Origin of the sequence: Marinobacter maroccanus (assembly GCF_002933275.1) — a bacterium.
GTDB lineage: Bacteria > Pseudomonadota > Gammaproteobacteria > Pseudomonadales > Oleiphilaceae > Marinobacter > Marinobacter maroccanus.
Window position 1 is genome coordinate 1 of sequence record NZ_PSSX01000027.1, and the last position, 48,256, is coordinate 48,256.

General features: G+C 58.1%; 49 protein-coding genes and 1 pseudogene. 28 read left to right on the forward strand and 22 right to left on the reverse strand.

Annotation, left to right across the window (positions count from 1 at the left end; translation table 11 throughout):
* Positions 1-173: 173 nt before the first annotated feature.
* From KEHDKFFH_RS19110 to KEHDKFFH_RS19120, 3 genes are read right to left on the reverse strand one after another with little or no spacing between them, the layout of a single operon-like run.
* Positions 174-1,556 (reverse strand): sodium-dependent transporter, encoded by a 1,383-nt coding sequence (locus tag KEHDKFFH_RS19110; protein ID WP_104323380.1) that lies wholly within the window; start codon positions 1,554-1,556, stop codon positions 174-176.
* A gap of 55 nt (positions 1,557-1,611) precedes the next feature.
* Positions 1,612-2,799, reverse strand: coding sequence for an amino acid aminotransferase (locus tag KEHDKFFH_RS19115; protein WP_104323381.1), 1,188 nt, complete (start codon positions 2,797-2,799; stop codon positions 1,612-1,614).
* A complete protein-coding gene (locus tag KEHDKFFH_RS19120) occupies positions 2,792-6,310 on the reverse strand; it encodes an indolepyruvate ferredoxin oxidoreductase family protein (RefSeq protein ID WP_104323382.1) in 3,519 nt (1,172 codons plus the stop codon). The genes KEHDKFFH_RS19115 and KEHDKFFH_RS19120 overlap by 8 nt, the downstream gene beginning before the upstream one ends.
* 157 nt (positions 6,311-6,467) lie before the next feature.
* Between KEHDKFFH_RS19120 and KEHDKFFH_RS19125 the strand changes: the two genes are divergently transcribed.
* Positions 6,468-6,947 carry an Lrp/AsnC family transcriptional regulator gene (locus tag KEHDKFFH_RS19125; protein ID WP_104323383.1) on the forward strand — a complete coding sequence of 160 codons (480 nt, stop codon included), beginning with the start codon at positions 6,468-6,470 and terminating at the stop codon, positions 6,945-6,947.
* 90 nt (positions 6,948-7,037) lie between these two features.
* Here the strand turns inward: KEHDKFFH_RS19125 and KEHDKFFH_RS19130 are convergent, their stop codons facing one another.
* From KEHDKFFH_RS19130 to KEHDKFFH_RS19140, 3 genes are all read right to left on the reverse strand, one after another.
* Positions 7,038-7,244, reverse strand: coding sequence for a cold-shock protein (locus KEHDKFFH_RS19130; RefSeq protein ID WP_008176018.1), 207 nt, complete (start codon positions 7,242-7,244; stop codon positions 7,038-7,040).
* Between the two features lie 202 nt (positions 7,245-7,446).
* Positions 7,447-11,202, reverse strand: coding sequence for a DUF1631 family protein (locus tag KEHDKFFH_RS19135; RefSeq protein ID WP_104323384.1), 3,756 nt, complete (start codon positions 11,200-11,202; stop codon positions 7,447-7,449).
* Positions 11,203-11,345: 143 nt separating this feature from the next.
* Positions 11,346-12,317: a ribonuclease Z gene (locus KEHDKFFH_RS19140; RefSeq protein ID WP_104323385.1), complete on the reverse strand. Its 972-nt coding sequence runs from the start codon at positions 12,315-12,317 to the stop codon at positions 11,346-11,348.
* 138 nt (positions 12,318-12,455) lie between these two features.
* Here KEHDKFFH_RS19140 and KEHDKFFH_RS19145 point away from each other — a divergent pair, with 138 nt between their 5' ends.
* Positions 12,456-13,301 (forward strand): crotonase/enoyl-CoA hydratase family protein, encoded by an 846-nt coding sequence (locus KEHDKFFH_RS19145; RefSeq protein WP_241956567.1) that lies wholly within the window; start codon positions 12,456-12,458, stop codon positions 13,299-13,301.
* Positions 13,302-13,922: a CPBP family intramembrane glutamic endopeptidase gene (locus KEHDKFFH_RS19150; RefSeq protein WP_192875815.1), complete on the forward strand. Its 621-nt coding sequence runs from the start codon at positions 13,302-13,304 to the stop codon at positions 13,920-13,922.
* Here the strand turns inward: KEHDKFFH_RS19150 and KEHDKFFH_RS19155 are convergent.
* Both KEHDKFFH_RS19155 and KEHDKFFH_RS19160 read right to left on the reverse strand, forming a co-directional pair.
* Positions 13,913-14,332: a DUF2721 domain-containing protein gene (locus KEHDKFFH_RS19155; RefSeq protein WP_104323387.1), complete on the reverse strand. Its 420-nt coding sequence runs from the start codon at positions 14,330-14,332 to the stop codon at positions 13,913-13,915. The genes KEHDKFFH_RS19150 and KEHDKFFH_RS19155 overlap by 10 nt on opposite strands.
* Before the next feature lies 1 nt (position 14,333).
* Complete coding sequence (locus KEHDKFFH_RS19160; protein ID WP_104323388.1) at positions 14,334-15,224, reverse strand: LysR family transcriptional regulator ArgP; 891 nt, start codon at positions 15,222-15,224, stop codon at positions 14,334-14,336.
* Positions 15,225-15,312: 88 nt separating this feature from the next.
* Here KEHDKFFH_RS19160 and KEHDKFFH_RS19165 point away from each other — a divergent pair, with 88 nt between their 5' ends.
* The 3 genes from KEHDKFFH_RS19165 to KEHDKFFH_RS19175 all read left to right on the forward strand — a co-directional run bounded on the left by KEHDKFFH_RS19165 (position 15,313) and on the right by KEHDKFFH_RS19175 (position 17,672).
* The gene (locus KEHDKFFH_RS19165) at positions 15,313-15,918 is read left to right on the forward strand and encodes a LysE/ArgO family amino acid transporter (RefSeq protein WP_104323389.1); all 606 of its coding nucleotides are present in this window, start codon (positions 15,313-15,315) and stop codon (positions 15,916-15,918) included.
* 115 nt (positions 15,919-16,033) lie between these two features.
* The gene (locus tag KEHDKFFH_RS19170; protein ID WP_104323390.1) at positions 16,034-16,507 is read left to right on the forward strand and encodes a DUF4442 domain-containing protein; all 474 of its coding nucleotides are present in this window, start codon (positions 16,034-16,036) and stop codon (positions 16,505-16,507) included.
* 145 nt (positions 16,508-16,652) lie between these two features.
* Positions 16,653-17,672: an Acg family FMN-binding oxidoreductase gene (locus KEHDKFFH_RS19175; RefSeq protein ID WP_104323391.1), complete on the forward strand. Its 1,020-nt coding sequence runs from the start codon at positions 16,653-16,655 to the stop codon at positions 17,670-17,672.
* Between the two features lie 14 nt (positions 17,673-17,686).
* Here KEHDKFFH_RS19175 and KEHDKFFH_RS19180 read toward each other — a convergent pair whose 3' ends face one another.
* The 3 genes from KEHDKFFH_RS19180 to KEHDKFFH_RS19190 form a co-directional block, all read right to left on the reverse strand.
* Entirely contained in the window at positions 17,687-18,067 is a 381-nt protein-coding gene (locus KEHDKFFH_RS19180; RefSeq protein WP_064227500.1) for a ribbon-helix-helix domain-containing protein, read from the reverse strand.
* Between the two features lie 50 nt (positions 18,068-18,117).
* Entirely contained in the window at positions 18,118-18,687 is a 570-nt protein-coding gene (locus tag KEHDKFFH_RS19185) for a DJ-1/PfpI family protein (RefSeq protein ID WP_104323392.1), read from the reverse strand.
* Between the two features lie 86 nt (positions 18,688-18,773).
* The gene (locus KEHDKFFH_RS19190; protein WP_104323393.1) at positions 18,774-19,442 is read right to left on the reverse strand and encodes an SOS response-associated peptidase; all 669 of its coding nucleotides are present in this window, start codon (positions 19,440-19,442) and stop codon (positions 18,774-18,776) included.
* Between the two features lie 72 nt (positions 19,443-19,514).
* Between KEHDKFFH_RS19190 and arfB the strand changes: the two genes are divergently transcribed.
* Positions 19,515-19,928 carry an alternative ribosome rescue aminoacyl-tRNA hydrolase ArfB gene (gene arfB / locus KEHDKFFH_RS19195; protein ID WP_014576363.1) on the forward strand — a complete coding sequence of 138 codons (414 nt, stop codon included), beginning with the start codon at positions 19,515-19,517 and terminating at the stop codon, positions 19,926-19,928.
* Here arfB and KEHDKFFH_RS19200 read toward each other — a convergent pair.
* The gene (locus tag KEHDKFFH_RS19200) at positions 19,925-21,001 is read right to left on the reverse strand and encodes an alpha/beta hydrolase (protein ID WP_104323394.1); all 1,077 of its coding nucleotides are present in this window, start codon (positions 20,999-21,001) and stop codon (positions 19,925-19,927) included. The two genes, arfB and KEHDKFFH_RS19200, sit on opposite strands and share 4 nt — an antisense overlap.
* Before the next feature lie 106 nt (positions 21,002-21,107).
* Here KEHDKFFH_RS19200 and KEHDKFFH_RS19205 point away from each other — a divergent pair, with 106 nt between their 5' ends.
* The 7 genes from KEHDKFFH_RS19205 to KEHDKFFH_RS19235 all read left to right on the forward strand — a co-directional run bounded on the left by KEHDKFFH_RS19205 (position 21,108) and on the right by KEHDKFFH_RS19235 (position 26,522).
* Entirely contained in the window at positions 21,108-21,434 is a 327-nt protein-coding gene (locus KEHDKFFH_RS19205) for a putative signal transducing protein (protein ID WP_241956562.1), read from the forward strand.
* A gap of 66 nt (positions 21,435-21,500) precedes the next feature.
* Positions 21,501-22,193: an SDR family oxidoreductase gene (locus KEHDKFFH_RS19210; RefSeq protein ID WP_064227204.1), complete on the forward strand. Its 693-nt coding sequence runs from the start codon at positions 21,501-21,503 to the stop codon at positions 22,191-22,193.
* 6 nt (positions 22,194-22,199) lie between these two features.
* Positions 22,200-22,742 carry an RNA 2',3'-cyclic phosphodiesterase gene (gene thpR, locus KEHDKFFH_RS19215; protein ID WP_104323396.1) on the forward strand — a complete coding sequence of 181 codons (543 nt, stop codon included), beginning with the start codon at positions 22,200-22,202 and terminating at the stop codon, positions 22,740-22,742.
* A gap of 72 nt (positions 22,743-22,814) precedes the next feature.
* Positions 22,815-24,383 carry a bifunctional GNAT family N-acetyltransferase/carbon-nitrogen hydrolase family protein gene (locus KEHDKFFH_RS19220; RefSeq protein WP_104323397.1) on the forward strand — a complete coding sequence of 523 codons (1,569 nt, stop codon included), beginning with the start codon at positions 22,815-22,817 and terminating at the stop codon, positions 24,381-24,383.
* A 23-nt stretch (positions 24,384-24,406) separates the two neighbouring features.
* Positions 24,407-25,927 carry an intermembrane phospholipid transport YdbH family protein gene (locus tag KEHDKFFH_RS19225; RefSeq protein WP_241956563.1) on the forward strand — a complete coding sequence of 507 codons (1,521 nt, stop codon included), beginning with the start codon at positions 24,407-24,409 and terminating at the stop codon, positions 25,925-25,927.
* The gene (locus KEHDKFFH_RS19230; RefSeq protein ID WP_192875816.1) at positions 25,924-26,148 is read left to right on the forward strand and encodes a YnbE family lipoprotein; all 225 of its coding nucleotides are present in this window, start codon (positions 25,924-25,926) and stop codon (positions 26,146-26,148) included. Before KEHDKFFH_RS19225 ends, KEHDKFFH_RS19230 begins: the two co-directional genes overlap by 4 nt.
* A gap of 29 nt (positions 26,149-26,177) precedes the next feature.
* Entirely contained in the window at positions 26,178-26,522 is a 345-nt protein-coding gene (locus KEHDKFFH_RS19235) for a YdbL family probable chaperone protein (RefSeq protein ID WP_104323398.1), read from the forward strand.
* Between the two features lie 20 nt (positions 26,523-26,542).
* Here KEHDKFFH_RS19235 and rluF read toward each other — a convergent pair whose 3' ends face one another.
* Complete coding sequence (gene rluF, locus KEHDKFFH_RS19240; RefSeq protein ID WP_104323399.1) at positions 26,543-27,478, reverse strand: 23S rRNA pseudouridine(2604) synthase RluF; 936 nt, start codon at positions 27,476-27,478, stop codon at positions 26,543-26,545.
* Between the two features lie 134 nt (positions 27,479-27,612).
* On the opposite strand from rluF, the gene KEHDKFFH_RS19245 reads away from it, so the two are divergent.
* From KEHDKFFH_RS19245 to KEHDKFFH_RS19255, 3 genes are all read left to right on the forward strand, one after another.
* A complete protein-coding gene (locus tag KEHDKFFH_RS19245; protein WP_104323400.1) occupies positions 27,613-28,008 on the forward strand; it encodes a hypothetical protein in 396 nt (131 codons plus the stop codon).
* 48 nt (positions 28,009-28,056) lie between these two features.
* The gene (locus KEHDKFFH_RS19250; RefSeq protein WP_104323401.1) at positions 28,057-29,043 is read left to right on the forward strand and encodes a CobW family GTP-binding protein; all 987 of its coding nucleotides are present in this window, start codon (positions 28,057-28,059) and stop codon (positions 29,041-29,043) included.
* Positions 29,044-29,146: 103 nt separating this feature from the next.
* The gene (locus tag KEHDKFFH_RS19255) at positions 29,147-29,686 is read left to right on the forward strand and encodes a class I SAM-dependent methyltransferase (RefSeq protein ID WP_241956568.1); all 540 of its coding nucleotides are present in this window, start codon (positions 29,147-29,149) and stop codon (positions 29,684-29,686) included.
* Here the strand turns inward: KEHDKFFH_RS19255 and KEHDKFFH_RS19260 are convergent.
* From KEHDKFFH_RS19260 to KEHDKFFH_RS19275, 4 genes are all read right to left on the reverse strand, one after another.
* Positions 29,683-30,687 (reverse strand): PA2778 family cysteine peptidase, encoded by a 1,005-nt coding sequence (locus KEHDKFFH_RS19260; RefSeq protein WP_241956564.1) that lies wholly within the window; start codon positions 30,685-30,687, stop codon positions 29,683-29,685. The two genes, KEHDKFFH_RS19255 and KEHDKFFH_RS19260, sit on opposite strands and share 4 nt — an antisense overlap.
* A gap of 9 nt (positions 30,688-30,696) precedes the next feature.
* Complete coding sequence (locus KEHDKFFH_RS19265) at positions 30,697-31,098, reverse strand: PA2779 family protein (protein WP_104323403.1); 402 nt, start codon at positions 31,096-31,098, stop codon at positions 30,697-30,699.
* A 107-nt stretch (positions 31,099-31,205) separates the two neighbouring features.
* The gene (locus KEHDKFFH_RS19270) at positions 31,206-32,270 is read right to left on the reverse strand and encodes a carboxysome shell carbonic anhydrase domain-containg protein (RefSeq protein ID WP_104323404.1); all 1,065 of its coding nucleotides are present in this window, start codon (positions 32,268-32,270) and stop codon (positions 31,206-31,208) included.
* Positions 32,271-32,288: 18 nt separating this feature from the next.
* The gene (locus KEHDKFFH_RS19275; protein WP_104323405.1) at positions 32,289-33,737 is read right to left on the reverse strand and encodes a phospholipase D family protein; all 1,449 of its coding nucleotides are present in this window, start codon (positions 33,735-33,737) and stop codon (positions 32,289-32,291) included.
* Positions 33,738-33,896: 159 nt separating this feature from the next.
* Between KEHDKFFH_RS19275 and KEHDKFFH_RS19280 the strand changes: the two genes are divergently transcribed.
* The 3 genes from KEHDKFFH_RS19280 to KEHDKFFH_RS19290 are packed head-to-tail and all read left to right on the forward strand — an operon-like array spanning position 33,897 to position 36,662.
* Positions 33,897-35,546 carry a serine/threonine-protein kinase gene (locus tag KEHDKFFH_RS19280; RefSeq protein ID WP_104323406.1) on the forward strand — a complete coding sequence of 550 codons (1,650 nt, stop codon included), beginning with the start codon at positions 33,897-33,899 and terminating at the stop codon, positions 35,544-35,546.
* Entirely contained in the window at positions 35,546-36,301 is a 756-nt protein-coding gene (locus KEHDKFFH_RS19285; protein ID WP_104323407.1) for a protein phosphatase 2C domain-containing protein, read from the forward strand. Before KEHDKFFH_RS19280 ends, KEHDKFFH_RS19285 begins: the two co-directional genes overlap by 1 nt.
* A gap of 10 nt (positions 36,302-36,311) precedes the next feature.
* On the forward strand, positions 36,312-36,662 hold the full coding sequence (locus tag KEHDKFFH_RS19290; RefSeq protein ID WP_104323408.1) for an FHA domain-containing protein: 351 nt from the start codon (positions 36,312-36,314) through the stop codon (positions 36,660-36,662).
* Positions 36,663-36,683: 21 nt separating this feature from the next.
* Here the strand turns inward: KEHDKFFH_RS19290 and KEHDKFFH_RS19295 are convergent, their stop codons facing one another.
* Both KEHDKFFH_RS19295 and KEHDKFFH_RS19300 read right to left on the reverse strand, forming a co-directional pair.
* On the reverse strand, positions 36,684-37,430 hold the full coding sequence (locus KEHDKFFH_RS19295) for a glutamine amidotransferase (protein ID WP_104323409.1): 747 nt from the start codon (positions 37,428-37,430) through the stop codon (positions 36,684-36,686).
* 37 nt (positions 37,431-37,467) lie between these two features.
* On the reverse strand, positions 37,468-38,193 hold the full coding sequence (locus KEHDKFFH_RS19300) for a YebC/PmpR family DNA-binding transcriptional regulator (RefSeq protein ID WP_104323410.1): 726 nt from the start codon (positions 38,191-38,193) through the stop codon (positions 37,468-37,470).
* Positions 38,194-38,398: 205 nt separating this feature from the next.
* Here KEHDKFFH_RS19300 and KEHDKFFH_RS19305 point away from each other — a divergent pair, with 205 nt between their 5' ends.
* The gene (locus KEHDKFFH_RS19305; RefSeq protein WP_241956565.1) at positions 38,399-39,022 is read left to right on the forward strand and encodes a tetratricopeptide repeat protein; all 624 of its coding nucleotides are present in this window, start codon (positions 38,399-38,401) and stop codon (positions 39,020-39,022) included.
* 163 nt (positions 39,023-39,185) lie between these two features.
* Positions 39,186-39,635, forward strand: a complete 450-nt coding sequence (locus KEHDKFFH_RS19310; RefSeq protein ID WP_241956566.1) for a hypothetical protein — start codon at positions 39,186-39,188, stop codon at positions 39,633-39,635.
* A 78-nt stretch (positions 39,636-39,713) separates the two neighbouring features.
* Here KEHDKFFH_RS19310 and KEHDKFFH_RS19315 read toward each other — a convergent pair whose 3' ends face one another.
* The 3 genes from KEHDKFFH_RS19315 to KEHDKFFH_RS19325 all read right to left on the reverse strand — a co-directional run bounded on the left by KEHDKFFH_RS19315 (position 39,714) and on the right by KEHDKFFH_RS19325 (position 42,069).
* Positions 39,714-40,514 (reverse strand): oxygen-binding di-iron domain-containing protein, encoded by an 801-nt coding sequence (locus KEHDKFFH_RS19315; RefSeq protein WP_104323411.1) that lies wholly within the window; start codon positions 40,512-40,514, stop codon positions 39,714-39,716.
* Between the two features lie 147 nt (positions 40,515-40,661).
* On the reverse strand, positions 40,662-41,090 hold the full coding sequence (locus KEHDKFFH_RS19320) for an SRPBCC family protein (protein WP_104323412.1): 429 nt from the start codon (positions 41,088-41,090) through the stop codon (positions 40,662-40,664).
* A 103-nt stretch (positions 41,091-41,193) separates the two neighbouring features.
* Positions 41,194-42,069 (reverse strand): AraC family transcriptional regulator, encoded by an 876-nt coding sequence (locus KEHDKFFH_RS19325; RefSeq protein WP_104323413.1) that lies wholly within the window; start codon positions 42,067-42,069, stop codon positions 41,194-41,196.
* Between the two features lie 161 nt (positions 42,070-42,230).
* Here KEHDKFFH_RS19325 and KEHDKFFH_RS19330 point away from each other — a divergent pair, with 161 nt between their 5' ends.
* The 6 genes and pseudogenes from KEHDKFFH_RS19330 to KEHDKFFH_RS20605 all read left to right on the forward strand — a co-directional run.
* Positions 42,231-43,724: a CoA-acylating methylmalonate-semialdehyde dehydrogenase gene (locus KEHDKFFH_RS19330; RefSeq protein ID WP_104323414.1), complete on the forward strand. Its 1,494-nt coding sequence runs from the start codon at positions 42,231-42,233 to the stop codon at positions 43,722-43,724.
* A 93-nt stretch (positions 43,725-43,817) separates the two neighbouring features.
* Entirely contained in the window at positions 43,818-44,984 is a 1,167-nt protein-coding gene (locus KEHDKFFH_RS19335) for an acyl-CoA dehydrogenase family protein (protein WP_104323415.1), read from the forward strand.
* Between the two features lie 10 nt (positions 44,985-44,994).
* Complete coding sequence (locus tag KEHDKFFH_RS19340) at positions 44,995-45,774, forward strand: enoyl-CoA hydratase (RefSeq protein WP_104323416.1); 780 nt, start codon at positions 44,995-44,997, stop codon at positions 45,772-45,774.
* 35 nt (positions 45,775-45,809) lie between these two features.
* Entirely contained in the window at positions 45,810-46,880 is a 1,071-nt protein-coding gene (locus tag KEHDKFFH_RS19345; protein ID WP_064227227.1) for an enoyl-CoA hydratase/isomerase family protein, read from the forward strand.
* 168 nt (positions 46,881-47,048) lie between these two features.
* The gene (gene mmsB, locus KEHDKFFH_RS19350; protein ID WP_064227228.1) at positions 47,049-47,936 is read left to right on the forward strand and encodes a 3-hydroxyisobutyrate dehydrogenase; all 888 of its coding nucleotides are present in this window, start codon (positions 47,049-47,051) and stop codon (positions 47,934-47,936) included.
* Between the two features lie 192 nt (positions 47,937-48,128).
* Positions 48,129-48,256: pseudogene (locus KEHDKFFH_RS20605) on the forward strand (contractile injection system protein, VgrG/Pvc8 family); the annotation flags it as partial.

A 48,256-nucleotide genomic window follows, 5' to 3' on the forward strand; every position in this document is an offset into this window, starting at 1 on the left:
CTGACCATCTCGAGTTCGTGTTGTTGCGGGGACGGCTCTTTGAGCATGGGGCAGCCTCTGAAAAGTCGATGCCCCAATTACAACAAACCCCCGCCTTAATGGCGAGGGTTTGTCAGCAATCTGAGCCCGGTGAAGTTCACCGGGCTTTTGCGGTCAAGGGTGCCTCGTTACCGTCAGACGAGGTTGTAAAGGAACACTACGGCGATACCGGCCGGCGTTAGATATCGGAGTACGAACATGAACGCCGTGTAGCTGCCTCCCTGCAGACCAATATCGGCAGGTAGTCCCTCACGTTTCATCGCCCATCCGGCAAACAGGGCAATGGCCAGTCCGCCCAGGGGCATCATCAGGTTGGACACCAGGAAGTCGAGCAGGTCAAACACCGTCTTGCCCTCGAAAAACGGGATGAAGCCGAGCGGGTGCACGCTGTCCCAGACGTTGAACGACAATACGGTACCGATACCGATAACCCAGATTGCCAGGCCACCACCAAGTGCGCTTTTCGCCCGGCTGACGCCTTTGTGTTCTTCCAGCCATTCCACCACCGGTTCCAGCATGGAAATGGCCGAGGTGATGGCTGCGACCAGCAGCAGGGCGAAGAAAATGGTGCCGAACAGCGCGCCACCGCTCATCTGGCCAAAGGCCAGTGGCAAGGTTACGAAGATCAGACCGGGTCCTGCGCCGGGCTCAAGACCATTGGCAAATACCAGCGGAAAGATGGCCAGCCCCGCAAGAAGGGCAACGCTGGTATCCACCACGGCAATGGTCATGGCGGTCCGCGCAATGTTTACGGTTTTTGGCAGGTAGGAGCCATAGGCCATCAGAACACCAATACCGATACTGAGCGTAAAGGCGGCATGGCCCAGGGCCGTCAGAACACCAGCGGTGGTCAACTTGCTGAAGTCCGGCGAGAACATAAAGCTTACAGCCCGGCCAAAGCTGCCACTGTTCATGGCATAGATCACCATCGCAATCAGCAGCAAGAACAGCAGGGGCATCAGCATGTTCACGGCTTTCTCAAGCCCGGAGCGAATCCCCCGGCCAACGATAAACACCACGATGGCCATGAACACGGAGTGCCAGAGCAACAGTTCCCAGGGGTTGGCCAGCAATCCGCCGAACTGGCCGCCAATGGCTTCGGCATCGGCACCGGTAAAAAGTCCAGTTGCGGCCTTGCCGATATAGACCAGAGCCCAGCCGCCAATCACAGCGTAGAAAGACAGCACCAGGAACGAGGCGATCACGCCATTCCAGCCAATGGCTCTCCAGCCCCTGGCGGTGCCTTCAGTTTTGGTCAGCGTACGCATGGTGGCCACAGGGCTCTGGCCACCCCGGCGGCCTATCATGGTCTCGGCAATCAGAACCGGTACGCCGATCAGGAAGATACAGGCCAGGTAAATCAGAACGAAGGCGCCGCCACCGTTCTCTCCGGTAATGTAGGGAAACTTCCAGATGTTCCCCAGGCCGACCGCTGAGCCAGCTGCAGCCAGGATAAAGGCCATCCGTGAAGACCAGAGGTTATTGGCCTGCTGGTGTGGTTGGGTACTCTCACTCATTTTTCTCTCCGGCTAATTGTTTTTGTCGGATTAATGGTTGTGGTCTAAAAAGTATTTACTTGCCTAGAACCTCGCGCAGGGCTGAAGCCACTTGTGGCAGAACCCGATCGTTCAGTCCGGCGACGTTTACCCGGCTGCTCTCCAGCATGTAGATGCCGTGTTCTTTCCGTAATTGGCCAACCTGCTCCGGGCTGATTCCCAGGAATGAGAACATGCCTCGCTGGCGGGCGATGAAGTCGAAGTCGCCCACCGGCGCGAGTGCCTCTGCAAAGGCGTGTCGCAGGTGCAGGATGCGCTCGCACATGCCGCCAAGCTCCTTTTGCCACTGGGCCCGCAGGTCGTCATCGCCGAGGATGGTCTCCACAATTGAGGCGCCATGGGCCGGCGGCATGGAATAGTGGGATCGGATGACACTCAGCAGCTGGCTGGTGGCGGCCGCATTCACAGTCGCCGTTTCTGAAATCAGGGCGAGGGCGCCGGTGCGCTCCCGGTAGAGCCCAAAGTTCTTGGAGCAAGAGGCTGCGATCAGCATTTCCGGTACCGCACTGGCCAGATGCCTCAGGCCGGCCGCATCCGCATCCAGGCCTTCACCAAGGCCCTGATAGGCCATATCCACGAAGGGCAACAGGCCCTTACGCTGGATCAGGCTGGTCACTTCCTGCCACTGGGCGAGGCTCAGGTCGGCGCCCGAAGGGTTGTGGCAGCAACCGTGTAGCAGCACCACATCGCCCGGGTCGGCCTGTTCCAGGGTTTCCAGCATGGCGCCGAAGTCTACCTGCAGCGACTGTGGATTAAGGTACGGATATTCGCGAATAGTCAGGCCCGCGCCACCAAGAAGCGGCAAGTGGTTGGCCCAGGTGGGCGTGCTGACCCAGACTTTTGTGTCCGCCTTGCACAGGCGCAGAAACTCGGCCGCCATACGCAGGGCGCCACAGCCGCCCGGTGTCTGGATGACGGATACACGGCCGTCACGGACCAGCGGGCTGTTGCTGCCCAGGATCAACTCCGCCATGGCGCTGTTGAAGCCGGCAGAACCGGCAGGCCCCACGTAGCTCTTGGTGGTTTCTCCTTCAAGCAGGCGACGCTCCGCTTCGTGCACGGCGGCCATGATAGGCGTATTGCCCGCATCGTCCTTGTAGACACCGATGCCCAGATCCACCTTGTCCGGACGATTGTCCTCACGGAAGGTCTGCATCAGCTGCAGGATCGGATCCTGGGGCAGGGGCTGGAGTGTTTCAAACATGGTTTGCCTCCTCGTCGGCCTGTTGGGTTCGGATCAGGGTCGGGCGACCGGTGTCCAGCGCCTTGGTCAACTGTGTCTGCTTTTCACGGATGCTCTCTGCCGCCTGTTCCCTGACCGGGCCGTAGCCCCGGACATCAGCGGGCAGCTCGGCAAGCTGCAGGAAGGTCTCGTAGTTGCTGGCGTTGAGTTCACGGCCGATTCGCGCAACCAGGTTCTGGTAGTCCTTCAGCATGGCGCGGTCCAGCTTGCGGTCTGCGGAGTAGCTGAATGGGTCCATCGCGGTTCCACGCAGGCCGCGAAGCTTGGCCAGCAGTCGGAACGCCCGGAACATCCAGGGGCCAAACCGACGCTTTTTCGGGCGACCCTGGGCATCGGTCTCGCCGCTAAGCAGGGGCGGGGATAGGTGGAAGTGAACCTTGAAGTCTCCCTCGAAGGTTTCATTAACCTCTTTCATAAAGTCGGTTTCAGCAAACAGCCGGGCCACTTCGTACTCGTCCTTGTAGGCCATGAACCGATACAGCTGCTGGGCCACTGCACGTGACAGCAGAAGATTGGTTTCACCGAGGGCTTCCTCGGCCTTGCGGACCAGGGCAACGCTGTCACGGTATTGGTCGGCCCAGCGCTGATTCTGGTAGTTAACCAGATGCCTGTGACGGGTGTTGATCAGCTCATCCAGGGTTGGTTCGGGCTTGATCTCAACGACCTGGGCGGTATTGTCGTCCAGCAGATCCGTCACGGCGTTCAGATCCACGGCCGCCAGTCGGCCCCAGCCGAAGGCTTCCTTGTTCCGCTCGATGGCCACGCCATTGAGCTCGATGGCCTTCATCAGAGCCGCCTCCGAGAGCGGCAACAAGCCTTTCTGCCAGGCGAACCCAAGCATCATCACATTGGAGAATACGGTGTCCCCCATCAGTTTCTCGGCGATGCCATTGGCGTCCAGCTGATCAAAATGATCCGCGCCCACGGCGTCCTGCAGCAAGCCAAGTCGTTTGTCGGCTTTCATATCGGCGTCCCGGAAAAGCACATAATCGGCGGTTGGAAGCTCCGCTTCATTGGCGACAATCCGGGTGTGGTTTGGCCTCAACACGCTCAGGGCTTTCTGGGAAGATGCCACCACCAGATCACAGGCGATGACCGCATCGGCCTGACCATTGCTGATCCGTACCTGATGGAGCTTGTCCGGTGAAGGTGCCATGCGCACATAGCTGAGCACGGTACCGCCTTTCTGGGCAAAGCCCATGAAATCCAGTACCGAGGCACCACGGGATTCCAGGTGCGCCGCCATGGTGATCAGCTGGCCGACAGTCACCACGCCCGTACCGCCAACACCGCCCACGAGCAGATCGTAGGAGCCGGTCATTTCCGGCAATCTGGGCGCCGGAATGTCAGCCAGCTTGCGGGTGAGCACCGAGCCGGTGTCAACGCCCCGGGATTTGCGCAACTGACCGCCTTCAATGGTCACGAAGCTGGGACAGAATCCGTTAACACAGGAGAAGTCCTTGTTGCAGGAGGACTGGTCAATCTTGCGCTTGCGGCCCAGTTCGGTCTTGCGCGGCACCACCGAGAGACAGTTGGACTGCACCGAGCAGTCGCCACAGCCTTCACACACGTGATGGTTGATAAAGGCCCGCTTTGCCGGATCCGGGAACTGCTTGCGCTTGCGCCGGCGGCGCTTCTCGGCGGCACAGGTCTGGTCGTAGATCAGCACGGTACAGCCAGGGATGTCACGCAATTCGCGCTGCACCTGGTCGAGCTCGGACCGATCGTGGAAGGTGACACCCTTGGGAAACAGGTCGTGATGGCCATCGTATTTCTCGGGCTCATCGCTGAGCACAACAACCCGATTCACCCCTTCTGCGGCCATTTGCTGGGCAATTCTGTCGACGGTGATCTGTCCGTCCACAGGCTGACCGCCAGTCATGGCCACGGCATCGTTGAACAGGATCTTGTAGGTAATGTTGATGCCGGCAGCTACCGCCTGCCGGATAGCCATGGAACCGGAATGGAAGTAGGTGCCTTCACCCAGGTTCTGAAATACGTGGGGGTTGCCGGTATAACGGCTCTTGCCAATCCAGTTGACGCCTTCGCCGCCCATCTGGATCAGGGACTCCGTGTTCCTGCCCATCCAGGACGCCATGAAGTGGCAGCCAATGCCGGCCAGGGCCTTGCTGCCCTCAGGGACCTTGGTGGAGGTATTGTGGGGGCAGCCCGAGCAGAAATAGGGCATACGCTTGACGCCGCCCGGATCCTGAGCCGTGGTCATGGCACTGATTTCAGCCATGCGCTCGCTGAAGTCCACCTCGAAGAAGCGACCAAGTCGGGCCGCCAGGAAGCCGGCAACCAGTTTCGGGCTCAACTCTCCAACGTACGGGATCAGCGGACGGCCAAGCTCATCCTGTTTGCCGGTAATCAGAACCTCGCCGGGGCGATCCGGTTCGGACATGTATTCCTTGATCTGGCTCTCGATGATGCCGCGCTTTTCCTCGATCACCAGCACCTCTTCCTTGCCGTGAACGAAGTCGAGGATACCGCGGCGCTCGAGGGGCCAGACCATGCCAACCTTGTAGATGTCCAGCCCCATGTCCCGGGCCTTGTCTTCATCAATGCCCAGCAGATCCAGGGCCTCAAGCAGATCGAGGTGGCCCTTGCCGGTCGTGACAATGCCGAAGCGGGCCTTCTTGTTCTCGAACAGGCAACGGTCAATACGGTTGGCCCGGGCAAAGGCCTGAACAGCCGCGAGCTTGTGCTCGATCCGGGTTTCCAGTTGCGGTCCCGGCAGGTCTGGCCAGCGGTAGTGAAGGCCGCTCTCCGGCGCAGTGAAATCATCCGGGGTAACAAATTCCGGCGTTGGCGGGATTTCCACAGAGGCAGCGCTTTCCACGGTTTCCGAGATTGCCTTGAAGCCGACCCAGCAGCCGCTGTAGCGGGACAGAGCATAACCCCAAAGCCCGAACTCCAGGTACTCGGCGATGTTGGCCGGGTTGATGGTGGGCATGAAGAAACTCATGAATGCCACATCGGACTGATGGGGCATGGACGACGACACGCAGCCGTGGTCATCACCTGCCACTACCAACACGCCACCATGGGGCGAGGAGCCATAAGTGGTGCCGTGTTTCAGCGCATCGCCGGCACGGTCCACGCCCGGTCCCTTGCCATACCAGAGACCGAAAACCCCATCCACCTGTCGGTCTTCGTCGGTTTCCACCTGTTGGGTACCGAGCATGATCGTGGCGGCGAGGTCTTCGTTAATGGCGGGCACGAAATCGATCCGGTTCTCGTCCAGCAGATCCTTGGTCTGCCAGAGCGCCTGGTCGACGGCACCCAGGGGGGAGCCTCGGTAGCCACTAACCAGGCCGGCGGTGTTCAGCCCCTGTTTGCGATCCAGGGCGGCCTGCATCAGGGGAATCCGGACCAGGGCCTGGGTGCCGGTCAGGAAAACCCGACCAGATTCGCGCAGGTAACGGTCTTCGAGTTTGTAATCGTCGAGTTGTGGGGTATCGGCGGACATGTTGCCCTCCTTTTTGTCGATTTTATGACCAAAATTCTAGAGGTAAGTCCGCAAAAGGTGCTTGCGTATTGGGTAAGGGTTTTGGGGATTTGCGAAAGGATGTTTGATAAATGACAATAAGGCGAAAGAACCTTTGATAAAAATCAGGTGTTACCAAATGAAACAGGTAGAGCTGGACAAACTTGATCGGAAAATCCTTTCCGTACTGCAGCAGGATGGGCGCATCAGTAACCAGTTACTGGCAGAACATGTGGGGTTGTCTCCGGCCGCTTGCTGGCGTCGGGTGCGGACACTTGAGGAAGGCGGTGTGATTCAGGGATACAGCGCGAGAGTGGATCCGGAACGTATTGGTCAGGGGCTGTGCGTGCTCGTCAATCTGTCACTTCAGAGGCATAACATCGATAGCACTGCGGAGATTGAGCGGCAGGTTAGCAGCTACCCGGAGGTGCTTCAGTGTTTCGCCGTGACTGGTAATGCCGATTTCGTGCTCAGGGTCATCGTCCCGGACATGGCCAGTTACGATCGCTTCCTGAACGAAAAGATCTTCACCCTGCAGGGCATTGCCCAGGTAAATTCAAACTTTGCGTTGCGGGAGATAAAGAATACCGAGACGATCCCGGTGGAAGGCATTCAGTAGGTTCAGGACGGGTACCTGAACGAAAAAAGGCAGCCGAAGCTGCCTTTTTCTAAACGTGTCGTCTGCTATTTGCAGAGCATCTCTTTATAATTAAAGAGCGACTACGTTTTCCGCCTGAGGACCTTTCTGGCCCTGGGTAACGGTGAACTCGACCTGTTGGCCTTCAGCCAGAGTCTTGAAACCGCCGCCCTGAATGGCGCTGTAGTGAACGAAAACGTCCGGGCCGCTTTCGCGAGTGATAAAGCCAAAACCTTTTGCTTCGTTGAAAAACTTAACGTTGCCGGTAACTGTAGACATAATATACTTTCCTGAATTCAATCTTTTAATGTGCCGTCAGATCATCTTGTGATGCCTGATCAGCGGTATGCGGAAACAAAAAACTGGCGTGATCAAAAACAGGACGTGCTACTTGTTACAACTGAGCGGTCTTATTGATGAAATGCTTTGCTAAATCTTTCCAACAAGGCTCACTGTACTCTCCCTGCCGGAGAATGCAAAGCTATTTCTTGTAGGCATAAACCGGGGTGTGGTTTTTTCTGTTACCCAGGGTTTCGAGCCTGCGAGGTTTGGCAATGGCGAAACCCTGTGCGTAGTCCACCTGAATTTCCTTCAGGGTGTCCATGATTTCCATATCCTCGACGTATTCGGCAATGGTCTGCAGGTCGAGGAAATGGCACAACTCGTTGATCGAGCGCACCATGGCGTAGTTGGTCAGGTTAGTGGCCATCTCTCTCACGAAAATGCCGTCAATTTTGACGAAGTCCACTGGCAGCTTCTGCAGGTAGGCATAGGATGACAAGCCGGTGCCAAAGTCATCCAGGGCGAACCGGCAATTCAGGCGCTTCATTTCACGCATGAAATCGGAAGCAAAATGGAGGTTGGCCACGGCGGAAGTCTCGGTTACCTCAAAACAGAGCTTGTGGGCCAGCTCCGGATTCGATCTGAGGTTGGATTCCAGGCCGAGCATGAAACTGTCATCGCTTAAAGAAGCGCCCGAGAGGTTGACGTTCAGAGTGGCGATTTTGTCCAGCGCCTCCGGATTGTCGCGCATCCAGGCCATTACTTCGGAAATGACCCACAAATCAACCCGCGTACTGCGTTTGAATTGTTCGGCCGCCTCAATATAGCCCTGGGGCGAGATTTCCTTGCCAGCGCTGTCTTTCAGGCCAAGCAAGAGTTCATACATCTTGCCTTCGCCGCTTTCCGGAGCAAGTGCAACAATTGGTTGGGCCCGGAGATAGAGGCTGCCGTCGCGGATAGTCCGGTCGATTTCCGTGACCCACTGAGGTGTGCCAATCTGTGACTGGTCCCTGTTTCCCCTCGCCAGTTCAATCCGGTTTCCGCCCAGCTTCTTTGCTGCCTTGAGCGAGAGGCTCGCTTGATTGAGAAGATCGCCGGGGGAGTGAGCGGCACCAGTAACCGGGCGGATACTGATGCTTACCGTTGCCTTGTATTCCGCCGGCCCATGCTGGAAAACCTGCTGCTCGAAGTTTCGACGCAGGGATTCTGCGAAATCCAGGCAGTCCTCCGTGCTGATGTTATTGATGAGCACTGCGAACTCGTTTCCGCTTATCCGGCCAACGTGTGACTCTGAGAAACGGGACTCGCATACTTCCCGAAGCGTGTCCGCAACGTATTTTAATAAGGTGTCTCCGGCTTCCGCACCATAGGAAGCGTTGATGACACTGAACTCGTCTATATCCAATACCATCAGGGCGGAGGCGCTGTCTTCCGGAGATGATGGTGCCGTGCTGATCAGTCCCGACATCTGTTTCTCGAAGTCATGTCGATGCATGCAGCCGGTCAGGGCGTCGTGGGTCGCCTGGAAATTCAGCTTCTGGTAGACGTCCTCAACAATGCTGAACAGGCCTTGATCAAGAAACGGGATGTCGCCATCTTCAACCAGCCAGGCCTCGCCCTTGGCGAGTTTCTGGACAAACTCGGGGAACTCGTAACTGACCTCACTCATGCCTTTGGGCGAGAGGAAGACAAAGCGGAGCGAGTCTTCACCACCCCAAACCAGTCGCAACCGGCGTGTTTCGCCGCTGTCGAGCCGCACTTCGACCCAGTCGCCGACGACAATGTTTTTCGCCCTTGAGACCCACCGGCTGTCTTCAAGCTCTGGAGGTAATGTCAGCGGCGCCTCATCGTCGTCGCCGTACTCTTCCACCCAGGTGGTCTCTGCCTCCCCATGGCCCTGAAGAATGGCGGATAACTCGTCTATCACGGGGCGGATTCGTGAGACATCACCGGCAGTTCTGAGCTCCCGTTCAATGAACTGCAGCAAGACACTGCTTTCAAGTTCTCTTTCAAATGCCAGCTCTTCGGAGGTGCAGGCAGGAGACAGCCAGGCCTGGAGCTGCGCCACTATGCCAATGAGCTCTTCACAGTGTCGACTTTCCGGGCCTTCCCGCAACATTGTCAGAACGATCAGTTGCTCCCAGCCCGCCTGCAGAAGACGGATCAGAACTTTCGGAACCTGCCGGCCGCCAAGGAGCGCGTTCACCCTTTGCCTGGCCTGCTTACGAGTCTTGCGCAGGCGCTCCTTGCCCTCCAGGGTTTTGGCCAGCCGTTCCGAATTCCGGATAAAAGACTGATCCTGTCGTTCTACAAGCTGTTGCAAACGGTGGCCCAGACTTTCCAGCAGTTCCGGATCTGATACTTCGATCTCTGTCAGTTCCTCAACAATATCGGCAACGGTCGCTTCCAGTTTCTTGCTCGATGCCCTTTCAGCAAGGCAGATGTGCATCAGGTTATTGATAATGTCCCGGGCAGGATGGTCGTCCGCATTCAGGAAGTCAGGTGTTTCAACCAGCGTTTCAAATACCGGCAGCCGAAGTTTTTGCAGTTGGTGGCGTAGCGAACCTGACAGCTCCTCGTGTGTTTTCAGCGGTGCAAACAACCGGTCCACCAAATTGGCCTTTTCCACCGCTGTGCGATCCAGAGAGCTTGCCAGGTCTGAGTCCGAATTTGCCAGTTCCTGGAGCAGCCCAGCCATATCCGGTTCGTCGTCGTGCAAGCGGGTCAAAAGCTCCCGGCGCCGGGAACGGAGGTTTTCTGAAAGCTTCGGATTCGGCTCCTCCCAGTCTGCGAGTTCGGAAGAGGGGCTTGCTTCCAGTGCCATCAATTGGAACAGGGAGCGTCCAGCCGACGGCATCTCTGATGTCGCATGCCCAACGTCTTCCGTTCCCGCCGTCTCGGCCGATGAGTTCTTCACCGTTCCAGTAGTTGAATCTGTTTCTTCTGATGGGCGGTCCCTGAGTGACCAGTTTGCCGGTAATTCGGTGATGTCCAAAGCTTCAAGTCCGGCCCGGCGGCAATCATTGATCAGGGAGCGGATTGCCGCGGGCCAGACTCTGCCCAGAGCGTTTTCCCAGGCCCGGTAGATGGTCAGGCGGTGCTCCCGTGCAATGCCCAGATAGTCGACCATGTATTGCAGGCAGACACACAGCGCCCGGGGTGTCAGTGGGTTATTGTCATCGTTGACGTCCTGCCGGAAAATCTGGTTCAGAAACTGGTTTAGCAGGAAGGTTGCGTCGGAATTTGCCTTGCTTATTCCCGTGGCAATGGCTTGCAAATCAAGCCAGTCTTCAAACTCGTGTTGTTGCAGCAGGTGTAACTCCTTGCCGCCGGCCCGGGACTCGGTGGCGGGTTCAAGAGTCGCCTGATTGGCCTGGAACTGGGCCTGGAAATCCTGGAGCATCCTCTGCTGGCGGCTCTGGAAGATGAAGCGCATATCCTTGAGGCGGGTGATCTCACGCAGCTCGGCCGCCTGTTCCAGGTCGACTTCAATACCCTCGAAGGTGCCCTCCATAAACTCCGGAAGTAATTGTTCCAGAAGTCGACGGCAATGCTGGTGGTAAAGTTGTTTCAGCGCAGGATCTGGCGCCGCTTCCGAAAGCCTGCTCCTGCCCGTGTGCTGAACCAGAAGATCAACTTCGCGCTTCAGGTCCGGGGTGATGCCCGCGATGTTGAGCGAAATGCTCTTGCCCCGACCAGCACGGACTGCGCCCTTTAAATGGATATGCTGCTTGTCATGATCGTTATCGAGGAAGACATGAAGATCTGCCTGCCCGGCGGCAGACGATGACAGTTGGTCCAGCACAGCGGGCGAAGTAAATTGCTTCAGGTCGAGGCGAAGCTCTTTGCTGTCCAGAGCCACGCTGTCAATCACACAGCCGCAAGGAATCAGGCCCGGTGTGACAACAACCGCATCCATGCCGAGTCTGGACTTTTTCGCGTTGGGCCGGGACATTGACCGCCTTCCTGAGCAGTGAAAAGTGAATCGATTTTCATTTTAACCCTGGGTGCAGTGTAATTTGAACTTCACCAAACGCAAAGTGAATCGACAAAAGCGACACACCTGAGGTCTTACACTAGCCTGAATGCACGACTGCATTATAGACGCTCAGTGGCTTTAAACATCAGATCCTTGCCCAGGGTATAGCGTGCGAAATCCCTGGCCAGATACAGGTTTCCACGATAAATACCTGTGGCTTCGGATTCGATCTCACCAATGTGCGGGTAGGCATCCGGATTGAACTGATATCGGGAGCTGAAATGGGTCAGCACGAGATTCGGCACGCCTGCGGCCTCGGCGAAGCGGGCCACCTGGGCCGCGGAGCTGTGTTGCGGCCAGGGGCCGACCCGGTCCGAGACTTCCTGGGTGTAGGTCGCCTCATGAACCACCACCTGAACATCAGTGCTCGCTTCCAGAAGCAGGTCTGGCTGATCGTTGTCACCGGCGACGATGACTTTGCGCGGTTTCCTGGCAATTTGAGTGTAGTCATCGCAACGGGCAAGACGACCGTCTTCCAACATCACATCCTGGCCCTGTTGCAGCCGGCCCCAGGCCGGACCGGCCTCAATACCATCCGCTTCAAGCTTGTCCCGGAGCAGCTGGCGTTCCAGATTCTTTTCAGTGAACACAAACGCCCGGCAGGACACTCGATGGGAAAGGGGAACGGCCGTAACCGACAGCACATCGTCTTCCCAGCGGAAATTCTCTGCTTCGGAATCGACAAATCTCAGTTCAAAGCTGAGGCTGGAGTCACTGTTGCCCAGAGCCGCCTCAACGAAGATTTTCACCGGACGGGGCGCGACCAGGTAGAGCGGGGCGGTTCGGCCAAGCATGGAGGCACTGGTGAGCAGCCCGGGGAGCCCGAAGGTATGATCGCCATGAATGTGAGTGATAAAGATGGCCTGCAGCTGCATCACCGAATGGCGCGTTCTCAACAACTGGTGCTGGGTTCCTTCCCCGCAGTCAATCAGGTACCAGTGTTTCGGTCCGCCGTGGCTCAGCGCCAGACCAGTCACATTGCGGGATTTTGTGGGCGTTCCGGCTGAAGTGCCGAGGAAGGTGAATTCCATACCAGGCCTTTTCGGGTTAACGTGTCGTCTCTCTGTCCGCCATAATACGAAGGTAGCAGATTTGAAAAACCATTAGCCGGGGCGACCGCTAATGAGTCGGTTTGCGACATACACATAAGGAGTGCTGTCTTGTCTGAATTGTCCAGTTACGAGAGTTTTTCTATTGAGGTCAAAGACCATATCGCCCACGTCCAGTTCAGCCGTCCTGAGGCCCTGAACACGATGAACAAGGCGTTCTGGCTTGAGTTACCCCGATGCATGCAGGATATAGAAGCCAATACTGACGCCCGTGTGATCGTGATTTCCTCTACCGGCAAGCACTTTTCGGCCGGAATGGATCTTGGCGTGTTCAGCGATCCCAAGGCTGTGCCCATGAATGGCGACCCCGGTCGCATGGCGGAAAACCTGCGCAGGGTCGTGCTGCAGTTGCAGGATACGCTGACCTCCCTGGAAAAAATTCGACTCCCTGTGCTGGCAGCCATCCACGGTGGCTGCATTGGCGGCGCTCTTGATCTGGTCTGTGCGGCAGACAGCCGTTATTGCACCGAGGATGCCTACTTCACCATCAAGGAAACCGAGCTGGGCATGACCGCTGACGTTGGCACGCTTCAGCGTCTGCCCAAACTGATGCCCGAAGGCGTGGTTCGCGAGCTGGCTTATACCGGCCGCAAGTTTTCCGCCACTGAGGCGCAGAATCTTGGCTTCGTGAACGCGGTCTACGCCGACCAGGAAGCCATGCTCGCAGCCGTTATGGACATTGCCGGTCAGATTGCCGCGAATTCCCCACTGGCCGTCACTGGCTGCAAGGAAATGCTCAATTACAGCCGCGACCACAGCGTGGAAGACAGCCTCAAGTACATGGCCACCTGGCAGGCGGGCATGTTCCGCCCGACGGATATGATGAAATCCTTCCAGGCCAAAGCCCAGAAGCAGGCGCCTCAGTATGACGCACTGTTTCCGGTGAAGCCCTTGTTCGATCAGTAAATGGCGCTGGGGAAACGACGAAAATCCGGTATCTCATCCAATGCCGCACTGTTATTCCAGGGCGGTATTGGCGTTATCGGACTAGTGGCCATGCTGCTATTCGGAATTCCGGTGCTGCTCGTCGGTCCGGGTCTGTGGCCGAGCATCCTCCTGGGCGCGCTCGGAGCCAGTCTTACCTACGCCGCTTTGCTTTTGCTTACGCGGGTTCCCGGCTTGTTCCCGGAGAACCTTGAGCGTCAGATGCAGGGTTTGTATGACTTTGCCTCCAGCTACTCCCCGGTGGTACTCATTCTGCTATCCCTGTTGGCTGGTGTTGGTGAGGAGCTGTTGTTCCGGGGCGCAATCCAGGGCTGGTTGATGGCAAATACTGACCCGGTGACGGCCGTGTTGGCAGCATCGGTGCTGTTCGGGTTGGTGCACTACGTATCGTTTACCTATTTTCTGGTGGCAACCGGACTCGGCTTGATACTGGGTGCAGCCTATGTGCTATCGGAAAGCTTGGTGCTGGTCATGGTCTGGCACGCCCTCTACGACATGATTGCCTTGTATTGCCTGCTTCGATTTCCACGCTGGTTTGGTGTCCGGATCGTCGATCCCGTCACAAACCGGCCTCACGAATAGTCCACATCTTCCCGACCGGCACTCTTGCGGGCCTCAAAGCTGGCCAGCTCAACGTTGATGGCATTGGTTGAGATCTGAATTTCATACAATGAGTACAACAGCGAGAAAGACAGCAGCACCAGGCTGGCACCGAACGCCACCACCCCCGGCAGGTCTGCACCCAGGAAAAGCAGGAACATGGAAACCGTACACAGGAAGAAACTGAGCACGCCGTAGGCCTGCATGCGTTTAGTCAGCACAATCCGTTTGCGCAACATGCCGATCTGCCGGGCGATCAGTGCGTGGTCTTCCTCGGTGTCCATCTGCTTGAGTTGGCGAATCAACTGCGCCAGCACCAGAAACCGGTTGGTATAGGCCAGCAACAGAAGTGAAATAGCCGGGAAGAGCAGGGCGGGCGTTGTCAGATCCAATCTAGTCTCCTTCAGGGGCGGAACGAATCAGGCTGGTTGAACGCAGGGCATTGGTCAGTCGGTCAATGACGCCTCCGCCATGGCGCCAGAAGTGCCAGTATAGCGGCACTTCGAGGGTTTGTTCCGGTGCGATGCTCACCAGTCGCCCGGACTCAATCTCCGGGCGGGCCTGCACTTCCGGAATCATGCCGTACCCCATACCCGCCAGCGCCAGTTTCACAAAACCTTCCGAGGAAGGGCAAAGGTGGTGGGGGAAGGTGCCGTGATAGCCGCACTGGGCCAGGAACCGGTGTTGCAGCTGGTCATTCGGCCCGAAAACGATCGCCGGAGCATTCTGCAGGCTGGTTTCGCTGAGGCCCTTTCCAAAATAGCGTTGAGCATAGTCCGGAGTTGCCAGGGGCATGTAGGTCATGGTGCCAATGGGCACGCATCGGGCTCCGGCAACAGGCTGGGGGCTGCTACACAGGCAGGCAGCGACATCCCCTTCGCGCATTCTGCGAAGGCCAATGTCCTGGTCCTCGACCACAAGATCCAGCAACAGAGTTTCCTCTGCGCAGAAATTGCCCACCGCGGCCGCCCACCAGGTGGCCAGGCTGTCGGCATTCAGAGCGATGCGCAGTCTCGCCGTGGGTTCCGAGAGCGCCGGAATGGACTTGGTCAGGTCTCGCTCCAGCAATTGTACCTGCTGAACGTGGTTGAGCAGCCGCTGTCCGGCCGGTGTGGCCTTGAGTGCCGGGCTGCGTACCAGAACCGGCTGCCCGAGCCGGATTTCAAGGGTGCGAATGCGCTGGGAAATGGCCGACTGACTCAGCCCGAGCGCCAGGCCGGCGCGTTCGAACCCGCCGCACTCAATGACCGTCGCCAGCGCTTCAAGCAATTTGTAATCAATCATAAGTAAAACTGATGCGGCATTATGAGTATGAATTTCAAGTATAGATGGAAAGCGGTAACCTTGCGCCATTCATTGAGGAGAAACCAACGTGCTTGAGAGTTACCTGACCGGATTGATTGTGTGTGGCGGCATTATTGTGGCGATCGGTGCACAGAACGCCTATTTGCTGAGCCAGGCAATCCGCCGGGAGCATCATTGGTGGTCAGCCGGACTCTGCATGGTGGCGGATGTCACCCTCTTTACCCTGGGAATGTTCGGCATCAGTGCCGCCCTGATGGCCATGCCTGAGGCCCTGGAGATTCTCCGGTGGCTCGGGGTGGCCTTCCTTGGCTGGCTTGCGATCCAGTCCTTCGTTCGCGCCAGCCGCGGCAGGGCGGCTCTTGAAGCGGGTGAGGCAACCAAAAGAAGTCTTAAGGCCGTGGTGTTCACCACCCTGGCAGTTACCCTGCTGAATCCCCAGGTTTATCTCGATACGCTGCTGTTGATCCCCGCTATTGGAGCCCAGCAGGAGGACGCGGCCACCTTTGTGGCCGGTGCGAGCAGTGCCTCGATTCTCTGGTTCGGGCTGCTGGCCTGGGGGGGCTCGGCGCTGGCCCCGATTCTCGCCCGGCCGCTGGCCTGGCGGATCATCGATGGTGTCATCGGCGTTATGATGGCCGCCATCGCCCTGCACCTCACGTTCAGTGGTCTTTGATATCGGTGGTCTTTAGTATTCAAACGGTCGTATGAATTTCTTGCATTGGCACGCTTCCAGTTGGAAGATAGCGTGCTATTGAATTTGCAGTCATTTTTACCACCGAGGATATTTGATGAATTCCACTGTACGTCGCTGGCTTGCCAGCGCCGGAGCCATGCGCCGTGTGCTGTCTACGTTTGCTCCCTATATCGGTGCCGGAATCCGGGTGACCCATATCGCTGAGGATTTCAGCTCGGCCCGGGTGGAGATGGGCCAGCACTGGTACAACACCAATTACGTGGGTACGCACTTTGGCGGTTCGCTCTACAGCATGGTCGATCCCATGTACATGCTGTTGCTGATGCGACGACTGGGCAACGACTACATCGTGTGGGATAAATCCGCGAGTATCGACTTCATCCGCCCGGGCAAGGGCAAGGTGATGGCCCGGTTTGAGCTGACCGATGAGCGTGTTGACGAGATCCGGGCTGCAACGGCACACGGGGATAAAATGCTGCCCGAGTGGGACGTGGAGATTGTTGATGAATCGGGCGAACTGGTAGCCCGGGTGCACAAAGTTCTTTACGTGCGGAGAAAAAAGGCCTGATCCAGGGAGCCTCAGGGCACACGCCGTTCAGAACAGGATGATCGGCAATTTGTTGATGCGGCTCAAGGAAACCAGAGGTGGTCGCCGGCTATCTTTTCCTCTCAGGCAGGAATAGTCTGTTACGAGACCTCTCGGGAGAGCTGAAATGAGCGAAGGAATACGCACGAATTCCATACCGCCAGATACTCTGGCGACCATCCTCGAAAGCGCGGTACTGGCACCGTCCAGTCACAATACCCAGCCCTGGCGTTTTGAGATCAGCGAGACCGGTGTTTCTTTGTTTGCTGACCGGCTGCGGGCCTTGCCGGTAAACGACCCGGACGACAGGGAGCTGACCATCAGCTGCGGGTGCGCCCTTTTCAATCTTCGGATTGCGGCCGCCCATGCCGGATTTGATGCCCACTGCACGCTTCTGCCGGAGCCCGGCGATGAGGATCTGCTTGCGACCGTCTCGTTTACACCTGTCTCCGGGGCGGAAGACCGGCAAACCGAGCTGTTCCAGGCGATTACGAGGCGACGGACGTATCGCAAGCGGTTTGAGCCAAAGCAGGTGCCTTCGAACGTGCTGAGCATTCTTGAAGAGTCGGCAGAGACCGAAGGGGCCTGGTTCCAGGTTCTGGACTCAGAGCATGCCCGCCATCAGGTGGCCGAGCTGGTGGCAGAGGGCGACGCTGCCCAGTGGTCCAACCCGAGCTGGCGACGGGAACTGGCCGCCTGGATGCATCCCCGCCGCAAGGGCGACGGTTTGACGGTTCCCGGGATGGTTGCGCCCGTGGCCCAACTGGTGGTGCGCACGTTTGACATGGGGAACGGAGTGGGTGCCAAAGACCGGCAACTGGCCGATGAATCCCCGGTGATTGCTGCACTGGGAACCGCCGGAGACGGCGTAGAAGACTGGCTGAAGGCAGGGCAGGCGCTGGAGCGGGTCTTGCTTCGGTCCCTCGGGCAGGGGTTGCAGGCGTCCTATCTGAACCAGCCCATTCAGGTTGCGGTGCTGCGGCCGAAGCTTCAACACCTGCTCGGCCACTCTGGTTTTCCCCAGATCCTGCTAAGGTTTGGCTATCCGGCCACGGATTTGCCTGCGGCTCCCAGACGTAATCTGCAGGAAGTCGTAGAAAACTCGGACGCACGGGCTATCAAGGCGAAACAGGCGAGCCGGCGATAACCGGTTCTTCCGCGTCAGTGTCTGGCTTTGGTGACCACTTCCGGTGTCGCTGGCTCACCGGGTGTGCCAGCGAGAATGCGGTCAGCATCAAGAGAGGCAATCGGCACCCGGGTATCCCTGGGAACATCGCCGCTCAGTTGCAACTCAAGGTAGCGGAGCGCACAGACCCGAAGGAAGGACGTGAAGTTGCCGAGATCGTGGCCGGCATCAATGGACTCGTGATAAAGCCGGGTGATCATTTGCGGCAGGTTCATGCCATCCCGTTCGGCCAGCTCGGCCAGTACCTGCCAGAAGGCGTTTTCCATCCGTACACTGGTCACCATGCCATCAATGCGCAGGGAATGAGTCCGGCTGACCCAAAGCTCCGGGTCGGCGTTGATGAAAAGCTTGCACATGTGGGCCTCCCGGGAAGCGATGAGGGGCCGGTGGGCTGGCCCCTCCTCCGTTACTGATCCAGCAATTTGAAGAATTGTGCCAGCCAGGCCGGATGAGCAGGCCACGCAGGCGCTGTTACCAGATTAGCATCGGTGACCGCCTGATCAACCTCGATACCGGCGAACGTACCGCCGGCCAGTTCCACTTCCGGTTGGCAGGCCGGATAGGCAGAGCATTTGCGCCCCTCCAGAACTCCGGCGGCGGCCAACAGCTGGGCACCGTGGCAGATCGCCGCCACGGGCTTGTTGGTCTCAAAAAAGTGACGAACCAGATTCTGCACGTCCTTGTTGAGGCGCAGGTATTCGGGTGCTCGACCGCCCGGAACTACCAGCGCATCGTAGTTCGCCGGGTCCAGTCCTTCAAAATCCGCATTCAGGGCGAATCGGTGCCCTGGTTTTTCGCTGTAGGTCTGGTCACCCTCGAAATCATGAATGGCCGTGGCAACCGTGTCGCCGGCTTTCTTGTCGGGGCATACAGCGTGAACCGTGTGGCCAACGGCCTGCAGTGCCTGGAACGGCACCATGGTTTCGTAGTCTTCGGTGAAATCACCGGTAATCATCAGAATCTTCTTCCCGCTCATGGCTGTCTCCTTGTGGTTGTCATGCCAAGTCCAGAAACAGTAGCAGCGTCAGTGGTGAGGCGGGTATTAGAGGATTACTACAGGCCTCAGGTCTCCCGGATCAGGTCCGGCGAGTTATGCCTGGGATTATTCACCTCCGGCGAAACGGGAACGGCTTTCAGCTGTTCAGGATCCAGGCGATGGGTGACCGACCGCACCTGAGACCGGTCTGAAATTTCCGGATTCAGCCAGTCCCTCAGGCAGGCCGGATCAAGCACCACGGGCTGACGGTCATGGATATGCTTCAGGTGTTCGCTGGCCGGTTCGGTGATGATGGCGCAAACGGTGGTTTCGTCACCTTCTCGCGGAGTCCAGAGGCCGGCGAAGAAAATCGCCGGATACTTCCCGGAATCCACTGGTGTTATGTAGTGGGGTTCCTTGCCGTGTTCCGTCTGCTGCCATTCGTACCAGCCGTTGGCAGGTATGAGGCAGCGGTGGTGGGCAAAGGCGTCCCGGAGGTATTTTGATGTCGCCGCTGTTTCCGCCCTGGCATTGATCGGGGCAGGGGCTTTTTCATCGGCCCAGGCCGGGCGGAACCCCCAGTGGGAGTGGGCCATGATCAGGCTGCCGGTCATGGTTTTCCGGATCATGGGAATGCCTGTGCCGGGAGGGATGTTGTAGCTGGGATCAAAATGCCCGTCCACTTCCATGCCCTCAGGAAAAAACTCGAGGATCAGGGTGTCCGGCGGTGTATAAAAGGTGAATCGTCCGCACATGGTCGTTGGTTGTTCCTTACTCGAATCCCGCTGCCGAAAGCCCGCTGTTCTGTATTCTGTTAACCTTAGCAGATGCTGAAATTATCCAACGCTGTTGAACTTGCCGACTGGGAGATCGAAATCACCCAGATCCGGGCCCAGGGTGCCGGTGGCCAGAACGTGAATAAAGTCGCCTCCGCCGTGCACCTGCGCTTCGATATCCCGAACTCCTCGTTGCCGCCTTTTTACAAGGAACGGCTGATGTCGCTCAATGACCAGCGCATCAGCAAGGAGGGCGTGCTGATCATCAAGGCGCAATCCTTTCGCACCCTGGAACTGAACAAGGAAGACGCCCTGGAGCGGTTGAAAGAGCTGATCCAGGAGGCGGTCAAACCCCGCAAGGCACGCCGGCCCACCAAGCCTACCCGCTCCTCCCAGCGCAAGCGGGTGGACAAGAAAACCAAAAAAGGCAAAACCAAGGCGTTGCGAGGAAAGGTTCAGGTTTAAGCCGAAGCCGAAGCCTGTGCCTCGCCTTGAGACTCCAGTTGCTCCAGGAACGCCTTGATGTCGTCGAAGGCCTCGTCCGCCTCCGGAAGCAAGGGCACGAAAATCTGCCATACGTGCACCATGCCGTGCCACGTGTGCAGGGTCACCGGAGAGCCTGCGGCTTCGGCCCGTGCTGCGTAACGCCGGGCGTTGTCCAGCAGCATCTCGGTATCACTGGCATGAATCAAAGTCGGCGGCAGGTGTTTCAGGTCGCCTCGAAGTGGTGAGGCAACAGGGCTGGTAGGAGAAACCCGAAACGCTGCCAGTGTTGCCCACCAGATGACTGGCAGGGGGATTTTTGATAACCCGCCAAAGGCCGGCCCCAGCAGGGGATCGGTACCAATGTTGTTGCGATTGCTCGGGGCAGTCAGGGTCAGATCCGTAGACGGTGAGAAGGCGATGGCGGCGTCTGCCTGGCGCAGCCCGTTATCCCGTATCCAGGCAATCAACCCCAGGGTGTGACTGCCCCCGGCAGAATCCCCGGCGACCACCATGAAATCTACCGGCTCGGCACCGTCGGGCCCGTGTTTCAGTAGCCATTTATAAGCCTCGCGACAATCCCGGACACCGTCCATGAACCGGTTCTCCGGCATCAGCCGGTAATCCACCGCAAACACTGCGGCACGGGTTATCTGCGATAACCGGTCGGTAATGGCCCGATGGCTTCTGGGGCTGCCAGCCGCCCAGGCGCCGCCATGAATGTACAGGATGCGGCGGCGGGTATCGCAGCCCGGGGCGAGAACCCATTCACCGCGTGGCGAGTCGCAATGGCGCAGTTCAGAGGCCAGTTCAACGCCTTCACTGAGCCCGTCCATGTGTTTGCGCAGTGCCATCAGCCGCGCCTTGCCGCGGAGGCCTTTCGAGGATTGTCCCAGTTCGCGGATGCGCCCCAGCACTTCCCGGTTGGCTTCGCTGGGTGTTGCGTCCTGTACCGGGTAATCATTCCGGTCCAGATGGGACAGATCCTCAAGCCGGAACAGAAGCAGTGTTGCGGCAACAATAAACACGATGATGGCAAGAATAATCCAGAGCATGGGTCTTCCGTATGTTATTGGCCCCACCGGGCAGGTCGAACTATCCTTCAGATGATACTCGCAGATTTGTCCCGGTTCTGCCCGGAACGGTCACAGAAGGAGTCGCGTGTTGCAAATTGCCTATCGGGCGCGAGACATTACCGAGGCCCATATTGTGGCTGGTCTGTTGGAAGCCAACGGTATTGAAGCCCATGTCGGTGGCCATTATCTCCAGGGTGCCTTGGGTGAGATCGGTGCTGCGGGTTTCAGCAACGTTCATGTTGATGACGAGGATCTCTACCGGGCACGGCAACTGGTGTCAGAGTATGAAGAGACGTCAGGCGGCAGTGTCAGCCGCGCTGCCAGTGATGAGGAGGACCGCCCTGACCACTACGCCCGCTGGTTTCTGCTGGCCCTGGCCATCATCGCTCTCATCCTCCTGCAGATCTACTGACTGATCGATCTGTTGTCAGCGGGCGTAGCCCTGGTCACACTTTCCAAGCAACAGGAGAAGAATCCTATGGCAGATCAACCTGTAATGCTGATCACCGGCGCGTCATCGGGTATTGGCGCAGAGACAGCGCGAGCGGCGGCGAAACAGGGGTATCGGCTGGTACTGGCCGCGCGTTCCGAAGACAAGCTCAAAGGCCTGCAACAGGAGCTGGGTGGCGAAGAAAAAGTATTGACGGTCCAGTGCGACGTCCAGAGCGGTGATGACCAGAAGAACATGGTCGATCAGGCACTGAAGACCTTCGGTCGCATTGATGCAGTGTTTGCCAATGCTGGCCGCGGTGGTGAGCCGGGCGGCTTCAGCGGCGCCGACCCCGAGGTCTGGAAGGATATGATTCTTACCAATATCTACGGTGTCGGTCTTACCCTTCAACACTGCATGCCAGCGCTCAGAGAGAGCAAGGGCCACTTGCTACTGACTGGCTCTGCGGCAGGCCGCGCCACCATCCCCGGTTCCATGTACAGTGCGACCAAGTGGGCGGTAACCGCCATTGGCTATGGTGTTCGTGAGGAGCTTCGGGGCTCTGGTATCCGCGTTACCCTGATCGAGCCGGGCATGGTGGACACGCCCTTCTTTGATGAACGTCCTGGCCACGCACTGAAGCCGGAAGACATTGCCAATGCGGTCATGTATGCCGTGGCGCAGCCGGCACATGTGGATGTAAATGAAATTCTTGTCCGGCCCACGCCCAAGGTTGAGTAAGCCGGTATGCCCCGGCTTTTCTTCGGACTGGAGCTTCCGCCTGAGATCAAGGACCGGTTGCTGAAGGTCCGGTCTGCGGTGCCGGGCGCAAAATGGCAGGGCGCGGCGCAATTGCATATCACCCTCCTGTTTCTGGGGACGGTGAGCCAGGAAGATCTTGAAGCCCTTGCCGGTTCTGCCCGCAGCATCAAGTCGGAGCCCTTCCTGCTCGACGTTGCCGGCGTGGGTTGTTTCGGTCAGCCCCAGAGACCGAAGAATCTCTGGGCCGGTGTTCAACCGGAGGCGCCGGTTGCTGCTCTTAACAAGACTCTCGGGGCGCGGATGGAGAAGTTCGGTTTTGGCGCCGAAAGTCGGGTGTTTCGCCCGCACATCACCCTGGCTCGTTTCAAACGCCAGGCGGGTTCTGTTGAACCTTTGTTGGTTGAATATGGTGACTCTGGGTTCGGCCAGTTCCAGGTTACTGAATTTGTGCTTTTCGAAAGCAAACCTGGCCCCGATGGTTCCGTGTATTCCGTGATTGAGCGCTTCCCCCTGAGGAATGGCGGTTAGCGGATTTGTCTTGACGAAACACCGTCAGCGCACCAAAGATGGAACCAAATCAACGCCTTTCCTGAGGTGTCTATGTGTCCCCCGTTTTCCGATCCTGATCAGCGCCTGTACGTCCGCAATGCCACGCTGGCGGACATCCCTGGCATCATCCAGCTCAGCCGCCGCGTTTACGAAGGCACTGGCATGTATGGCTACACCAAGGGGCCTTTGACCGGGCAGATCAATACCTTTCCCGATGGCCAGTTTGTCGCCATGCTGGGCGACACCGTGGTGGGTTACTGTGCCACGTTTCGGATTGCCGAAGAGATCGCTTTGTCCGCCCACGACTGGACCTCTATAACCGGTAACGGCTACGCATCGCGCCATGATCCCGAGGGTGACTGGCTATATGGCATGGAGGTGTGTGTTGATCCGGAATGCCGCGGCTACCGCATCGGGGAGCGACTGTACAACGAGCGTAAGCAGTTATGCCAGGCCCTGAATCTGCAGGGTGTGGTATTCGCCGGGCGGTTGCCGAGCCTGCGCCAGCGGCTGAAGAAATTCACTAGCGTTGAAGAATACGTCGAAGCCATCCAGAGCAAGGAACAGAAGGACCCGGTGCTGTCGTTCCAGCTTCATCAGGGCTTCGAGGTGCACGGCATCATTCCGCATTACCTGGACGCCGACCACGATTCCATGGGCTACGGTATTCATCTGGTCTGGCGAAATCCGAAAGTACCCCAGACCGAGAAAAACGGGCGCAGGAAACGCTATGGTCAGCGCATGCGCGATACCGTGCGAATCGGCACGGTTCAGTACCAGCAACGCCCGGTAGGGTCTTTTGACGAATTCAGCGAGATCGTCCGCTATTTCGTGGATGTTGTATCCACCTACAAAGGCGATTTTGTGGTGTTTCCGGAGCTGTTCACCCTGCAGCTGCTTTCCATTGAAGCCCGCAAGGGCAGCCCCGCCGAGACCTTTGCCGCAGTCACCCACTACGCGGAGCGCTATCGCGAACTGATGCGGGATCTGGCTCTGCGCCACAACATCAATATTGTCGCCGGCTCAACGCCAGTCCGTGAGGAAGACGGCACCATCCGGAATATGGCGTATGTGTTTCTGAGGGATGGCCAGGTCTTCAGTCAGCCCAAGATCCATCCAACACCCAACGAGGCGTTCTGGTGGAACGTTCAGGGCGGCAACCGGGTCAGCGCGATCGAGACCGACTGCGGCACCATTGGTGTGCTGATCTGCTACGACGCGGAGTTCCCGGAATTAACCCGCCACCTGGTGGACCAGGGCGTGCATATCATCTTCGTGCCTTTCTGCACCGATGAGCGGCAAAGCTACCTGCGGGTGCGTTACTGCTGTCAGGCCCGGGCGGTGGAGAACCAGGTGTACGTGGTGATGTCCGGCAACGTAGGCAATCTGCCGAATGTGCCGAACATGGAAATCCAGTACGGCCAGAGCTGTATTCTCACACCATGTGATTTTCCCTTTGCCCGGGATGGCATCGCCGCCGATACGGAACCCAACGTGGAGACTGTTGCCTTTGCTGATCTTCGTCCGGAGGTGCTGATCACCGCTCGCAACAGTGGTACCGTAAAAAACCTGCAGGACCGCCGACACGATCTATACAGCGTGACCTGGCGTGGTGAGTGAACTGAGTCGACAGGAGTGTCGTTTTGCCCGGTAAAGGGTCTGCAAACCCCTTGCGCATAACGCGCATGCTTCTATGGGCCGGTGGCCTGGCTCTGGTGGCCTGGCCGCTGGCGGTCGCAGGCTGGTCTTTTGCCATTGAGCAGGGCTCGATGGGCATGGCATTGCCGGATATCCGGTCCGGTGGTTGGGAAGTCACGGGAAGCCAGGCTGATATCAGGCCCTCTGTGACCGCCAACCGTGATTCCGCGACCATCGAATTCGCCCCTTCCTCCCTGATTGTGACAGATAATCTGGCCTATACCGGGGCGGAGCAGCCGCTGAAACTCAACACGCTGCGGACAGACCTCAGCAATTCCACCGTTACTTTCGACTATGGCGGGTCGGGCACCTGGGCAGAACGCATTGCGATCGATGGCGACATCGCCGTTGCTGCCACTCGTGTGGAGCATCCGATGCTTGTGCCGCAGGCGTGGAACTTCGAGGGCAGGGTAGCTGGCCGTCTGGCTGATCTCAGGGTCCAGGGAGCGCTGGTTTCTGCGTCCGGCCTCACGGCCGATCTCGACATCCAGCTTGATCCCGATGGCGGCGTTTCGGTTGCCATAGAGTCTTTTATCGACGGTAAACAGGGCGTTCGGGCCCTGGCAGAAACCCTGGCCGGGTGGCCGGATCTTCTGACAGTCGATTCTGGCAATGCCCGTTTGTCGATGGAATTCTCTACCGGCGAGGGCGGTGAGCTTAAGGCCAGTGGTAATGCTCAATTGCAGGATGTTGGTGGTGTTTTCAATCGCACTGCGGTGTCCGGGCTCACCGGTCGGGTGAGGGGATCGCTGGAAAACTCACAGATTACGGCCAGTTTCAGGGACATGACCGTTGGCGAGATCAATCCCGGCATTCCGGTCAGCTCGGTTCGTTTCTCGGGGGATTACAACGCGCCGGTGACTGAACTGCTGGCGGGCAGCCTGGAGGTTCAGCAGGCCAGAGCCCGGTTCCTGGAAGGTGCACTCAGGATTCCACCTGCGGTGTACGGGCTGGAAGGTGGCTCTGGCCGCATCCCTGTGGAAGTGGAGGATGTCTCCCTTAGCCGGCTGATGGAGGTGTACCCGGCGGAGGGACTCTCAGGGAGCGGGCTTCTTCGCGGGCGAATCCCTCTGGGTATCAGCAGCGATGGCGTGCAGGTAAGTCAGGGAAGTGTCTCAGCGATCGATCCGGGGGGACGCCTACAGCTGCCGGCGGACAAGCTCCAGGCGATGCTCGGTGGTAACCAGGCCATGGACGTCGTGGTTCAGGCGTTGCAAAACTTTCACTATTCAGTGCTTAACAGCACGATAGACTACGATGAACAGGGTAAGTTAACCCTTGGCCTTCGACTTGAGGGCAAGAACCCGGAGCTCAGGGGTGGGCAGCCGGTGGTACTCAATATCAATCTTGAGGAAGACATTCCCGCGCTGCTTACCAGTCTGCAGTTGAGTGGCAGGGTTAATGAAGCCGTTACCAAACGTGTCCGGGAGTTGCTGCAGGAATCCGGTGAGGAGACAGCACCATGAGAAAACCGTTGCGGCCTCGGTGGCCTGAAAGGGCGCCTTTGGCGAGAACACTGATGATAGCGATGCTGCCGCTGGCAATGGCTGCCTGCACACCGACAGTGCAGATGGCGGCACCGAAGGAGCCGATTACGGTCAACCTGAACGTGAAAATCCAGCACGAAATCTACGTGAAAGTGGATAAGGAAGTGGACGACCTGTTCAGCGAGCAGGGTCTGTTCTGACTGGGTCCGGAAAGTTTAAGGGGTTGAAGATGAAACGATTGATGCAGATCTTTGCGCTGGTTCTGGCGTTTGGTATCAGTGCCTCTGTGCTTGCCATGGGGCTGGACGAAGCCAAGGAGAAACTGGATTCGGTCAAGCAGCAGGGGCTGGTCGGGGAAACACCGACAGGCTATCTGGACGTGGTGCGTGCCGAAGGGCAGGCGAAGGAAGTGGTGGAAGCCATTAACAGCGCACGTCGGGATGAGTACAAGCGTATCGCCGAGAAACACAACATTCCGGTCACCCAGGTGGAGACCGTTGCGGGCAAGAAGGCTATCGAGAAAACACCAGCAGGCCAGTGGGTACAAATCGACGGCAAGTGGGTGAAAAAGTAGGCCGAGGCAGACGGCCCCGGTTACCGTTTAACGCTCTTCTGTCTTGGCTTGCCGCCTTTTGGGCGTTTGCCTGAGGCGGGTTTCTTGCCAGGCGCCGGTTTGCCTTTCGGGCCCGGCCGGTGAGCACCGCCAGGTTTTCCCGGTGCCGGGGCGCCGCCCTTGCGATTGGATCTGGGTCTGGCCTTGGGTCCGGGCTTCTTTTTGGCCGGCTTGCCAGAGCTGGGCGGTGCCTCGGAAGACGAATCCCGGATGGCATCGAACAGCCCGGCCAGCTCTTTCTCGCTCAGGTCCCGCCACTGGCCCACCGCAAGGCCTTTCAGGCTCACGTTCATGATCCGGATACGTTCCAGTTTGGTAACCTCGTAGCCAAAATACTCGCACATCCGGCGAATCTGGCGATTGAGGCCCTGAACCAGGGTGATCCGGAAGACATATTTCGACTCGCGGGACACCTTGCATTTTTTGGTGACCGTGCCGAGGATAGGAACGCCATTAGCCATCCCCTCGATAAATTCGGCGGTTACCGGTTTGTCGACCGTAACCAGGTATTCCTTTTCGTGGTTGTTGCCCGCCCGCAGGATCTTGTTGACCAGGTCGCCGTTGCTGGTCATGAAAATGAGGCCCTGAGAGTCCTTGTCCAGGCGTCCGATCGGGAAGATACGTTCGCTGTGGCCGACAAAACGCTGGATGTTGTGTTTCTCGGCGCTGTCGGTGGTGCTGACAATCCCTACCGGTTTGTTGAGGGCAATGAACACGAGGTCCTCTTCCGCCCGTGGCTCGATCACCTGGCCGTTCACCTTGACCGTGTCTCCCGGAAGCACCTGGTCGCCGACAGTCGCGCGCTTGCCGTTGATGTAGACGTTGCCTTGCTCGATATAGCGATCGGCCTCCCTGCGGGAGCACATGCCGCTTTCGCTGATGTATTTGTTGAGCCGGGTGGAAGTGCCAGAAGTCATCGGGTGTCCGGTTGCCAGTGGGAATGTCGGGCATCATATCAGTCTGGAACCCCGGTCGCAGCAGGGGTGGTTCTTTCCGGGCGTCTCTGCCATTCTTTGCGCCTATCCATAAAACCAACAAATCCTGAGCCGCCATGGAAAAGACACGCATCACCATTGTTGCCGTAACCTGCATCGCCCTGTTCTTCCTGTCCAACTACCTGTTCCGGTATCTGATCGGATTTACCGGGTTGCTGGCCTCACTGGTCATTGCTGCCCTGATTGCCGTCTACATGAGTTTCTCAGTCGCCCGGACTCTTGAGCGTTTGCCGATGCCGGAGGAACGTTCACGGGCGTTGTGGATCTATGGCGGTTTTCTGGGTGCCCTGTTCGTCGCTTTTGGGGCCTGGATGTTCCTGGATGCCGGCATGGATGCCGTCACCCTCGCCACCCTGTTTGTTCACTATCTGCCCTATCCGGCACTTGCTCATGCCCTTCTGTCGGATAAGGCCGTCGGTATGTTTCTGAAGCAGGATCGTCCTGGCGGATAAATTGTTATAGTATAACATTTTAATTCTCAAAGGAGTGCCTCCGGCGCCATGACGCAACCTATTCCTACCAGTTTTATTCTTGGTTTTCTGGGTGTCGGTAAAACGACCGCCATTCTGGATCTTCTGAAAAGCAAACCGGAAAACGAGGTCTGGGCGGTTCTGGTCAATGAATTCGGCGAGGTAGGCATTGATGGTGCCATGCTGCAGACGGAAGGTGCCTTCATCAAGGAAATACCCGGCGGCTGCATGTGCTGCGTTGCCGGCCTGCCAATGCAGATAGGGCTGAACCAGCTGATTCACAAGGCAAAGCCGGATCGGCTGCTGATTGAACCGACCGGGCTCGGTCACCCCTCGCAGATTCTGGAAACCCTGACCAGCGAGCACTACCGCGATGTGCTCACCATGGGCCCGGTGATCTGCCTGGTGGACCCCCGGAGGCTCGAAGAGCCGAAGGTGCTCGGCAATGTTCAATTCCGGGATCAGGTGGCTGCGGCGGATATTCTCGTTGCCAACAAGACCGATCTTTGCACCCCCGAACAGCTGATCCATTTCGACGATTGGGCGGCACAGCTGGAGCCCGCCAAGCGCGCGATCCACCACACGCGGTTCGGACAGCTTGCACCGGGATGGCTGGATGGCCAGTCAGATGCGCTGCCGGTGACCGATCCGCATGCTCACCATCACCACCACCAAAAGACCGCCTCGTCGGCACCCGCCATTGATGACGAGCCCTGGCAGCAGATCACCAATCAGGGGCAGGGGCACTTCAGTGTCGGCTGGCGGATCCATCCGGAACTGATTCTGGATGAGAACGCATTGCTGGTGATGGCCATGGACTCGGCTTTTGTTCGCTTCAAGGCGGTCGTTAACACCGCCGACGGCTGGCGGGCGCTCAATGTGGTTGATGGCGCACTGACCGTAGTTCAGGGTGAACCTCAAGCCGATAGCCGGGCTGAGATAATAGCGTCCGATCAAATTGACGCCCGGGAACTCGATGCTCGTATGAGGGCGGCCGCGGGACTTGATCCGAGGTGAAAGAGTGAGTCTTTGTCCGGTGTGCGATCAGGGCAGTCTCTCGGATTTCCGGGTGGTGAAGGCCCAGCGCTACCTTCGATGTGATGTTTGCGAGGCCACGGTGATGGATGCCTCCTGCCGGTTGTCGCCTGAGCAGGAGCAGGAAATCTATCAACTTCACGACAACGACCCGTCTGATCCGGGGTACCGGAAATTTCTCTCGAAACTGACAGAGCCCCTGCTTGATCGTCTGCCTTCGGGTGCCAGCGGCCTGGATTTTGGATGCGGCCCCGGCCCGGCACTGGCGCAGATGCTTGAGACGGAAGGCATGGCAGTCAGTCTCTACGATCCCTACTTTTATCCCTCAGCAGTGGCCCTCAATCAAACCTACGATTTCATAACCTGTACCGAAGTGGTGGAGCATCTTTACGCGCCCGCCGGGGTTTTCAGGGACCTTGATCGAATGCTCAGGCCCGGGGGCTGGCTGGGCGTGATGACCTGCTTCCAGACCGACGATGACCGGTTCGACAACTGGCATTATCGCCGTGACCCAACCCATGTGGTCTTCTACCGGGAATCCACGTTCAAGCTACTCGCCGACCGGTTCGGCTGGGAACTGGAGATACCGAGAAAGGATGTGGCGCTCTTCCGGAAGCCAGCCTAGGGCTCTTTCCGCGAGCACTCGGGTAGTAGTGCAGGACAGTGTTCTGCGGATGTGGCGCCGTCATGATCCAGTAATTCCGACTGACCGAAACGATCCGGTGCCAGAGAGGCCGCACAGCTTGCAGCCTGCTTTGCTGCGCTGGCACAGCCGCTTGCCTGCAGTGCGAAAGCAAGGTTGTTCCAGCCCTCGGCGAATTCCGGAAATCGTTTCACCGTGCGAAGGAAATGCTCCTTTGCTTCGCTTTGGCGGCCCAGCTGCCATGCAAGGTTGCCTCTGGCCATAGTGGCCGTCGGTTGGTCTGGCCAGGTGGTCTCGGCCGTCTCATAGGCAATGCCGGCGGCGGTGGTTCGGCCGGTTGTCTCGAGGTCATGAGCCGACTGCAGAAAGCGGAGTGGTTTTGCGGTGGCAGGCACCTGGTTCGGGGGAAGAATGGTTACGGCCCAGTTGTCTGCCCGCCTCCAGGTATTGCTGAACACCTCCAGATCAAGGGCCTCACGCTTGCGGGTATCGGTATGGAGTATCAGGTCTCGCTCCCCGGCGTCATAGCCGATGACAACCGCAAAGTGCCACTGGGGCCACCAGCCAAACCTCAGGTTCTGCATTACCAGCACCGGGTTGCCCGAGGCAACCTCGCTCAGCAGGCTTTCAAGTTCTTTCTCCAGAGGGTAAACCAGCATGCCGTGTGCCCGGGCGACGGCCACCATTTCGACCTGTAGCGATCCCTCACGGCCGGGAATATAAACGAGCTCTTTCAGGATGTCCGGGTCGGTCTGCAGCCCCTGGCTGTTGAGCATCATGGCCAGTGAGGCAGGACCGCATTGGTACTTTTCCTGGGGATAGAAAGGCACATCGTCCAGAGTAATCTGGTCGGGCCTGGAGGGTTGGTCAGTTCCCGGAACGGGCCATTCAGGGGTGCTTGCGCAGCCCGCCAGCAGGCTGATTAGTAACAACGTGGTCAGCCTGCCGGACATGGCTTTAAGTGTGAAAAACAGGACGGTCACTGCCCGCCGCTATCGGATGCAGTTCACGAACGGGAAGACGTTAGTGGCACAAAGCATATCGGTGATGATGAATACCAGCAGGAACAACACGATGATGCCGACCACATCCTGCCCTGCAGGGGCTTCGGCGAGCTGACGTTCAAAATCGGCCAGTTCCGCCGGTGTGAGGTTCTGGATGCGTTCCTTGACCTGGTCCTGGCTGACGCCCAGGTCTGCCAGCTTGGCCTGGACATCCTGCCTGTCGAGCATGCTGATCAGCTCCTGTCGATCCAGCTGAACCTGTTGTTGCCCGATCATCTCGCCGGTTCCAACCATGCCGGCGGTTGCGCTGGCTGACCAGACTGAGCCAAGTGCCATCATCATGGCCATGAAAAAAGAAACGTACTTCAGGTGCTTGCGAATGCCTGACATGGTTCACTCCTGTTATTGGCTACTTCCAGTGTGGCTGATGTGTTCAGTCAAGTTGCATTACCCCAACGATAGAACAGCCTGTTGAGTTCCCTCAACATACAAAATGTTCAGGATCCACGGACTTCAAGCTTTCGCTCGGGCCAGTGAAGTATAGCCGAGCGTGTGACCATTCTGGTCGCTAGTTCAGGAAAGGCCTCCCGGATAACAGTAGCGCCGAAGTCCGCCAGGAACGCAGATTTCAGTTCCGCCCTGGCCTTCTGGGTACCCGGCTCCTGGTAGGGCGCAGAGCACAGCAGCAGGAAGCCATCGTCCGGAATCCGGCCGCTGTCCATATTCTTCTTGATAATCCCCGCGGCCTGGCGGATAGGGTGGGACAGATCGGGACTGTAGGGGCCAATGATCAGGGCCACGTTCGGCGCGTGCAGGAAATCAAAACCCCTGCCGAGGCAGATTACCCACTCCCGGTGCTCTATGTTCAGTTCGCGATCGAACTGCCGAATTTCGTTGACGTGCCGGATATTGCCCTCAACAAGAGGTAGCAAATCTCGCTGAACCGGCTCGGGCATATCTGGACAAAGGGCTGCGATTTCGGCGGTCATGTCCCCCAGTCTTGATACTGGAACGGTGGACAGGTCCAGTGTTTGCTCGGGGCTGCCGTGGAGAACCAATGCATCCTCATCACTCTCGAAGCCACACACCAGCGGATAGACCGTTCGGTGGCCGGTGCCAAAAAGCTTCTCAACCTGACTCCTGATCTGGAAGGCATGATTCATGGCCGCCTCACGGTCACAGTCAAAGCCGGCACAGCCCCTCTCCCGCGAGCCTTTTGAGTAATGGTAGGTGATGATGATCAGTACCCGCCGACCCTGGCTGACAGCCTGCTGGACCGTATCGGCCAGCATATCACCGAGGTAGGGCCAGCCAAGCTCAAAGATACCGCCGAGGTTCCGGAACGGATGAATGACGCCAAGTGGTGTCTGGGTCACGTAGGGCAGGTGAATGCGGCCGTCCATGCACTTCATGGCAATGATCTGGGTGTTGTGTTCCGCCAGATAGCGCTGCCTGGCCAGATGATTCTCCGGGCTGCAGAAACTGACTGAGTGGGCCCGGCTGAGGTCCATCAGCCAGTCGATTCGCTCTGAGATAGGGCGGGCATGGACGGGTGTTGTCATGGCTTTGTCCTGTTATGTTCAGAAGGTCGACAGGCCGGTGGCCTCCATAATCCGGTAGCGCCAGTAGCGAAGTCTGGATTCGTCGGCCCAGTGCTCGTAGGGCAGGCTCATTACCGGATCGTCGCCAGGGCCTTTTTGCCATTGCTCGTTAAAGAAACGCCGGGCGCCGGTGGCAACCGGCGAGTCCTCTGCCACCGATACCCACACATCCGTTTCAAGGTTCAGGTCATCAAGATTACGCCGGGTAAAATTCGCCGATCCCAGCATGAGTTCTGTTTCCCCGTTCTCTTTTGCCAACATCAACAGCTTACTGTGACATTGCTCGCCCAGGGTATTACACCAACGGACGGGAATGCCTGCCCGGACCAGTTCCATGGCGACCTGCCGGTTCGGAATGCCACTCTTCTGATGGCCGAAGGCTTCGTTGTTGGCATCAAGCAGAACCCGCAGCTCCACACCCCGTTTGGCCGCGCCTATCAGGGCTTCGACAATCTCGCGATGGGAGAGATAGAACATGGCCAGGTCCAGCTGATCGCCCTCTGCGGCACCCCGGATCATTGTTAGCGCCTGGTTGAGGATGGCTGATTCGGTCAGCACCGCTATTTGGGGCATTTCGGGTGTACCGGCTTCCACCGTGATGTCGGAAGCCTGGCTGATCCGTTCATCGATCAGGCTGGTGTCCGCTTCGGATATGGCCAGAACGGCCCGCTCGCTTTTCAGCAGATCCATGACCGCCGGCCCTTTGAAACTCAATCCCAGATTGCTGTGCCGGCTGCTGCCGTCATGGGGATTGGCCGAGGTGACAATGGCTCTCAGGGAACCTTCCTCATCCGCGATCACAAGCTTGCGGTGGTTGGCCTTGAAGTTCAGCAGGGCAAGATAGCTGCGAATGGTAACGGGCTTGGTGCCCAGGGCGTTGTCCAGCCAGCCCCCGTCTGAATTGTTGCCGAACCACTGACAACACAGCCGCCAGATTGAAGACCAGATCGGGTTACTGTCCTGTAGCGGGCCAAGCGCGGTCTCCACAACCGGAATGCCGCCATCGCGCAGGGCTTTAAACCAGGGTGAGGTAGTGCCGCCATACATGGTGTTCAGTGGGTCGGAGATCACCGTAATGGATAACTCCGGTTTCTCCGCTTTCCGGGCCAGCAGGGCTTCTGTCAGCTGTCGAGCCAGGGGGCGGTGGGCTACATCATCCGGTCCGGTGCTGTTGAACAGAAACATGTCGATGAGAATGAACTCGTTGGCCTGTCCGATAAGCCGGAACACTTCGTTGAAGATTTCATGGTCTCGCTCCTCCCGGCCGTCCTGATAGTGACGGGTGACGTCTGTCAGCAGGACGGGTTCTTCCAGCGACACCGTGGTTCCCCGATAGCTGATGCCTGGCGGCAGTGGCTTTTGAGTGTGGTAAAGGCCGATGCCGGCCAGGGTGAGAAACAGCAGAAGAATCAGTAACTTCAGTGTCATGTGTGTATTTCCATCATCCCTGAGGTAAACGACGGCATAACTATACGTGACCTCTCTCTCAGGTAAACAAACACTTACAAAAAACACTCCGGTAGTTGTATCGCAGTTCCGTCACGCTTTCTAAACTAGTCAGATCAACCATTTATAACAAAGTTGCCTGTGAACGCCATACTCTCTTTCATACCGCGCCTGTTCAGTCTGCGGGCTGTTATTCTCGTTCTGGCCGCCGTGTTTGCCCTGTCGGGAGACCAGCTTGCCCTCGTTGGCTGGGCCGACCGGGCGCTGTTCAGTATCCTCGGCGTACCAGAGGGCGCTACCCCGGCCACGATTGTCCCCAAGGAGGCATTCGGGCCGGCTATGGCTGATCGGGGGCTTTCGGAACCACTCTGGTCCGACATGGCAGTGACCGCCGGGCTGGCAATTGCGGCACTGTATCTGGTGCTTGCAATTCCGGCGATGGGCGCAGCCGTTTCTCTGCCTGTCACTCTTTTGCTTGGTGGCTCGCTCGTGGTGATCCAGGCGGCTTTGATGTTCTACCGCAACGCCTGGGTGCCGTTCGGCGTGGTGCTCACGTTGCTGGTGGTCGGTTATGTGGTGATGCTGTTCTGGCTGCAGCCCCGCAAACACATCCGTGCACTGACCGACAATGTCCGCGATGCGCGGCTGAAACTGGCCAAAGTGTTTCTGCAGCAGGGGCACACCGACGATGCCGTTGAGGCGCTCAATGGCTGCCCCGAGTGTGAGAGTGAGCTCGAGCTGCGCTACGACATCGCCATTCAGCAGGAGCGCAAGCGCCAGTACGACAAGGCCGTCAGCACCTATCGAAGTATCCAGGAGCGCAAGAAGGGTTTTCGGGATACCACCGCGAGGCTGGCAGCATTGGAAAAGCTCGCGCCGGATAACTCGTTGATGCAGGCTGGCAGTTTCGACAATACCCGCACCCTGTTGATGCCGGAACCGTCAGTGAGCCGCCCGACTCTGGGAAGGTACGAGATCGAGCGGGAGATTGGCCGTGGTGCCATGGGCGTGGTCTATCTGGGCAAGGATCCGAAGATTGCCCGAACCGTTGCCATCAAAACCCTCAGCTACCAGGCGTTCGATGATGGCCAGCTGCAGGATCTCAAGGAGCGATTCTTCCGGGAGGCGGAAGCCGCTGGCCGCCTGAGTCACCCGGCTATCGTTACCGTGTATGACGTGGGTGAGGAGGCAGACCTCGCCTACATTGCCATGGATTATGCCAAGGGGCGTCCACTGAGTGGGTTCGGCAGAGCCGGTCGGTTACTGCCCCTGCCCAAAGTACTGGATATCGTTGCCCGGGTGGCGGACGCATTGGCTTACGCCCACAGCCAGAAAATCGTCCATCGCGACATCAAGCCCGGGAATATCATCTTCAATCCGGACAACGGCGACATAAAGATCACCGATTTCGGCATTGCCAAGATCTCGGATGACTCGCGAACGCGCACCGGCGCGGTGATGGGCAGCCCGTTATATATGTCGCCGGAACAGTTGAAGGGCCAGAAGGTAACCGGAGCCTCTGATATCTACAGCCTGGGTGTGACCCTCTACAAACTGGTGACCGGCGAAACGCCCTATCAGGGCGATACCCTGGCCAACCTGACCTACCAGATTCTCAACAAGCGCCCGCGCAGCGTCCGCGAGTTCAACGCAGAACTGCCAAACGGTGTGGTCCGCCTGATCAACAAAGCTATTCAGCGCGAGCCGGACAAGCGCTTTGCCAGCGCCGCAACCATGGCCGAGGCCGTGCGTCGTCTGGCCGTTCGCGAAGCTGGCCAGGAGGTGTCCTGATGCGATATCACGTTGCCGGCCAGAGTCACCGGGGAGCCGTCCGGGAGTCGAATCAGGACGTTGTCGACTGGCGGATCAATGATGCCGGTGATCAGGTGTTACTGGTGGTTGCCGATGGCATGGGCGGGCATCAGGGGGGCGAGGTTGCCAGCCGTCTTGCGGTTGACGCCGTTATCGAATCCCTGGAGCCGGCGATTGCCGCTGCGTCGACCGACACTACAAATGATGCCATCCAGGAACATCTGGAGCGGGCTTTTGCGCTGGCCAATGAGCGGATAGTAAGCCACCGTTCAGGGGATCCGAGACTTGAAAAGATGGGCACCACACTGGTCGTAGCCTGGGTGAACGGCAACCAGGCGCACATTGCCCATATAGGCGATTCCCGTTGTTACAGCCTGCGCGGTAGCCAGGCGGTATGCCTCACCCGAGACGACACCGTGGTCCAGAATATGCTGGAAGACGGCAGCATTACCAGGGCTGATGTGCCCAATGTACCGTTCCGGAATGTCCTGACCAGGGCAGTGGGAGCCGCAGAGCAGGCGGATCCCAGTTATCGGCATGAAACGCTTGATGCGGGTGATGTACTACTGCTGTGTTCCGACGGGTTGACCGATTCGGTTCCGGAATTCCGGTGGCTTGAAATCCTGAAGGAAAGTGACGGCATGGAGCGCACGGTTCAGGCACTGATTGATGCCGGCCTGGCAAACGAGGCCGGGGACAACGTGTCTGTGGTATTACTGACGTTGGAGTATTGAGGAAACTGACATGGCTTCGCTTTCGCAACTGGTGGATAACGTTGTTGTTAACACCTTTGAACTCGGCCGACCGGAAACCCGCATTGGCAGGCGCCCGGATAACGACATCCAGATCGATGAAATTTCTGTGAGCGGCCAGCACGCCCTGATAGAAGCGGTGCCCAATGCCTATCTTGAAGGCACGGTGGATTACTACATCACCGACAGCAACAGTACCAATGGAACCTTTGTGAACGAACTGCGGGTCGCCGACCGACAGCGCCTCAACAGCAACGACATGGTGCGCATTGGCTGGAATGAGTTCCGTTTCATCGATGAAGAAGAGCAGGCAATGGAAAAAACCGCCTATATCCTCGACTGACCCTAACGGTTGGCCCGCGAATTACCGGATCCGATCCTGAACAAATCTGCTGAAACGGGAAAGCAGCGAGGACGCATCCGGCGCTGGCTTTACGCCGGCGATCAGGGCCTCCGCATCAAGCCCCTCCCGTGTCAGGTCGGGCGCCTGGACCTTCAGGTAGGCGCTCATAATGGTGTCCGTGAACTCCGGATGGAACTGCACGCCCCAGGCGCAGGGACCAATTCTGAAAGCCTGATGAGGCTCGAACTGGTTGCGTCCCAGCAACACCGCTCCTTCAGGCAGGCGCAGCACGGACTGCCGGTGTGTCAGCTGGGCCGGAAATTTTTCCGGTAGCTCCCGGAACAGGACATCGGAAGCTGCCTCGGGAAGGAGTTCAACCTCGTGGGTGCCGGTTTCCCGGCCATTCGGATGGTAACCAGCTTCCCCGCCCAGTGCGTGGGCCAGCAACTGGTGGCCATAGCAGACACCGAGCACCGGCACTTCGCTTCTGACGGCTTTTGCCAGCCAACGCCCCGCGTTCTCGCTCCATTCGGCTTTATCGCTCACCATGGCAGGAGAGCCTGTTACCACGATGCCGTCCCAGTCTTCCGGATTCCCCGGTAATTCGCCGGCTTCGGCGTTGGCAACGGTGATCTCCAGCTCGTCTGACAACCCGCGCAGGAACCACTCGTCAAAGTCGCCAAACCTCGCCCGAATGTCCGGGTAGGTGGTGCCTGTTTTCAGGACCACCACACGCGCTTTGCGGTTTGTGGGAGCGTTCTGTTGCATGGTGCTATCTTCCTGCAAGGCCGGAGGCCCGGATTGTTTATTGGTCTGGCAGTTCGGCGTTGTGGAACACGTTCTGCACGTCGTCCAGTTCGTTCAGCATGTCGAGGAATTTCTCAAACATGGGGATGTCGTCACCTTCAACCAGTGTCGTGGTTTTGGGCAGGAACTGGATTTCATCCACTTCAAAATCGATGTCTTCAATGGCATCCACCAGGGACTGGCGGGCTTTGGCGTATTCAGTGTTTGGCGTGAATACGGTAATCAGGCCATCTTCATTCTCGATGTCGGTGACATCAACGTCGGCTTCCATGAGCGCTTCAAGAACGGCTTCTTCATCCTCGCCCTTGAACGCAAAAATAGCGCTGTGGTCAAACATGTGAGACACAGCACCCGGCGTGCCGATCTTGCACTTGGTCTTGGTGAATGCCAGGCGAACATCCCCGAAGGTGCGGTTCGGGTTATCGGTCAGGCAGTCCACGATCACCATGCAGTTACCCGGTCCATAGCCTTCGTAGCGAGCAGCTGCATAGTCTTCGCCAGCGCCGCCCTTGGCCTTGTCGATGGCCTTCTCGATGACGTGCGAGGGTACCTGGTCTTTCTTCGCGCGCTCGATCAGTCCGCGCAGGGACAGGTTGGCCTGGGGGTCCGGGCCTCCCGACTTGGCGCTCATGTAAATCTCGCGGCCGTACTTGCTGTAGACCTTGGTTTTCGCCGCGGCCGTCTTGGCCATGGATTCTTTGCGGTTCTGGTAGGCTCTGCCCATCTGCGCTGCCTCTTGGTTCTCTGGAAAAGGCCGGATTTTACTCAACATTGCCGGTTTGGGACAGGCTTATTTAGCCCCTGTTCCGGTATCGTTTTCACGATCTGCTGATACCAAGGTGCCGGCAGGACAGCACTTTCGATGCACAGACCCTCTGGCAAGCCGGTGCTAGCGTAAAGGGGAAACCTGAAAGGCGGTGGAGGGCAGAATGAACAGACAACGACTATCGGGAATGGCTATCCGGGCACTCGCTGTGTGCCTGCTGCTATCCGGTTCGGCTGCCAGGGCTGCGGACAATGAATACGGGGATCAGGATCAGGTGGCACGGGACATGATTCGGGTTCTCAATGCCTATGTCGTCTATAAGATGGGCCAGTATGAATCCGCGTTCGACCAGTATCTGGCGCTGGCGGAAGAGGGCAGTCGCCAGGGTATGCTGAATGTCGCCAATATGTACGCCCAGGGGCAAGGCGTCGAAAAAAGCCAGGAGAAAGCCTTCCAGTGGTACCTTCGGGCCGCAGAGAGCGGTGATTCGATCAGTATGGTCGAAGTGGCCGAGGCCTATGACCAGGGGGTGGGCACCGGTGTGAACAAAGACGAGGCGATGGGCTGGTATCGAAAGGCTGCAAAGGCAGGCAACAACGATGCCCGCTGGATGTTGGGCAAGAGATTGTATGATCAGGGGAGGAACGCCGAGGGGCTATGTTTGATCAGCGCGGCTGCAGAGAGCGGCCAACCTACTGCGCATAAGTTTCTTGTTGGCCTTGCTGAAAGCGAGCCAGCGTCGCGCTATCGCGAGCCAGAGGATTGTCCCGAGGTGAATGGCTGGTGAAATTAACTTAATGAAGGGCCGGAATTGATTTTGGTCAGCTTTCTCTCTGTCTCTCCGGGAGTATGCTCAAAGCATGGAGTTTCCGCCTCAGGGCGGGATCGCCCAGATTTGATCAGCAGTTCCCGAAGCCGGGGATTTCCGGGCTGAGAAGGAGACTGAACTCATGAAACTGACAACGTTATACTCCGCATCGTTGGCCCTGACTCTCATGCTGCCTTTATCCGCTTCGTTTGCCCAGGATCAGCAGATGGATGAGACAAGGGATCGTCTGCAGTCACAAACGCAGGACCAGATGATGGATCGGGACGGTTACCCAATCTCTGGCTACGGCATGATGTCCGAGCGGGAAAGGGAGCAGTTCCGTGAACAAATGCGTTCGATGACGCCCGAGCAACGCCAGGCGTACCGTCAGGAACATCATCAAAGGATGGTCGAGCGTGCGCGGGCCCGTGGTGTTGATATTGAGAACCTGCCACCGACGGCTGCGGGCCAGAACAAGGGTCAGGGCGGGGGCATGATGAATGACGGCCAGAAAGGCATGATGAATGGCGATGGAATGAACAAGTCTCAGGAATGGAAAAAGAACGGCGGAGGAGGTGGCGGCAAGCAGTAATTCTGGTAAACGATTGCTGGTAACTGCAGTCATCTCTCCATGAAGAGGCAGCCCCCGTGGCTGCCTCTTCATTTCTGACTATACGTAATCGACCGGGCGCCGATAGTTGTCCTGGGTCATCAGGTCGATTCCGCATTCCATGTCGCTGACCCAGTTCAGGAAGCGATCAACCATCACCGGTCCCTCGAAGCGCTTGCCGTGCTGGGGAACGATCATCGATACGTCCATGTCGCGAACCATGTTCGCCCAGAGTCGGCAGACTTTCTGGGAGGCGATATAGCGCCGGTGGAAGCCGATCATGCTGGGGATGTGTTTGTCGAAGTCCTTCACGGGCAGGTGGTCGTCTTCGCCACCCATGGAGGCACCAAGGTCACCTGAGAACAGAATTTTGGAGACCGGATCATAGAACTGCAGGTTGCCCACCGAATGCATGAAGTGGGCTGGGATGCACTGCAGGTAGGACTCGCCAAACTTCACGTTGGCGCCGGCATCCGGAATGCTGATGATGCGATCGTACACGCTGCCGCTGAGCTGGTTGGTCACATAGCTGGAAACAAGGTGCGGAAGGAAACGGGCCCAGAGTTTTGAGGTGACGATTTTGGCACGGGTATGAACGATCCAGCGGTCGATGGCACCGATAATATCCGGATCCTGGTGAGAGGCGAACACGTAGTCCATGTCGCGGATGTTCATATAGCGTGATGCCGCCACCGACAACGGGGTATAGGTGAGGTCTCCGCCCGGGTCGATCAGTGCTTCGTGTTTGCCGTCGACAATCAGGAACTGGTTGGACTGGACGCCCTCACCGGTTACCAGGGAATCGAACATCAGGCATTTGTGGTGTCCGTTATCGAACAGGACAATGGGTTCGGCTGCCATTTCGGTCTCCCGCAGAATACAGTTTGATCCGGCCGGAATGGCCGGATATTGCAAGCTGCGCGGAGATTACAAAATTGACAAAAGGCAACTCTTGCCTCAAGTCAATTCTCTGATATTCCTCAAGTAACGATTTGTAGTTGCCGACCCTCAGGCCAGACGGGGTACCCGTCTGATCCCGCGGCGAATGCCCTGTTCCAGGGCGCTGCTGACCACCTTCCCGGTGAACGGCACGATGTCTTCAAAGGTGATGGTGTAGTTCACCCGCGTGTGTCCGTCGGGCGTGTCTTCAAACCGTATCCTGCCCAGATGATTCCGGATCGGGCTCATGCTGGTGATGGTGTACTCGATCAGTGAATCCGGTTCGAAGTTGGTCACGGTTTCTTCCAGACCCACCGGCCCGATGCCGATCTTGCGAACGGAACCAATGCCGTTAGGGTCGGCCTGGTCGCTGTCCTTGATACGCTTCACTGGTGCGCCCAGCAGTTTTCCGAAACGGTAGTGGTCGGCGAACAGGGCAAAAACCCGTCGTCGCGGCACGTCGAAGGTTTCATCGATTTCAATGGTGTACATGGCCATGAGCTCACTCTTTTGGTCGTTCGATACACCAAGCCTAACCCCTTGGCTCCTACAACAAAAGTCGTAGAAAGCGGCAGGTCGCAATCTGGCCTCCGGCGACGGGTCAGTGCCGGGCGGTATGCCGGTAGTCCCGGGGTGACTGGCCCATTACCTTTTTGAAAAGCCGGGAAAAATAGTAGGCGTCGTCGTAGCCCAGCCGTCGGCTGATGTCGGCAAAACTGAGGCTGCTGGTATCCAGCATCTGGCAGGCTCGCTCTACCTTGAGGTGCAGGAAGTGCTGGATCGGGGAGGTGCCGGTCTGTTCCCGGTAGCGGGTGGCGAAATGGGCGGGAGACAGGCCGGCAAGATCAGCAAGTTGCTCCAGGCTGATCCGCTCATCCAGATGCTCCCGCATATAGTTGTGGATGGTTTCCAGTTCTGCCTGCCGTTCGTGCCCGGTCTCGTCAGCGTTGATCGGAACCGCCGCCAACAGTTGCCGAAGCCGGTTGGCCGCGTGGATCAGCCCGCGGGCCCGGAAGCCGGTCTGGCGTACCGATAGCAGGCCATTGAAGTCAACCAGCAGCCGGGGTTGCCGGCCCAGATGGCGAATGCGGGTCGGGCCGTCAAAACCCATGTAATTCCTGAAATCCTCCGCCAGTGGCCCGGTGTAGTGCACCCAGTGGATGGTCCATGGGTTGTCAGGATCGGCGGTATAGCGGTGGTTGGCACCGGCCGGCAAAAGCAGCAGGTCGCCAGCCTCCATCGTGTAAGGCTCTCCGTCAACGTTCAGGAAGGCTCGCCCCTCCGTGCAGTAGATCAAAAGATTGTCGTGATGGTGCTCCCGGTGCATGTGGTGGCCCACGGCACGGCGGTAATGGCCGAACGCCAGGGGGTACAAGTCCCGGGTGAGTGGATGGCTCGCGAGTAGTCGGATGATCGGCTCAGGCACCACGTAGCGAATGCTGTCTTTGGGCACCGGCCACTGTGAGGTTTGGGTCATTTCTGGTCTTGTTTGTTTGAGCTTTATCGAAAGATAGTCCATTACGGGCGAAATTTAGTCAATCACCCCTTGGTCGATCCCGTGCTAGCCTTTAGTTAAACGTGGCCGCAACCCTGAGGTTCTGGCCGGCTTCCCGCACAACAACAAACAGGGACATCAACATGAAAAATGTACCGCTGTATCTCGCAGGTGAGTTTGTCGATAGCCAAACCAGTGAATGGATCGACGTCACCAACCCCGCTACCAATGAAGTTATTGCCAAAGCGCCGTGCACCACCGATGCGGAAATGCGCAAGGCCATCGAAAGCGCCGGCGAAATGTTCAAGACCTGGAAGGAAGTACCTGTTTCAGAGCGCGCCCGGGTCATGCTTCGTTACCAGGCTCTGCTGAAAGAGCATCACGATGAGATCGCCGAAATCCTGGCCCAGGAAACCGGCAAGACCTTTGACGACGCCAAAGGTGATGTCTGGCGTGGCATTGAAGTGGTTGAGCACGCTGCCAACGTCGCCTCCATGATGATGGGCGAGACCGTTGAAAACGTGGCGCGGGAAGTGGACACCCACTCCTGGATCCAGCCGCTGGGCGTCTGCGCCGGTATTACGCCGTTCAACTTCCCGGCCATGATTCCGCTGTGGATGTTCCCGATGGCGATTGCCTGCGGCAACACCTTTATCCTGAAACCGTCCGAGCAGGATCCGATGACCCCCATGCGCCTTGCCGAGCTGTTTGAGGAAGCTGGCGCACCCAAGGGCGTCCTGCAGGTGGTTCATGGTGGCAAGGAACAGGTTGATGTACTGCTGACCGATCCAGCCATCAAAGCTGTTTCTTTCGTAGGTTCTGTACCTGTGGGCCGTTACATCTATGAAACCGGCACTCGCAACATGAAGCGTGTACAGAGCTTCGCCGGCGCCAAGAACCACATGGTTATCCTGCCGGATGCTGACAAGCAACAGGTGATCAACGCTCTGGTCGGCGCCTCCGTGGGTGCTGCCGGTCAGCGTTGCATGGCTATTTCTGTCGCCGTTTTTGTAGGCGAAGCCCAGCAGTGGATTCCCGAGCTGAAAGAAGCCATGGCGAAAGTGCGCCCTGGTGCGTGGAACGATTCCGGTGCCAGCTACGGCCCGATCATCTCTGCCAAGGCGAAAGACCGTATTGAATCTCTTATTGCGACTGGCGAAGCCCAGGGCGCCAAGCTGCTGCTGGACGGCCGTGGTTGCACCGTAGACGGTTTGCCGGACGGCAACTGGGTTGGTCCGACGCTGTTCTCCGGTGTGACCACCGAAATGGACATCTATAACGAAGAGATCTTTGGTCCGGTGCTGTCTTGCGTGGAAACCGACACCCTCGGCGATGCCATCGAACTGGTTAACAAGAGCCCGTACGGCAACGGTGTCTCCATCTTCACCAGCTCCGGTGGTGCTGCGCGTCGCTTCCAGCATGAGATCGACGTAGGCCAGGTGGGTGTGAACATCCCCATCCCTGTGCCCCTGCCGTTCTTCTCCTTCACCGGCTGGAAGGGTTCCTTCTACGGTGATCAGCATGCCTACGGCAAGCAGGCAGTTCGCTTCTACACCGAAACCAAAACGGTTACCTCCCGCTGGTTCTCCAGTGAAGCGACCAGCACAGAAGCCAACTTCTCTATCCAGTTGCGTTAATTGCGTTGAAGGTGGGGTATTTGGGCCGGAACCCGTTTCCGGCCCCTTGTTTTCTCCACCCAATGCCAAGCCCTATCTATCTGGAGCGTAACGATGGACTTTAACCTCTCCGAAGATCAGCTGGCGTTTCGCGAGGCGGCGCGTGCGTTTGCGGAAAAATCCATGGCGCCCCACGCGGCGAAGTGGGATGACGAGCATATCTTTCCGGTCGATATGATGAAGGAAGCCGGCGAGATGGGCTTCATGGGTATGTACACCCCTGAAGCGCTTGGCGGCATGGGTCTGTCCCGGCTGGACACCTCGGTTATCGTGGAAGAACTCGCCGCCGCGTGTCCTTCCACCGCTGCGTTTATCACTATCCACAACATGGCCACCTGGATGGTAGCCAGCTTTGCCTCGGACGATCTCAAACAGGAAATCGTGCCAAAACTGGCCAGCGGTGAGTGGCTCGCCTCCTACTGTCTGACCGAGCCGGGTGCCGGCTCGGACGCGGCCAGCCTTCGTACCAAGGCCGTGCGCGATGGCGACAGCTATGTGATCAACGGCAGCAAAGTGTTTATTTCCGGCGCCGGCGCAACCGACATTCTGGTGTTGATGGCGCGGACCGGAGCACCGGATTCCGGTTACAAAGGCATTTCCACCTTCGTGATTCCCGCCGATGCCGATGGCGTTTCCTACGGCAAGAACGAAGAGAAATTGGGCTGGCATAGTCAGCCGACCCGGATGATCAGCCTCGAGAATGTGCGCATTCCGGCCAGTAACCGTGTTGGTGAAGAGGGCGACGGGTTTGCCATCGCCATGAAAGGCCTCGATGGCGGACGGCTGAATATCGCCACCTGTTCCCTCGGCGGTGCCCAGGCGGCTCTGCTGCGTGCCCGTAACTACATGCATGAGCGCGAACAGTTCGGCAAGCCGTTGGCAGCTTTTCAGGCTCTGCAGTTCAAGCTGGCCGATATGGCCACCAACCTGGTCGCAGCGCGGCAGATGGTTCGTCTGGGAGCCTACAAGCTCGACAATGCCGACCCGGAAGCGACACTGCACTGCGCCATGGCCAAGCGTTTCGCCACCGATGCCTGTTTCGAGGTGGTCAACGAGGCACTGCAGCTTCACGGCGGTTATGGCTACATTCGCGAATACCCGCTTGAGCGCTACCTGCGCGACCTGCGCGTGCACCAGATTCTGGAAGGCACCAACGAAATCATGCGTCTGATTGTTGCCCGTCGCCTGCTTGATGACGGCGTGGCTGAAGCGATTCAATAAGGAGATCCCCATGAGCGATCTTATCCAGCTCGAAAAACGCGGACACATCGCAGTATTGACCATCAACAATCCGCCGGCCAACACCTGGACCAGGGATTCACTGATTGCCCTGACGAACATCGTCAAGGAACTGAACGAAGACCGGAATATCTTTGCCCTGGTGATGACCGGCCAGGGTGAGAAGTTCTATTCCGCTGGCGCCGACCTGAAAACCTTCGCCGATGGCGACAAAGCCCGGGCCAATGAGATGGCACAGTTGTTCGGCGAGGCCTTTTCAACCCTGGGTCGCTTCCGGGGCGTGTCTATCGCTGCGGTTAACGGCTATGCCATGGGTGGCGGACTGGAGTGCGCCATGGCCTGCGACATCCGCATCGCCGAAGAGCATGCCCAGATGGCGCTTCCCGAGGCGGGCGTTGGCCTGCTGCCCTGCGCCGGTGGCACCCAGAACCTGCCCTGGCTGGTCGGTGAAGGCTGGGCCAAGCGGATGATTCTGTGCGGAGAACGGGTGAAGGCCGATACGGCATTGCGAATCGGCCTGGTTGAAGAAGTTGTGCCGACCGGACAGAGCCTTGATAAGGCCCTCGAACTGGCTGAGATGGCGTGTAAGCAGAGCCCGTCTTCCACGGCCCGTTGCAAGACCCTGGTGATGAGCGCCCGTGATGGTCGCAGCCATGACGACGCCTGGCGCATGGAGCGGGAGCTGTTCGTTGAGCTGTTCTCCACCGAAGACCAGAAAGAAGGCGTGAACGCGTTTCTAGATAAGCGCAAGCCGGAATGGAAAAACCGCTGAAGCCGGCCCCAAACAAGCTGGCTCAAGGATCTGTTATGAGTGATCAACCCATTATCTTTGAAGAGTGGAAAACCGGCGATGGCGCGCTGATCGCCGTGGCCAGGCTGAATACGCCCAAAACGCTGAATTCGTTGTCTCTGGAGATGATCCGGTTGCTGACCCCGCAACTGAAGCGCTGGGCGGAAGACCCTGCTATCCAGGCCGTCTGGCTGGAATCCGAGGGCGACAAGGCGTTCTGCGCCGGCGGCGACATCGTCGCCCTGTATCGCAGCATGACCGAGCCTCAGGGCGCCAGTGAAGGTGAGGCGTTCTTCAATGAGGAATATGAACTGGATTACCTGATCCATACCTTCCCGAAACCGATCGTGTGCTGGGGTCACGGCATCGTGATGGGTGGCGGCATGGGCATTATGGAGGGCGCCTCCCATCGGGTGGTGACTGAAGCCTCGAAGCTTGCCATGCCCGAGATCACCATCGGTCTCTACCCTGACGTAGCCGCCGGCTGGTTCCTCAACCGGACGCCCGGCCGCACCGGTCTGTTCCTGGGCCTGACCGGCGCCCGCCTCAACGGTGCCGATGCAATCTTCACCGGCCTTGCGGACCGCTTCATCCGGCATGATCTGAAGGCCGAGGTTGTTGCCGAGCTCTGCAAGCGTGACTGGCAGGGCGAGGATCCTCATGCGGTGGTTGGTAGTGTGCTTCGCCAATACGAGCGTGAGAGCGCCGACGCCATGCCGGAATCACCTGTTCGCACTCATTTCGATGAGATTAACCGGGTTACCGATGCCGACTCCCTGGAAGCGACGGTTAACCAGTTGAAGGAGCTGTCCGGTGGCGACGGATGGGTGGCGAAAGCGACCCGCTCGCTGGCTGGTGCGTCACCCACATCCCTGGCTCTGGTCTGGCGCCATCTGCACGGTTGCAAACACGACAGCCTCAAGGAAGTTCTCGACAAGGAACTGGTGCTCTCCACCAAGTGCCTGACCAAAGGTGAGTTCGCGGAAGGCATCCGCGCGCTTCTGATCGACAAGGACCAGCAGCCCCGCTGGCGGTATGCGTCCCTTGCCGAAATGGACAGCGCCTGGATTGACGATTTCTTTAAATGATGGCTGGCCTGGTTGTCGGATTACGCTTCGCTAATCCGACCTACCCGAAGCATAACCAAATCGTAGGTCGGATTAGCAAAGCGTAATCCGACAAGCATTTCTAAAAAAGTTTGGGCCTGGCGAAACGCCCGCCCATACCAATCAACTACAAGAACAAGGAGAATGAACATGGCAAAAATCACCTTCATCGGCCTCGGTAACATGGGCGGCCCCATGGCCAGTAACCTGGTGAAAGCGGGCCACGAGGTCACCGTATTCGACCTTTCCAAAGATGCTGTAGCTGCGCTGGTGTCCGAAGGCGCAAAAACGGCAGACACGGCCCACGAAGCCGCCAATGGCGCTGAGTGTGTCATTACCATGCTCCCAGCCGGGCAACACGTGGAAGCGGTCTACCTGGGTGATGATGGCCTGCTGGCGAAACTGCCTGCTGGTACCCTGGTTATCGACTCCTCCACCATCGCGCCGGAAACAGCACGGGGCGTGGCCGAAGTGGCACGAGCCAAGGACATCCCGTTCCTCGATGCGCCGGTATCCGGCGGCGTCGGCGGTGCCAAGGCCGGAACGCTGACCTTTATTTGCGGTGGCTCGGAAGAGGCCTTTAACAAGGCCAAGCCGATCCTCGATGCGATGGGCAAGAACATTTTCCACGCCGGCGATCATGGCTCCGGCCAGGTGGCCAAGATCTGCAACAACATGCTGCTGGCCATCCTTATGTCCGGTACCAGCGAAGCGCTGGCATTGGGCGTGAAAAACGGTCTGGATCCGGCGGTGCTCTCGGAAATCATGAAGCAGAGTTCCGGTGGCAACTGGGCGTTGAATGTCTACAACCCCTGGCCCGGGGTAATGGAAGGCGTTCCCGCTTCCAGGAATTACGAGGGCGGTTTCCTGGTGAATCTGATGACCAAGGATCTGGGGCTTGCTTTTGATAACGCGGTGAAGAACCAGGCCTCCATTCCCATGGGCTCTCTGGCCCGCAACCTGTTCCAGCTCCATGCGGGGCAGGGCAATGGAAACCTGGACTTCTCCAGTATCCAGCGGCTCTACAAGCCCGAGTGAAGCGCTATCGGGGTCAGATGAAGGTTTTCATCTGACCCCAGCCATCTTCCCGTTTTTGCGATCAGCCGCTGGATTTTCCGGGTCAGTGCTGGTACTTTTCCCGCCAGTTGTTGTTCGGTAGCCCAACCAGGGATTTGGTTGGCTAAAGGCTGCCGGGAACAGGACATAACCATACCTTCAGGGATTGAAGATATGCTCCAGGCAAGCGGATTGCAGTTCACCGCCCGTGTTGGCGGACTCCCCTCAGATCTATTCTCAGTGGTTGGCTTTAAACTGACCGAACGCCTTTCCGAGGTGTTTCAGGGGCGTCTTGAGCTGGC

Coding starts and splice junctions, on each gene's coding strand:
- KEHDKFFH_RS19290 (WP_104323408.1), top strand. CDS start 36,312: ATGGCTTCGCTTTCGCAACTGGTGGATAACGTTGTTGTTAACACCTTT.
- KEHDKFFH_RS19230 (WP_192875816.1), top strand. CDS start 25,924: ATGAGAAAACCGTTGCGGCCTCGGTGGCCTGAAAGGGCGCCTTTGGCG.
- KEHDKFFH_RS19325 (WP_104323413.1), bottom strand. CDS start 42,069: ATGACCCAAACCTCACAGTGGCCGGTGCCCAAAGACAGCATTCGCTAC.
- KEHDKFFH_RS19275 (WP_104323405.1), bottom strand. CDS start 33,737: ATGACACTGAAGTTACTGATTCTTCTGCTGTTTCTCACCCTGGCCGGC.
- KEHDKFFH_RS19295 (WP_104323409.1), bottom strand. CDS start 37,430: ATGCAACAGAACGCTCCCACAAACCGCAAAGCGCGTGTGGTGGTCCTG.
- KEHDKFFH_RS19130 (WP_008176018.1), bottom strand. CDS start 7,244: ATGTCTACAGTTACCGGCAACGTTAAGTTTTTCAACGAAGCAAAAGGT.
- KEHDKFFH_RS19135 (WP_104323384.1), bottom strand. CDS start 11,202: ATGTCCCGGCCCAACGCGAAAAAGTCCAGACTCGGCATGGATGCGGTT.
- KEHDKFFH_RS19250 (WP_104323401.1), top strand. CDS start 28,057: ATGACGCAACCTATTCCTACCAGTTTTATTCTTGGTTTTCTGGGTGTC.
- KEHDKFFH_RS19285 (WP_104323407.1), top strand. CDS start 35,546: ATGCGATATCACGTTGCCGGCCAGAGTCACCGGGGAGCCGTCCGGGAG.
- KEHDKFFH_RS19150 (WP_192875815.1), top strand. CDS start 13,302: ATGGCGCTGGGGAAACGACGAAAATCCGGTATCTCATCCAATGCCGCA.
- KEHDKFFH_RS19335 (WP_104323415.1), top strand. CDS start 43,818: ATGGACTTTAACCTCTCCGAAGATCAGCTGGCGTTTCGCGAGGCGGCG.
- KEHDKFFH_RS19235 (WP_104323398.1), top strand. CDS start 26,178: ATGAAACGATTGATGCAGATCTTTGCGCTGGTTCTGGCGTTTGGTATC.
- KEHDKFFH_RS19190 (WP_104323393.1), bottom strand. CDS start 19,442: ATGTGCGGACGATTCACCTTTTATACACCGCCGGACACCCTGATCCTC.
- KEHDKFFH_RS19185 (WP_104323392.1), bottom strand. CDS start 18,687: ATGAGCGGGAAGAAGATTCTGATGATTACCGGTGATTTCACCGAAGAC.
- KEHDKFFH_RS19305 (WP_241956565.1), top strand. CDS start 38,399: ATGAACAGACAACGACTATCGGGAATGGCTATCCGGGCACTCGCTGTG.
- KEHDKFFH_RS19200 (WP_104323394.1), bottom strand. CDS start 21,001: ATGCTCTGGATTATTCTTGCCATCATCGTGTTTATTGTTGCCGCAACA.
- KEHDKFFH_RS19320 (WP_104323412.1), bottom strand. CDS start 41,090: ATGGCCATGTACACCATTGAAATCGATGAAACCTTCGACGTGCCGCGA.
- KEHDKFFH_RS19245 (WP_104323400.1), top strand. CDS start 27,613: ATGGAAAAGACACGCATCACCATTGTTGCCGTAACCTGCATCGCCCTG.
- KEHDKFFH_RS19345 (WP_064227227.1), top strand. CDS start 45,810: ATGAGTGATCAACCCATTATCTTTGAAGAGTGGAAAACCGGCGATGGC.
- KEHDKFFH_RS19220 (WP_104323397.1), top strand. CDS start 22,815: ATGTGTCCCCCGTTTTCCGATCCTGATCAGCGCCTGTACGTCCGCAAT.
- KEHDKFFH_RS19170 (WP_104323390.1), top strand. CDS start 16,034: ATGAATTCCACTGTACGTCGCTGGCTTGCCAGCGCCGGAGCCATGCGC.
- KEHDKFFH_RS19140 (WP_104323385.1), bottom strand. CDS start 12,317: ATGGAATTCACCTTCCTCGGCACTTCAGCCGGAACGCCCACAAAATCC.
- thpR (WP_104323396.1), top strand. CDS start 22,200: ATGCCCCGGCTTTTCTTCGGACTGGAGCTTCCGCCTGAGATCAAGGAC.
- mmsB (WP_064227228.1), top strand. CDS start 47,049: ATGGCAAAAATCACCTTCATCGGCCTCGGTAACATGGGCGGCCCCATG.
- KEHDKFFH_RS19255 (WP_241956568.1), top strand. CDS start 29,147: ATGGATGCCTCCTGCCGGTTGTCGCCTGAGCAGGAGCAGGAAATCTAT.
- KEHDKFFH_RS19265 (WP_104323403.1), bottom strand. CDS start 31,098: ATGTCAGGCATTCGCAAGCACCTGAAGTACGTTTCTTTTTTCATGGCC.
- rluF (WP_104323399.1), bottom strand. CDS start 27,478: ATGACTTCTGGCACTTCCACCCGGCTCAACAAATACATCAGCGAAAGC.
- KEHDKFFH_RS19270 (WP_104323404.1), bottom strand. CDS start 32,270: ATGACAACACCCGTCCATGCCCGCCCTATCTCAGAGCGAATCGACTGG.
- KEHDKFFH_RS19315 (WP_104323411.1), bottom strand. CDS start 40,514: ATGGCAGCCGAACCCATTGTCCTGTTCGATAACGGACACCACAAATGC.
- KEHDKFFH_RS19175 (WP_104323391.1), top strand. CDS start 16,653: ATGAGCGAAGGAATACGCACGAATTCCATACCGCCAGATACTCTGGCG.
- KEHDKFFH_RS19120 (WP_104323382.1), bottom strand. CDS start 6,310: ATGTCCGCCGATACCCCACAACTCGACGATTACAAACTCGAAGACCGT.
- KEHDKFFH_RS19330 (WP_104323414.1), top strand. CDS start 42,231: ATGAAAAATGTACCGCTGTATCTCGCAGGTGAGTTTGTCGATAGCCAA.
- KEHDKFFH_RS19125 (WP_104323383.1), top strand. CDS start 6,468: ATGAAACAGGTAGAGCTGGACAAACTTGATCGGAAAATCCTTTCCGTA.
- KEHDKFFH_RS19115 (WP_104323381.1), bottom strand. CDS start 2,799: ATGTTTGAAACACTCCAGCCCCTGCCCCAGGATCCGATCCTGCAGCTG.
- KEHDKFFH_RS19300 (WP_104323410.1), bottom strand. CDS start 38,193: ATGGGCAGAGCCTACCAGAACCGCAAAGAATCCATGGCCAAGACGGCC.
- KEHDKFFH_RS19110 (WP_104323380.1), bottom strand. CDS start 1,556: ATGAGTGAGAGTACCCAACCACACCAGCAGGCCAATAACCTCTGGTCT.
- KEHDKFFH_RS19180 (WP_064227500.1), bottom strand. CDS start 18,067: ATGTGCAAGCTTTTCATCAACGCCGACCCGGAGCTTTGGGTCAGCCGG.
- KEHDKFFH_RS19310 (WP_241956566.1), top strand. CDS start 39,186: ATGAAACTGACAACGTTATACTCCGCATCGTTGGCCCTGACTCTCATG.
- KEHDKFFH_RS19160 (WP_104323388.1), bottom strand. CDS start 15,224: ATGATTGATTACAAATTGCTTGAAGCGCTGGCGACGGTCATTGAGTGC.
- KEHDKFFH_RS19340 (WP_104323416.1), top strand. CDS start 44,995: ATGAGCGATCTTATCCAGCTCGAAAAACGCGGACACATCGCAGTATTG.
- KEHDKFFH_RS19210 (WP_064227204.1), top strand. CDS start 21,501: ATGGCAGATCAACCTGTAATGCTGATCACCGGCGCGTCATCGGGTATT.
- arfB (WP_014576363.1), top strand. CDS start 19,515: ATGCTGAAATTATCCAACGCTGTTGAACTTGCCGACTGGGAGATCGAA.